The following is a 57,671-nucleotide window of genomic DNA, read 5'->3' as shown; positions in this document are numbered from 1 at the left end:
TAACACCAACAAGGGGTTACTGTTAAAGAAACCTCTACACCTTCTCTTTTAAATTTATCTGCACATGCAGCAGCATCTGCAACTCCACCAATGGTAGTATCAGCAATAACGCATTCTACTTTTTCTCCACTCGGGAAACGCAAATGATCTTCAATTAATTTTGCTGCGGCTTTTGCCATATCCATGCATTGGTCTTCCAATGATTCTCTCACTCCTGCTTCACGTCCATCAATTACTGGTCTTATACCTACCTTTGGTAGTCTTCCTATTAATCTATTCATAAGTTATGACTTTAATTTAGTTAGCGGTTAATTTTTATATAAACTGTTCTAATTCTGTTAACTGTGCATTAGAAAGTCCAGCTGGTTTAAATCCTGCTGCCCAACACATTATTAACATCTTAGCGCCTTTATTTGCCACATCTAAAAAATCCCATGCTTTCATTACATCGGGAGCTGTAGCTGTTGCACCATGCTTTTCCCATAAAGAAACATTTCTTGTTTTAAAAGCTTCTATTGTTACTTTTGCTAAAGATTCAGTGCTTGATAAGGCATAAGGAGTACAATGAATTCCTTTAGGTACAAAAACTTTTACCTCAGGGCACATCATCCATATTTGTCTGTTTAACTCTTCTTCGTTATCAAACAATTCATGATGACTCATACAAATCAATTCTAAAGGATGTGTATGCACAACTGCCAAGTTTTCTGGATGATGAATTGAATTAAATAAATGAATACTTGAGTGCGAAATCAACTCACAAGTTGGGCCAAAATTTTCACGCTTTCCTCCCCAGATAATGGAATATGCAGTTGCGTCTTCATTTATATATAGGATACAAGAAACTTCTTCAAGTTTATTTACTAAGTCTCTTAGGTAGCATCCTGTACCAGTAATATAAATTACAAATCCTGCTGCTCCTTTTGGAAAATCAAATGGTACTTCAGTTCCAATACCTTGTACTTCTTCTTTTGTAAAGTATGAAGTTAAATTCATAGAAATGTTTCCTGCATTTCGTTCTGCCCATTCACGTTGCCATAAATAACCAGCGACTTCAGATACTTGCTTTAATTCTTTTTGTACTTCAATAGGAAGCTTTATATCGCTCATAAAAATCTTTATTATAGTTTTTAAAACGACACAAAGTTAACTGGAACTAAGATGTAATTCGATATTCAAAATTTGTATATTTGTGTATAATTCAAACATTGCCCTTAAAATGAAGTTTGTTAAAGCGCCAAATTCTGGTGATCCATCTACTAATAATCAGCAATTTATAGACGTCAAATTAAAGATGCTATGCTGTAGATATTGGTATTTAGATTTGTGGGATTGTCATGATATGATATTTCCTTTTTGGCGTATATATTGGAATAAAAATGAAGGCGGAGAATTAAAGCTCCAAGAGGAAACCTATAAAATGGATCCCAATTACCTATATATAATTTCCCCATTTACATCTTTTTCTACACGTTTTTTAAAAAATCACAAGCATGTTTCTGGAATACATGTTTCTGGCAAAAATTTGACAAAATTTCATAATGAATCGGATTACGAAAAAAAGTCGTTGATCCATTTTTTCACACACTTCAATTTAGGAACGCCTTTTGACAATGTATTTCCTGGGATTTTTAAGATTGAACTATCTAATCATCTTAAAGAAAGATTACTTTATATTACTGAAAGATTAAGAATGGAAAATTATGATTTTAAACTAACCTTTAATTTAAAATTACAGTCTTTTATCCAAGAGGTGCTTTCAAATATAGGGCCTCAATTATGGAAAACCATAAATATAGACCAACGTGTATTAACTGTGCATAGGTATATAGAGGCTAGTGTTGGAGAAAAATTAAGTAACTCAGAATTGGCCTCTCTTGTAAATATGGCACCTAACTCGTTTGCAAGATTGTTTAAAGAAGAAATGCACATTACACTACATAGCTTTATTCAAAACAGAAAAATAGCCAAAGCTTGTGAATTGTTTGAACACTCAAATGAAACTATAGAAAATGTATCTTATAATCTTGGTTTTTCGGATCGTTACCATTTTTCTAGGGTATTTAAATCTATAACTGGTATTAGTCCTGCAGTTTATAAATCTGGCAGATATACTTAAATTTATTTCTTACATCTTATTGTTTTCAAATACAGCCTTAATTTTCAACATAAACTACATTAATGTTATAGTTTATAGTACCCATATATACTTTTTTTATAAAAACAAACTTATCCAATAATTCTATAATGTTTAAATTATACATAAAGTAGATTATAATGGATAAATTTTAATTAAACCTCTTGCTTTACTTTTGTATTATCCAATATTTTAATATAGTATTTGCTTTATTGTTGTAGATATTAATATTTAAAGAAATCTGGAGTTGAACATATTATAATCTGCTATTTTTTTAGCTGATGAAAATCTAAACCAAATTTAATTAAAACTAAATTATGAAAGAATTTAATCAATACATTAATGGAAGATTTGTAAACTCTACATCTTCTGAAATGACAGAAGTTTTAAATCCATGTACGGAAGAAGTTTTATCTCTTATTCCAAAAGGGTCAGTAATAGATGCAAATAACGCAATGGAAGCAGCACAAGCTTCTCAACATGCATGGAAATCATTAACAGCCATTGAAAGAGCAGGTTATTTGCATAAAATGGCTGATGTTATTAGAGCTAACAGAGTATTCTTAGCAGAAACTTTGGCCAAAGAACAAGCAAAAGTAATAGGTTTGGCCCAAGTTGAAATTGATGTAACTGCCGATTATTATGACTATAACGCAGGATGGGCAAGAAGAATAGAAGGAGAAATTATTCAAAGTGACCGTAAAAAGGAACACATCTTTTTACATAAAGCACCAATTGGAGTAGCAGTTGGTATTTGTCCTTGGAACTTTCCATTCTTTGTTGCAGCTCGTAAAATAGCACCGTCTTTAGTTACAGGAAATACATGTGTAGTTAAACCAAGTTGCATTGCTCCGAACACTATTATGGAGTTTGCAAAATTAATTGAGAATATAGAATTACCAGCTGGAGTTTTAAATTTTGTTTTAGGTAAAGGAACTATTGTTGGAAACGCTTTAACGAAAAGCCCAATTGCCGGTATCGTTAGTTTAACAGGTAGTGTGTTTGCTGGTCAAAAAATCATGGAAGCAGCAGCTGAAAATATTACTAAAGTATCCTTAGAATTAGGAGGTAAAGCACCCGCTATTGTTTGTGCAGATGCAGATTTGGAGCTCGCAGTAGACGCTGTTGTTTCGTCAAGAGTTATTTTTAGCGGACAAGTGTGTAATTGTGCAGAGCGTGTTTATGTTGAAGATTCAATATTTGACGAATTCATGGATAAAGTTGCTAAAAAAATGTCTGAAGTCAAAGTTGAAGATGCGTTTTCGGATAACAATCCAGATATGAGTAGTATGGTATCCAAAGACCAGATAGATAAAGTTTCAGAAATGGTTGAATATGCTAAAAAAGAAGGTGCCGAAGTTGTAATAGGCGGCGGTCGTTCAGCTGGTTTTGATAAAGGTTATTTTTACCAACCAACCTTATTAACAAACGTCAAGCAAGATATGCAAATTGTTCAAGAAGAAGTTTTTGGACCTGTTTTACCAGTAATGAAATTTGGAACTTTAGATGAGGCTATAGCAATGTCTAACGATACTGAATTTGGTTTAACCTCATCTATTTTTTCTGAAAATTTCAACAAGGTAATGCACGCTTGTGATCAACTAGAATTTGGTGAGACTTATGTAAATAGAGAGCATTTTGAAGCGATTCAAGGATTCCATGCTGGATGGAAAAAATCAGGATTGGGTGGTGCAGATGGTAAACATGGTATGGAAGAGTATTTACAAACCAAAGTTATTTATGCACAGTACCGATAGTTTCTTTTAATTTTTTAGTTGAATGAAAAAGCGTGTTCAGTAATTATTATATGTAGTATTAATGACACGCTTTTTATATTTATTACTTCAACAGTTTCATTTACTATAAACACAAATTCAAAAAAATCAAATGTATAAAACAAACGACATCCCCGTAGTATCAAAAGAAGTTTTACTACCATTTATTTTAGTAACATTACTATTTGCTTTATGGGGGTTTGCAAACGATATTACAAACCCTTTGGTTGCGGCTTTTGGGACAGTTATGGAAATATCTACAGCAAAGGCTGCGTTAGTTCAGTTTGCATTTTACGGAGGCTACGCAACTATGGCTATTCCTGCAGCACTTTTTGTTCGAAAATATAGTTATAAAAAAGGTATCCTTTTAGGCCTTGCTTTATATGCTTTTGGGGCGTTGTTATTTTATCCTGCTGCTCAATTTGAGGTATTTGGATTCTTTCTAGGGTCATTATATATCTTAACCTTTGGATTAGCTTTTTTAGAAACTACAGCAAATCCATACATACTATCCATGGGAGATGAGCGTACTGCAACTAGACGCTTAAATTTAGCCCAAGCATTCAATCCAATAGGTTCTTTGTTTGGGATGTTTGTAGCGTCAAAGTTTATACTGACAGCCTTAGATTCTGATAAAAGAAATGAAATGGGGGAGCTTATTTTTAACACTCTAGGAGAAGCAAAAAAAGCAATTATTAGAACTCACGATTTAGCAATTATTAGAAACCCCTATGTTATTCTTGGTGTTGTGGTTATAGCCATGTTTATTATCATTGCCATATCCAAAATGCCAAAACGGGATAAATCTGAAAACCAGGGTTCTCCTCTCGATTCATTTAAAAGACTCTTCAGTAATGTAAAATATAGAGAAGGCGTATTTGCGCAATTATTTTATGTTGCAGCACAAATAATGTGTTGGACGTTTATAATTCAATATGCAGATAATTTAGGTATTTCAAAATCTACAGCTCAAAATTATAACATTGTGGCTATGTCTATTTTCTTGTCAAGTAGATTTATTTCTACGTATTTAATGAAGTATATAAATTCTAAAAAATTGCTTACAATATTTGCTATTTGTGCTATGATAACAATTTCAGGAGTTATTTTAATTGAAGGTATTATGGGTCTTTATTTGTTAGTAGCTACTTCGGCTTTTATGTCTTTAATGTTTCCAACAATATATGGAATAGCTTTAAATGGGTTAAGCGAAGAAGATTCTACTCTAGGAGCAGCAGGTTTAGTAATGGCCATTGTAGGAGGTGCATTAATGCCTATACTTCAAGGGAGCATAATAGACCTTGAAACCATTGGTTCTTTTGCTGCTGTTAATATATCATTCATATTGCCTTTTATATGTTTTTGTTTTATTGCTGTTTACGGATATAGAACTTTAAAAGTTCATAAAAACTAATTATTTGTAATTTAAAATAATTTATTAAACATGGAAATAAATGAAAAACACATAGAGGAATTAGGCTTCAAGGCTGAAAAAAAAGGCGTTTTTCCTGCTTGGCAGGCTTTAACAACCAAATTGCAAAAAGAAAAGGGGTTATATCTAAATGAAGCCGCTGAAATAGCATATCGCAGGTTAACTTAGGTAATTATTTATTAGAGTCTTATGACAAAGGAGATAAAAGAAATAAAGTTTAACACGAATTACCCCTCAATAGATGATTTGCGAAATAAAGCAAAAAAACAAATTCCAAAATTTGCTTTTGAATACCTTGATGGTGGTTGTAATGAAGATGTTAATCTACATAAAAACACCAAAGAAATACGTGATGTAGAATTACTTCCTTATTACTTAAGTAACCATACAGGTTCTAGTTTGAAAACTGAACTATTTGGTCATACTTATGATGCGCCTTTTGGAATAGCTCCTGTAGGATTACAAGGTCTTATGTGGCCTAATTCTCCTGAGATTTTAGCTAAAGCCGCTTACGAACATAACATCCCTTTTATATTAAGTACGGTAACAACTACCAGTATAGAAAGAGCCGCCGAAATTACTGATGGAAATGCTTGGTTTCAATTATATCATCCCGCTGTAAATAAATTAAGAGATGATATAATAAAAAGAGCTGAAGCTGCTGAATGTCCTGTTTTGGTTATTCTTTCTGATGTGCCGACTTTTGGCTTTCGACCTAGAGATATAAGAAATGGATTGGCAATGCCACCAAAAATGTCAATCAAAAATATATTACAAGTATTAGGTAAGCCAGAGTGGGCTTTAAATACTTTAAGATATGGACAACCTAGTTTTGAAACTCTAAAGCCCTATATGCCCAAAGGCTTAGACTTAAAACAACTCGGACAATTTATGGATCAAACCTTTTCTGGACGACTTAACGAAGAAAAAATAAAGCCTATCCGAGATATGTGGAAAGGTAAACTTGTTCTAAAAGGTGTTGCTAATGAGGTCGATGCAGAAAAAGCAATAAAATTAGGTTTGGATGGTATTATAGTATCTAATCATGGTGGGCGTCAATTAGATGCTGGAGAATCTGCAATAAAACCACTAACTAGAATTGCAGAAAAATATGGAAAAGAGATAAAAGTTATGATGGATAGTGGTTTGCGTTCTGGACCAGATATAGCAAGGACTATAGCTAGTGGTGCTGAGTTTACTTTCTTAGGGCGATCATTTATGTATGGGGTTTCGGCTCTGGGTAAAAATGGAGGAGATCATACTATTTCACTCTTAAAGGCAGAATTGCAACAAGTTATGGAACAAATTTGTTGTAAAAAGGTAAGTGATTTTAAAAATCACTTGATAAAAGGGTGAATTTTATTAAAAAACTAAGCTACCGTGCTTATTTTAAAGCACCCATAGATATGTGAGTTTAGAACAAGGATATAAGAGCATAGCTGCTTACTTGTTGTTTTTTGCTAATTATTAAATAGTGACTTCGCCTCCCTATGAATCCTTTTGAAATTCCTTTTAAGGTCTTTCTTTGAATATTTTTTTGCTTTAGGAAGTTCTTTTATAATGTCCTGTAATTTGAATTGTATTTTTTGATCATTGCCATCTGCAAAACTTATAAATTCGCCGGGTTTAAGTTTAAAGAAAATGTCAGCTCGTACTTTTGAGACTTCCTTTTCACCCTTGGTCACTCGCGTATCAAAGTTTAGATTATGCCCTTTATTAATACTAGTGGTTTTCATTTTAATGAGTTCAAAAAAGCGCTCGTAGTATTTTGCGGTGTCTGGGTCGTTCACCTTTCCGAAAAATTGATACGATAGATTGCTCAATATAGCTTTACTTACCTTATCGCCATACATGATATCATTTTGTACCTTGTCCTGCATCACATAAATAGTAGCAATGTTATAGCTTCTTAGTGTAGCAGGAATACGTTGCATGTTCAAGAGTCGAATGGTCGATGCTTCTTCCATCAATAAAAAAGAAGGCTTTCGGTGTCGCACGCTCATTTGTTTGATAATAGTGTGTATGACTGTCGCAATTAGTGGTGCATAAGCAGTTTCCAGTTTAGGATTATTAACCACTGAGATTACACCTGCTTTTTCCTGTCCGTTTATATCTAAAGGCACTTCATCTACAGATAAAGTCATAAAAGCCTGTTTTGAGCTAATCTTTTTTAAGGCATTGGAAAGGGTGCTTTTTACCCCCGCTGTTTGACGGTCAGAACCTTTACCACTGATAAAGGCATTGGCCATTCCTTTTGATGTTAAATCTGATTCCAAAAGGGTGATGAGACTGTTAGTATCCAAATATTGATAGATGGCAATCAAATGTGGCAGGGTGCAATACTCTGGGTGGGTGGTTTTGAGAATCCATATAAGTCCGCCTATAATCCCTTCAGCAGCATCTGTAAAGAATTTACCAGATGAGTTGGAAGCAGATTCTTTTTGTTCCAATAAATTTTCCAACAGAACTCGTGACACTTCATTGACACTCTCCTCATTTTCCATATACCGTCCTGCAATGGGATTGACCCGATGGTAGATGGTATCAAAGGAAATGATATAAAACGGAATGTCCTGGGTCTTAAAAAGCGGATAGGTCATTTCGGTAATTTCAAAATCCTTATAATCGTGGATGACACCTGAAAACTCCTTTTTGCTAAAGTGCTGCATAAAATTATAAACTACACTTTCAGTTTTCCCGCTTCCAGCTGCTCCGATAATGGAAGCGCCCCGTTTGATATTTTGTATAACTAACTTACCTCTCTTTAGCTTGAAATGTACCCGATACATTTTTTCAGACGGCTGTGTGCCCTCTCTTTCATGAAGAAAAACATACATCATTAGATTGATAAGCAATAAGGGGCATCCGATGGCAAGGGCTGTCTTATTTAGAAATGAGGGAGCGACTAAAAAAAGCATTCCAAAACCTGTTAGGAACAATACTAAATTCAGGGCAAAAGCATATCTGGATAGTATATAAAGCGCATAAAAAAGAGCAGATGCTACAAGTAGGGTCAGTAAAATGATTGTGAGATTAAAAGATTGCATAATATCTGTTTTTTTATGAATAATTAGATCCCGATGGATCCTGATTTTATGGCGATATCGATACCGCGTTTTAAGGTTCTGATTGTTTTTAGTGCGAGCTGCACTTGATTGGTTGGAATATCAACAATTGGAACGCCTGCCTTTCCTAGAATTTTAAAAGCCAAAGCTTTTTCATGGGTGGGTAATCCCAATAGGGTTGAAAAATAAGCATTTGGATTTTTGATAAACGCTTTCTTGGCTTTGTAGGATTCTGCATAGTTACGTTTGTATGCAAAAGTCTTATCAAAGGTGTTTTCGGCTTTGGAAAAAAAGACATCCCTGTCAAAGCCCCGTTTTACCAATTTACCATCAATCATGACATTAGAGGCTTTGTATTTGCTTCCTGGGGATAGACTTACCTTATTGGAGGCATCCTTGCGGCTAACAACAATATGAATATGACTTTGGTTGCCTTCCTTGTCCATGCCTTGCACAATACGCTTACCGTTTTGTTGGTGTGGTGCACTCCGCTCCAGTTTGGCTATTTGATGCTCGTTTTTTTGGACACTGCCTTCCAATGTGCCTTTCTCTATCTTTCGGATATCTTGCTTTAGCTTTAAGATTTTAGAAGCAAAAGGTTGATTTTCTATAACCTGTTTATCTGTGCCTTTAAAATGCCTCGTGTGTTCAATTTTGGCATAATATTTAATATCATTAATTGTTATGGGTTTACCATTGATTTCACGATTAAAAGCAGTGACATAATCTTTCATCAATTCTCGTGTGTAGTGCTTTAAATCTTTACTGTTATTCTGTAATTGTTTTAATTCGCGTTGGCTCGGACTCACGGTGATGGAATAAAATTTAGGTTCGATTTTTTTTAGTTTTGCGGTGTTACCATCGATATCCTTTATGACTTCTTTAGCGGAAAAGTTATCCCCATATTGGTTAAAAAAATGCTCACGTTCTTCAAGAATAACACCTTGGTTTTCTTTCTCTAAATAATCCACAAAATCTGAAACACTTTGGGAAAAGTTGTTGCCCAATGTTTGGGCTGAAATACTGATATACATAGGTTTAGTTTTTTATTACTTTTTAAGAATTGATGGCTTCTTTTTTTTGGTCTCTTTTTCCATAAGCAAAGGTTTCTTTTTAGGTTCAGCTTCTTTAAACAAGGATTGCATCATGGCGACTGTGGGTTTGGTTTGGTTTTTCTCTATGTCCTTCATGATAGCAATTACCCCATTAATTCTTTTTTTGATGAGGCTCTCCAGCGTTTGCATTTGTGGACCGATGGATTCCTTTGGAGAAATGCCATTGCTTTCAAAAAATTCTATCATCAGCAACAAGGTCATCGAATTGGACGCTCCCATTTTTTTACTAAAAGCCCTAAATTTTTTAGCCGTTGCACATTTAAAACTTATGGTGGTAAATGCCTCTTTTTCATGTCCTCGATCCATTTTTACTCTAAAAACTTGTTGGTTTTATTGGGCTGAGCGCATTTTTACTCTAAAAACGAGTCCAAAACCCCTCTTGATAATTTCTATACTATTTTTAATAAACTGATTTTCAGTATATTATGTATTTTTGGATTACCGTAACCTTGCGGAGCGGGTTACCCTCTTGCTTATCCATATTTTGTCCCGTAGGGACCAAAATTTTCCAAACCCATCGTTTTCAACGATGCGCTTTTTTGGGCTTGCCAAAGACCTGATTTTTTATTTTGATGTTTGTTTATTCCATATTAAATAAAGAAACCTACATCTGTTTAAAATAAGCTGCAAACCCTTTTAAATATAGGTGTTTAAGAAGCAAATCAAAAATGAGTATTGGACTCAAATGACATCAATTCGTAGTAATAAATATGGTGTTTTGGAAAATGGAGATTTAAGACGTCAGTTTTTGAAGTTCTCTAGTTGTTTTTTTAAGTTTTTGACATTTTTAGACATAAAAAAACCTTTGAGGTTTCAAAGGCTTTTTATTTGGGTTTGTTATTTATAAATTTCAAATATTAAACACATATTGGTAGCTGTATAAATTTTTTATGGCTTCTTCTTCCAATAGTGTGTTATAATCCAAATGCTGTTTTTTGGCATAGGATTTTAGGTCGATTCCAAATCTTTGCTCCACATCACTTTTGGAATCTTGGAGCAATCGGTTTTGGGTTTCTGCATCGAGGTTGTTATAATTTAAATATATCATGATTATTGTTTTAAATTATAGTAACCCATTATCAGCAAAACTGTAATAATTACCATCTGGTGTAATAATCAAATGGTCGAGAACATTCACGTCAAACAATTTGGCTGCTTGTTGAATTTTGTCCGTCAATTGTTTGTCTGCTTCACTAGGCTTTAGTTTATTGCTCGGATGATTGTGAGCCAAAATTACGCCTACAGATAAAGTTTTAATTATGACCGCAAATAATATCCGCATATCTACCAATGTGCCTGTAATGCTTCCTGTTGATACTTGATAAATGCCTTTAATCTTATTGGCATTATTTAATAGTAATACCTTAAAGGATTCTTGTAAGCCTATGGTGTCTTGATCCCACCCTTGAAAAATCAATTTTGCGGCATCCTCTGAACTTTTAATAGATAGTGCTTTAGAAGTGCTTAACTTTTCTCGGTAACTTATTTTTATTTCGTTAACTTTGTTTTTCATTGTTCTTTTCTTTAGAGATTAATAATGAAAAGAGGGCACAGACTATTTGAAAACTGGTTTTAGTGCCCTCTTTAATTTTGTTTACTCTGCGCTTCCTAGTAGCAGTATTTCACTTACTACCACTTCAGTTACATAGCGTTTAACACCATCCTTGTCCTCATAACTTCTCGACGTCAATTTACCTTCAATGGCAATCTCTTTGCCTTTGGTTACATACTTTTCAATAATGTCTGCCGTCTTACCCCATGCCACTAAATTGTGCCAATTGGTATTGGTTTGCTTTTCACCTTTTGAATCTTTGTAACTCTCATTGGTAGCTACTGACAAACGGACTACTTTTTTACCGTTGTCTAATTCTGTAATGGTTGGGGCTTGTCCAACGTGTCCGATTAACTGTACTTTGTTTCTTAATGTACTCATGATTTAAAAAATTTAGATTAATACTTCCCCTATTGGATGTAAAACGGATTACATTTTAAGGGGTGTTTTGTTCGATTTCTCTCGTGCAGAGCACCATGGATGATGTGGGTTTTGTCAAGACTTTTGTAACACAAATCAGGAGTGTCTGCGACGTAGAAAAATCCTTGGATTTTCAAGGCTGTAGAAACCTTATTTTTTTTCAAAACTTGTGCAGTCTTGACAAGTTCCATAAGGGCATTAGGAATTCTTTGGAACGCGTTTGCGTTGGAGCGTACCGACAGTTAAGCGAGATAAGTGAAGGGGATCCAATTAGAAGTGCTTATGACCTACCTGTTTTTCGATGCCCCGAAAAACAAATAAAGGCGTCATCCATTATAAACCCCTTAAAATACCTAAGACAAAGACTTAATTTTTGAGAATGATCCATCAAAGCCCAGAGAAGGCTTTGCAGATGATTCGGTTAAGAAAATAAAGGGTTTGGATTTCCGCTTATTATTTTGGTTTTTGATTGACACTTTTTAATTATTACTACTAAAAAACTCCAGTTTATTAGGTACTGGAGCTACCTTTTTTAAATGGCTCTTTAGACCATTTGATATACGGCATCGAAGACTACCTTATCCAATTTTTCTTGTTGTGAAAATGTTTTTTTCAAGGTGTTATGCAGTATAGAATTAAAGGCATTATAACCCAACCACAGATTAGGGTTTTCGCCAAGTAATACAGCTTCATGATTTAAGATGTCAATGACTTCTCTGGATTTCTTGGAAGGATCCTCATTGGTATCACTACACTCATATCTGAACAGTTTTGTTTTTTCAAGGATATTCTTGACGAATACCTTGGTATCAATGATATCAATGGTTTTCATAGTATCAAATTTCTGCACAATGCTATAAAATTCATTGTCCAAGAATTTATCGAACAAATGGTTTAATCTTGGCATAATCAGATTGGTGTTGTGTTTTGTATGTCGGATTGAAAATTCTATGGTTTCCTGGGACACATGTAAACCGTTGGAGCAGACCTTGCGATAAAACCCAAAGTGCCCTGAGGTTTTTTCACTGCCATCATAGGAGTTTTTAAAACGTAACATCGGTAAGATCAGGTCTTCCGTATTCTTTACCAAAAATTGATTGTTGTCTTCAATGATAAAATCAATGATAAAAGAACGGTCCATTCTGTTGATGCTCCTTTTTTGGTAATTAAGTTGAGCATCTATCAGCATCTGTTCTGCTCTCTTGAAGAAGAGGGCGTTAGGTATATGTCCGTAGCTTTTAGATACAATGTTTACGATTTTGCCATTGGAGATAATGGCTTGTTCCAGTCCTCTTCTGGACTCCATTAGTGTGAGGCTTTTTAATGCGACCATTTCTGATGGTACAAACACATCATCTTGTTGTAATTTACTTAAATACATAATTAGAAAAATTTAGGTTAAAAAAAGAAAGCCCACTCTTTCGAGCAGGCTTTTGTTTTGAAAGGATGTTTTAGCCCTATTACAGCTCAAATTGAACGATTTGCTGTTCAATTTCTGATTTACGCTGTTCCAATGTGGATTGTAAATGGGTCGTTACCAACTTGATTAGGTTTGTGTTGGTGGTTCTAAATTCCAGATTACGGGAATCTCGGAGGTAAAAGGAAGCAGAATCATCTTGGTTGTAATTAAACTTGGTCAACTCATTTAAAGTTTCGTTTAGCCGCTCTCTCTGAGTTGCCAGACCTCTTAACTTCTCAAATTTTTGAATACGCTCGTCCAAGTTGATCTTTGGTTTTTCAGCGACGTTTTGGCCATTAGCTTTTTCGGTGGCTGAAGTTTTGCCCATGGCTTCTTCTGTTAATTTCTTTTGAACATCCTTTTTAACGGTTGCATTTTGTTTTTGTGCAGTTCCGTTTTGCTTTGTTTTTGTTTCCATAATTAAATGATTTTAGATTAAACAATATTCGAGCAATCATCAAACGGAAGACAAAATCTCAGCTCAAAAGGAATCGGAATAAAAAGTGCGAGGCACGAGCCTGGTTATGCCGAAGTCTTTTGATGGGAGTGTTTTGCGAGTTTATATTTCGGGAATATAGTATGAATATATTATTCCATAGTATATTCTTAATTTAAATGGCATTTTATAGTTGTTTACTATAGTTTTTCTACTGGAATCCGAATTAAGCGAACTTGATACTAAAATTTGGGATTGGAATGTCGTGTCCGTTCCAATGGTAACGAAATGGACTAATAAAATGGAAAATTAAATTTTAGTATCACAATCAAGACCTTTTTTAATATAATGCTTCTAATTATATATATTTGTTGTATCGAAAGTTAATTTGACATATTTAAAATTACAGCAAGGTTCACAATTCGTCAACATCGACTGTGAAAATTAGCAGATGACTTATAAATACTGGTGTTAGGGCTAAAGGTTCTGACCCCAGCCCGGTCACCAAAAAAGTTAAGCATTATTGCTTGACTTTTTTTATTTTTACTCACTTTATTAAGCGCACGTGGCGGAATTGGTAGACGCGCTGGCTTGAGGGGCCAGTATCCGTTTTAGGATGTGGAAGTTCGAATCTTCTCGTGCGCACTTTTCTTATTTTTATAATTCATTTTTTTTATTAGATTAATTTTATGTAAGTTTGTTTAACTATTTTAATTTAAAAATGAACAATATTCAAGTAAGCTTTAGTATTAAGGATCTCGAAAACTTAACTGGAATCAAGGCTCACACCATTCGTATATGGGAGAAACGCTATAATTTATTAAGTCCTAATAGAACAGACACCAACATTAGAAACTATAGTTTAACAAGTTTTCAAAAACTTCTAAATATATCTTTTTTAAATAATAATGGACTTAAAATATCTAAAATTGCTAGTTTAAAGGAAGAAGAAATACCAATTAAAGTAAGAGAAATAGCATCTAGAGCAAAGGCAGAAGATCATGCTATTAATGCCTTTAAAATGGCCATGATTAATTTTGATCAGGTACTCTTTTATAACACTTACAACAATCTAATAGAAAATAAAACCTTTAGCGAGGTATTCTATAGTGTTTTTCTCCCACTATTGGACGAAATTGGGTTATTATGGCAAACAAACACCATTACGCCAGCTCACGAACATTTTTTAACGGTTCATATCAAACAAAAGATACTTATTAACATAGAGCGCTTACAAAGTCTGGAGCCAAAACCAGTCTCCAAAACGTTCATTTTATATTTACCTGAAAATGAAATTCATGACATAGGTCTACTCTTTGTTAATTATCAATTACGGAAAAAGGGATATCATACAATATTTTTAGGAGAAAGCGTCCCTATGGAGAGTTTAATAGATCTGCATGATTTTTTTGATGAAATAACATTCATATCATACTTCACAGTAAATCCAGAGGAAAAATTAATACCTAATTATCTGAAAAAATTCAGTGATACTTTGTTAGCTCAAGACAATTCCAGATTACTACTTTTAGGAAGAAAACTAATGGATTACGATATATCGAACCTTCCAGAAAAGATGACAGTTTACAAATCAATAGAGAACTTTGTTAAAGATTTGTAAAGTATGCGCATATATTGTTTAACTTTGTTATATATTTATTAAACAATATGAAAAATAAGGTATCAATTATAGGTTCAGGATTCTCTTCTTTAGCTGCTTCTTGTTATCTCGCGAATGCCGGGTATGAAGTCACTATTTTCGAGAAAAACAAAACAATAGGTGGACGTGCTCGTCAATTAATAAAAGAAGGTTTTACCTTCGATATTGGACCTACTTGGTATTGGATGCCAGATGTTTTCGAGCGATTTTTTTCTGACTTCAATAAAAAGCCTTCAGATTATTACAAATTAGAAAAACTAAACCCGGCTTACAGTGTTTACTTCGGTAAAGATGATTATATAACCATAGAAGACTCTTTAGAAAAAATATTACAAGCTTTTGAAAATGAAGAAAGAGGTAGTTCTAAAAAATTAAATACTTTTATTGAACAAGCGAAAAGCAATTATAACATTGCAATAAAGGACCTTGTATACAACCCTGGTGTTTCTCCTCTAGAGCTTGTTACACCGGCGACAATAAAAAAATTAAATCAGTTTTTTAGTACAATAAAAAAGGATGTAAGGAAAGAATTTAAAAATGATAGATTAATTAAAATTCTTGAGTTTCCTGTTTTATTCTTAGGTGCCAAACCTTCAGATACACCTTCTTTTTACAGTTTTATGAATTATGCCGATTTTGGACTAGGTACATTTCATCCAAAAAAAGGCATGTATCAAGTGATTCTAGCAATTGAAAATCTTGCAAAAGAACTTGGTGTTACAATTAAAACAGAAGCACCAATTAATAATATTATGGTAGAAGATGGGGAAGCTAAAGGTTTAGTCTCAAATGGTATAAACTTTTATTCCGATATTATCGTTAGTGGTGCCGATTATCATCATACGGAAACATTAATTAACAAAAAGTATAGACAATACTCTGAAAAATACTGGGAAAGAAAGACGTTTGCTCCTTCTTCTCTTCTTTTCTATGTGGGATTTGATAAAAAATTAAAAAACGTAAATCATCATACTCTATTTTTTGATGTAGATTTCGATGTTCATGCCGAGGCTATTTATGACGACCCAAAATGGCCAGAAAACCCATTGTTTTATGCTAGTTTTCCGAGTATCACAGATGACAATGCTGCTCCTTCAGGAAAGGAAGCAGGTATTTTTTTAATACCCTTAGCCCCAGGAATTAATGATACGGCTGAATTACGAGAAATATATTTTAACAAAATTATTGAGCGTTTCGAAAAATTAACATCGCAAAATGTGCAAAAAAACATTATTTTCAAAGAATCATTTTGCATTAATGATTTTATAAAAGATTACAACTCTTACAAAGGCAATGCCTATGGTATGGCAAATACTTTAATGCAGACTGCCTTTTTAAGACCAAAATTAAAAAGTAAACATGTGAAAAATTTATTTTTTACAGGACAATTAACTGTTCCCGGACCTGGTGTACCACCATCATTAATTTCGGGAAAATTAGTAGCAGATTTAGTTTCAAAACACCATAGTATATAATATGAAATCATTATTTGACAAAGTCTCTTACAATTGTAGTAAGCTTGTAACAAAGACGTATAGTACATCATTTTCATTAGCGACTAAAATGCTATACAAGTCAATACGTGCCGACATTTATAACATTTATGGATTTGTAAGATTTGCTGATGAGATTGTTGACTCCTTTCATGACTATGATAAAGAATCCTTATTCAATGAATTTTCAAATGATTTAGAGCTTGCCCTAAAAAATAAAATTAGTTTGAATCCTATTTTAAACTCATTTCAATATACTTATCATAAATATAATATTGATAAAAGCTTGGTTGACGCTTTCATGAAAAGTATGCGTTTGGATTTGTACAAAAAAGATTATTTAACTGAAGATGAATTTCAAACATATATTTATGGATCTGCAGATGTAGTTGGATTGATGTGCCTAAAAGTATTTGTTAAAGGTGACGAAATTAAATACAATAGTTTAAAAGAAACGGCAATGGCTTTAGGTTCTGCATTCCAAAAAGTAAACTTTCTAAGAGATTTGAAAGCGGACTACGATGTTTTAGAAAGAAGTTATTTCCCTAATATTGACCTTAAAAATTTAAATGAATCTTCTAAGCAAAATATTATAAATGATATTGAAAAAGATTTTGAATTAGGCTTGAGTGGTATAAAAAAACTACCCATTGAAGCTAAATTTGGAGTCTTTATGGCCTATAGATATTATCGCCAATTGTTAAAAAAACTAAAAAAGACCCCCGCATTAAAAATTAAAGAAACACGAATACGGGTTTCGAATCCAAAAAAAATAGAGCTGTTAATGCGTAGCTATGTAAAATATCAACTAAAATTAATGTAATTTTATACTATGCAAGCACTACTATGGATATTCGTGTTTTTAACAACTTATTGCATTATGGAGTTTATGGCTTGGTTTACCCATAAATATATAATGCACGGACCTCTATGGAGCTTACATAAAGATCACCATAAAAAAAACCATGATAGCTGGTTTGAGCGGAATGATGCTTTTTTTATATTTTATGCTATTGTTAGCATTGGGTTTTTCTTACTTTGGAAATATTCGAGTTTTTGGGTTGGTTTACCTATTGGATTAGGTATTTTTGCTTATGGTCTATCATATTTTTTAGTACATGACATCTTCATTCATCAACGTTTTAAGCTTTTTAGGAATGCTAATAACTGGTATGCTAAAGGTGTTAGACGTGCTCACAAAATACACCATAAACACCTAGGGAAAGCAGATGGTGAATGTTTCGGTATGCTATTTGTTCCTTTTAAATATTTCAAAAAGAAGTAATGGATTATTTGTATCTATTACTAAACCTGGGTTCTTTAATTATTCCTTTTTTATTTAGTTTTCATCCAAAACTTAAGTTTTACACTCGTTGGAAATCACTTTTCATTTCTATTCTTGTTACAATGGTTGTGTTTATTCCTTGGGATATAATATTCACCGACAATGGTATTTGGGGATTTAATGATACTTATTTTTTAGGAGTTATGCTATTTGGTTTACCTATAGAAGAATGGCTGTTCTTTATATGTATTCCTTATGCTTGTGTATTTACACATTATGCCTTACTACACTATTTTCCTAATATAGAATTAGCAACTACTATAACAAAAAAACTTAGCTACATTTTAATCATTGGATTTGCTTTAATAGCCATTATAAATTACGATAGATGGTACACTCTTATCAACTTTCTCCTCGCAACTAACTTGAGTATTATAGTATTAAATAAAAACTTGGAACTACTTAGTAAATTCTATATAACTTTCTTAGTTATGCTAATTCCTTTTTTTATTGTTAATGGTATTCTTACTGGTAGCTTTATTGAAAGTGAGGTCGTTTGGTATAATAACGCTGAAAACCTGAATCTTCGCATTTTTACAATTCCAATTGAAGATAGTATATATGCCTTTTCACTTATTTTGATGAATCTTTTTATTGTTGAACAATTAGAATCTTAATATTATTTTTTTTTAGACGACTAAATACCAAGTATCAAGCGGATTTTTTATAAATCCTTATTTCTTTCCTATTAAACTCAATTATATTTTCTTCTTTTAATTCATTTAGAAGAATATTTAAAGTTGGTCTTGAAGTACCAATTAATGATGCAATATCTTTTTGAGTATAGGGATGATGAATGACTTTGTCTCCCGTTTTTTCACAATCGTAACCATAATCGCTACATAACTCTTCTAAAAATTCGAGTAATCTTGTTTTAGTATCCTTGAATAGCAATAACTGAAGGCGTCTTTCTAATTTTTTAAATTTAAATCCAATAAACTTATAAACCTTGAAGCTAAAGGTTTGGTTATTACGCATTAAATCATGCATGGTATCTACACCTATTGGGCAAATAGAAGTGGTATTATCAATAGATTGTGCAAATTCATCTCGTTTCGATTCTCCTAAAATGGCCTTTTCGCCAAATAATTCCCCTCTGCATAAAATAGCCTTTACAATCTCCTCACCACTTTCGCTATAGTATCCTATTTTAACTTTACCCTTTTCTATTAAGTACACTTTATTTGCCGAATCTTCTTCAAAATAGATGTAATCCTTCTTTTTATAAGCATCAAAATCATGATTTGATTTGTAAGCCTTAAACTTGTGAGGGCATAAAACTTTAAAAAGATTTACATCATCGAAAAACCAAATAGATTCCATAGAGAACAACATTTTATTAACTTGAAGAAAGTCGAAATTAACTATAGAACCTTACAAAAGGTCACAAAAAAACATCTAATTAAATTAGATGTTTAAATTGTTTAAAACATTAAGCAATTTTATAATAAATGCTATTCCTCTTCTTCTGAAACTATAGACTCTATTTCTTCCTTTAATATGTCAAGTAAATCTTTTTTTTGCAGCAAGTTATACCATTGTATTACCTTCTTAATATCGCTCGCATAAACACGATCTTCATCATAGCCTGGTAATACATCAAAGAAATATTCTTCTAACTTATCTTTGCTCTCTTTAGAAGCCACACTAGTTTGCTTGCCATTTTCCTTTTTACTAATATTTAAAAACACTTGTCTTAAAGGAATTTCTTCGGTAAGCGTGTAAATAGCTATTTCACTTAAAATACTCACATTTTGACGAATACTAACCGATAGTCGTTTATTATCTATCAATGATTCGGCAACAAACCCACCTCTTGTTTGCGTTATTAATTTATATAATCCCGGTTTACCTGAGATTGCTAATATTTTATCTAAACCCATATGTTAATTTTAGAAAGAGGCAAATATATTTGTTTAAAGAAATATAGCAAATGTTATCGCTTCTTTTTTTGATTTGGAAAACGCATTTTATAATCTACACTTATTTTTCCTTTAGAAATATTAGATAGTCGACCTTTTATAAGTCGTTTTTTTAAACTGGATAATTTATCTGTGAATAAAACCCCTTCTATATGATCGTACTCATGTTGTATTACTCGTGCAACTAATCCGTCAAATACTTCTGTGTGTTTTTTAAAATTTTCATCGAAGTATTCGATAGTTATTTTAGGCTGTCTAAAAACATCTTCCCTAACATCGGGGATACTTAAACAACCTTCATTAAAAGCCCATTCTTCACCCTCTTCTTTAATTATTTTTGCATTAATAAATGTACGCTTGAAATCTTTTAAGCCGTTTCGTTCTTCTTCAGATAATTCTTCATCTTCAGCAAAAGGCGATGTATCGACTAAAAATAAGCGTATTGGTAAGCCTATTTGTGGTGCCGCTAAGCCAACCCCGTATGCATTATACATGGTCTCATACATATTAGTCAAAAGAACATCTAAGTTTGAATATTCTTCTGAAATATCTTGTGCTTTTTTCTTTAATACAGGATCGCCATAGGCTACTATTGGTAAAATCATTCTATTCTGCCATTAATTATTGCAAAAATACAATACTATAATTTATTGTTAGAATTATTTAGAATATAAATAACTCTGAAGAATTAATGTGGCACTTATTTCGTCCACCAGAGCTTTATTCTTTCTTTGATTTTTTTTCAAACCACTGTCTATCATCGTTTGAAATGCCATTTTAGAAGTAAACCGTTCGTCTACTCGCTTTATAGGTATGTTTGGAAATTGTTTTTCTAACTTTACTAAAAAACTCGATATTAGTTGTTCACTTTCAGAAGGTGTATTATCCATTTGTTTGGGCTCACCAACTAAAATAAGTTCTATAGATTCTTTAATTAAATAATCTTTTAAAAAAGGTAACAACTCTTTAGTTAACACTGTAGTTAATCCAGAAGCAATAATCTGTAACTCATCTGTTACAGCTATTCCTGTTCTTTTACTCCCAAAATCTAACGCTAAAATACGAGCCATAATTTTTCTTCAACGATCAAAAGTAATGTAATAAAACAAAAAAGACCATCTTTTTAAGATAGTCTTTTTCAATATTTAACCTCAAATATTTATTGAATATGATTCTTTATAATTATGCTTTTCTTGCTTTATTTATTTTAGGGAATACTAACTTAATATTTTCAACTTTTCTTTCTCGGTTTAGAAAAGATCTAATATCACTAGTACGTGCAATAACTTCTTTTAATTCTGATACTTCAATTATCTCTTCATCATCATTACTTACAATTTCTGTTTCAGAAACTGTAATCTTAACTTGTGCTTTGTTACCTAGAGCAGTACTCTGTGCATTTGCAACAGAGAAAGAAAGTAATAAGATTAATAATAAGTAAAAATTTGTTTTCATCAGATTTGGATTTCTTTGATGATTCAAATATAGGTTCGTTCTCAGGGTTGGAGTAAAATATTAGTTGTAAGTCACTGGATATTCGATTATTAGAGATTGTGCTTATTTCCTTCGATTAATAGATAAAAGTCAATTATTTACCGACAAAAAACACAGAAATTGTATTTCATCCATAAAAATTATTCCTTAAAAGTGAAAATTGAGATTAGGTATTGAAAAATACGCAGGAAATCGGCCATATTTTTAAGGATATTGACGACTATGTATTTCCATTTTTTAAATGATAGCTAGTATATTTGCCCAAAATATTAAGACAATGACCGAATTACAACAAATAATAGAAAATGCTTGGGAAGACAGAGCACTTTTAAATGATGAAAAGACCACATCTGCTATAAGAAATGTTATAAATTTATTAGATAAAGGTGAATTACGTGTTGCAGAACCTGTTACAGATGGATGGCAAGTTAATGAATGGGTTAAAAAAGCTGTTGTTTTATATTTTCCAATTCAAAAAATGGAAACTATAGAATGTGGCCCATTAGAGTTTCATGATAAAATCCCATTAAAAACTGGTTATGCAGAAAAAGGTATCCGGGTAGTTCCTAATGCGGTAGCTAGACATGGTGCTTATATTTCGGCGGGAACCATTTTAATGCCTAGTTATGTAAACATTGGAGCATATGTAGATGAAGGTACAATGGTAGATACTTGGGCTACTGTTGGTAGTTGTGCTCAAATTGGCAAAAATGTCCATTTATCTGGTGGCGTTGGTATTGGTGGTGTATTAGAACCTTTACAAGCTGCACCAGTTATAATTGAAGATAATGCCTTTATTGGTTCGCGTTGTATTGTAGTTGAAGGGGTTCGTGTTGAAACTGAAGCAGTATTAGGTGCTGGGGTAATTTTAACAATGAGCACTAAAATTATAGATGTAACTGGAAATGAACCAGTTGAATACAAAGGTTTAGTTCCTGCACGCTCTGTTGTGATTCCTGGCAGTTATCCTAAAAAATTCGCTGCTGGCACCTTTAATGTACCTTGCGCAATAATTATTGGTAAACGTAAAGAAAGCACTAATAAGAAAACATCACTTAATGATGCGCTTCGTGAGCATGATGTAGCTGTTTAATTGTGTGAATTCAAAAACATAAAATCCAAATTCCAATGTTTTTAAATTGGAATTTGGATTTTTTTATTTGTACTTTGAACTTTATATGAAGGTATTAATTATACAGCAAAAAATGATTGGTGATGTGCTTACTAGCACGATTCTATGTGAGAATATTAAAGCTAATATAAAAGAATCCAAAGTTCATTATGTAATTAATAGCCAAACAAATGCAGTGGTTGAAAACAACCCATATATTGATAAAATAGTTCTTTTTACACCTAAATATCGTAAAAGCAAATTAGCTTTTTACAGTTTCTTAAAAGAAATAAAAAAAGAAAAATATGATGTTGTTATAGATGTTTATGGAAAATTAGAAAGTAATTTAATCTGTTTATTTTCCAAAGCACCAATAAAGATTTCTTATAAAAAATGGCATACAAGTTTATTATTTACCCACGTTTTTGAATACACAGTAGAAGGAACGATTGAAGTTGATCGCGCCATAGAAAGTCGATTAAAATTACTTTTTCCTATTCTACCAGAGGTTAAAAATTTTATTAGAAAACCCAAAATATTTTTGACTGACGAAGAAATAGCTGTTGCAAAAACGTTTTTAGAAACTCATGAAATTGATTTTTCCAAACCAATTATAATGATAAATGCGTTAGGTAGTAACGACAAAAAATCATATCCGTTAGCATACATGGCAGAATCAATTAATACAGTTGCCGAAAAAAGTACTGCCAACTTATTGTTTAATTATTCTCCAAATCAAGTTAACGAAGCCAAAGCATTATATAGTTTATGTAACGAAAAAACAAAAAAACTCATTTATTTTGATGCCTACCCTTCAAATTTACGTTCGTTCTTAGCTGTATTATACCATTGTAATGCTTCAATAGGTAACGAAGGTGGCGCAATTAATATGGCAAAAGCACTTGACATACCTACTTTTAGTATTTTTTCTCCTTGGATAACCAAAGCATCATGGGATTTTTTTAAAAGTGAATCCAATGTCTCAGTTCATGTAGAAGATTATTTTCACGAAAAAATTGATGGTAAATCAAGAAAAGAACTTCGCGAAGATTCTTCAAATTTATACCAATATTTGAAACCTTCGTTATTCGATAAAAAACTAAAAGTTTTTCTAAGCCATAAATTTATTACGAACAAGTAATATTTGGTAGGCATTAATTAAAACTTTCCAGTCCTGTTTTATCATATACTCAACAACTAATTTCCCTTTACCTCCATTTGGAAGGTCGCAATCATCAATAAGCACAATTGAATTATCGTGTAATTGATCCTCAATAGCCTTAAACTCCTTAAGGTGATGTATTTGACTCTTGGTTTGTACTTCAATATCATCACTATAATCGTAGCTATCTAAATATAAAAAATCTACCCTTTCTTTAAAATTCTCCAAAAAAGCAATTGAATCTGAAAGATGAATTTTGACACTTGAATTTAATTCTTGCCTATCAACTTCATTTTGTGAGGCAGCAACAGATTTTTCACTAATATCCACAGAATGCAAAAATGCTTTGTTTTGTTTTGCCCATTTACCAAAAACAATTGTAGCAGCTCCATTACTTTTTGCTCCATGCAAACCTTCTCGTGAGGTACCTGTTTCTATAATTAATTTTGCCTTTGTCTTTTCTATTAGTTCTAAAACTTTTAAAAAAGTACCTCTTCGTTTTCTAAAGTCATATCTAAATGGCATAAAAGGATATAACGATTTGTGTTTAATAAACTTTCCAATAAAAAAACCTAAAACACCTAATCCTAAAACCCACCAGAAGTATTGCATACGTAAAATTTATTTAGCGGTAAATATAATCGTAAAATAGAGACTGCCAAAATTGATCAACTCACTTTATTTAAAAATCATAAATCAATCTTCCTTTTCATATTAACTAATTAAATTTAACTTTGTTTACAGACAGCTTTGAAAGAATTTATTACCCTATAATTATAACTAAGGTCGAAATATTCATGAATTATACATTTCTAATTTACATTTCATATAGTTATGCGCTTCCTATAGGTTCTCCTTTGGAACAAGAGATTATCAAAAAAGGATATACCATTAAATGGTTTAGTGATTTGGAGGAAGGCATTCGCGCATTAAAAAACAAATCTAATGTGTTAGGAACAATTCATGAAGTTATTAATTACAATCCTGATATTATTCTCGCCGTAACAGATAGTGTTCCTGATTTTTTAAGAGGCTTGAAAGTTCAAATATTTCATGGTTTCAATGCTGAAAAACGCAGCTTTAAAAAAGATCATTTTAGAATAAGAGGGCTTTTTGATCTCTATTGCACACAAGGCCCTAGTACAACTACTGTCTTTAAAGAAATTGCAAAAAATCGAAAACATTTTGAAGTTATTGAAACTGGATGGAGTAAAGTAGACCCTTTATTTCCAGTTTCATTGACATCTAAAAAAAATAAACCCACCGTATTTGTAGCTTCTACTTTTACTGAACGTTTAAGTTTGGCTTACAATAATAATGTTTACGAAATGATAAAGTTATTGAGTAATACTGGTGATTATTATTTTGAAATGGTTTTGCATCCAAAAATCCCAAAACACATCGTATCTAAATGGGAATCTTTGAACAATGACTATTTTAAATTTTATAATACGACTGATTTAATTCCTTTATTTAGAAGAGCCGATGTTATGTTTGCCGATACAACTTCTGCTATTCAAGAATTCGGATTACAACAAAAGCCTGTCGTTACATTTAATCATTACAAGCCAAAACCATACTTAATCAACATAACTAAAGCATCTGAAATCAAAGAAGCCATTCAAGAAGCTTTGAAATATCCTGAAACAATTTTAAATGAATTAGCTAAATTTAATAAAGACTTACATCCATATTGTGATGGAAAATCGAGTGAGCGTGTTATAAGTGCCTGCATTAATTTTCTGCATAAGGATAAAAATTACTTAAAAAGCAAACCAATTAATTTAGTTAGAAAGTATAAAATTAGGAAACGATTACAATACTACACTTTAAAGACTTACAATCGTGCGTTTACAAAACACCGTTAAAATAAAAGTTATGAACTTGCTAAACCAAATTTAGTATATTTTAACTTTAAACGGCGAGTTTCTTTCCTTATGGAGTTGTTTAATAACAGTGCCGCTTCATTTTTATAAGGACGTTCATGATATAAGTGTAAACAAATAACACTATACCTTACTTGCAAAAATTTATATCCCGCATTCATGAGACGTTCACCTATTTCACGATCTTCTCCGCCATATTGCATGCGTTCATCAAAACCATTAACTTCTAAAACAGCATCTTTCCAACCGGAAACATTCATTCCATCAAAAGTGGCTCTAGTTGGTGTGAAAGTGTTTAACAACCATGCTTTGAATCCACTAACTGTTAACTTATTAGCTTTAAAATTCTTTTTTAAACCATTTCTAATTAACCAATTAATATCAAAACAATCTACATTACTAATGTGTTTTTTAGATATTTCATTTGAAATTGATTCGGGTAACTTAAAATAACCTCCAGACAGAAAACTATTCAATTTACGCAATCTCAAGTGAGTTTCAACAAAGTCTTTTCTAGGAATACAATCTCCATCTGTGAATATTAAATAGTTTGAAGTTGTCTTTAAAATAGCTTTGTTTAAAATTTTAGTTTTTCGAAATCCGTTATCTTCCTGCCAAATATGACGAATCGTTATCTTCGAGTCACGTTTAAATTCATCAATAACATTTTTGGTCTCTTCAGAAGAACCATCATCAGCTATAATAATTTCAAAATTAGATTCTGATTGAAATTCATAACCCCAAAGCACCTTTTGTAGCCATTGTGGCTGATTATATGTACTTATAATTACTGATGCTTTAAATTTACTCATTGAGGCAAAAATAACTATTTTTACCTTAAAGGAAATGACTTGTATTATTATTCTATTGAAAGAACATAAACCAAAAATATCAGCCCTATTAATTACTTATAATGAAGTAAATCATATCAATTCGGTCATAACAAACATTTCATTTGCAAATGAAATTATAGTTATTGATTCGTTCAGTAAAGATGGTACACTTGAAAAACTTCAAGAACTAAAACATGTTAAAGTCTTCCAAAGACAATTTAAAGATTTTGCGAACCAAAGAAACTTTGCAATACAACAAGCAACTCATGAATGGATATTGTTTATTGATGCAGACGAGCGTATTCCAGATAAACTAAAATATGAAATTATTACGGTAGTTAATAACCCCTTTGATATAGTTGCATTTAAGGTAAAGCGCTTATTTTACTTTAAGAAAAAAAGAATCCGTTTTAGTGGACTTCAAACTGATTGTACTTTCCGCTTATTTAAAAAAGATAGTGTAAAATATATTGAAGATAAAATTGTTCACGAAATGCCTAAGATTTCTGGAAAAAGCAGTGTTTTCAAAAACAGCATGCTCCATTATTGTTTTGAAAGCTCAGCCGATTATAAATCAAAGATGGAACACTACGGAAGCCTTAAAGCTCTAGAACTAAATAAAAAAGGAGCGAAAACGAATGCACTAAATCTTATTTTTAGACCAATTTATAAATTTACGCTTAACTATTTTTTCAGACTAGGGTTTTTAGATGGAAAAGAAGGTTTTCAAATATGTTATTTAAGTGCTTATGGAGTCTATTACAGATATAAAGAGCTTAAAAAATTAAGGAGTTGATTCCCAGAACTTCAATTTCTTTTTTAATCGTTTTTTACGATGATATTTTTCTTGGAAAACTTCAATTTCTTTCCACATCAAACTAAATATTTTATCATAATCTCCACCAGAACATTTAGCATATTCATCGCTCATAACTTCAACCATACTTCTGTGCGTTGTAAGTCTTGAAAAGTTTTTAATTCTAGCATCAAAATCCATCTGGCCAAAATTCATCCTATTCAAATCAACTAAATAGAAATCATATCCATTTCCTTTCTTCTTTATTAAGGTATTTCCTGGAGAATGATCTAAAAACTGAATTCCTTTTTCATGCAGACTAAAAGTAAACCTTGTGAAGGCTCTTAGGATATTATCATAATCTGGGTAATTAAAGTCGCTCGTTAACTCTCTATAAGTAATATCACAATCTAATTGCTCACTTATATAAAAACTTTTTTTGAAAAGTAGCAAGGTTTTATATTCAAAATAAGCCAAAGGCTTTGGCGTTCCAACACCTAATTCTAATAATTTATTGGCATATTCAAAAGAACGTTGCGCTTTACTTTTTCTAAAAAACTTATATGCAATTTGATTAATTATATTAGGCATTTTAAATGCCTTTACATTTATATTTACACCATTAAAAGGGATGATTTTGATAACATTTCTTTCTCCAACTCCTCCTTCAAATGAGTCAAAATCGCTAACAATTTGAGTTAGAGATTTTTTATTTAATTCGTCTTGATAATTACTAAATACCTTAACTTCCATTCTTTTAACAAAATATTGATTTTTTGAAATTTTTGATATCATTCCTTTCAAAACCTGTATAAAAATAAAACAATCAATTTTTAAAAGTTTTCTATTATATATTTGCATCGATGCAAATATAAGCTTCATAAATTAATATAAATATGTTCAAACATTTTTTAATAACTAGATTTAATTTAAGGCAACCAGATTGGAAAACAACTAAGAATAACATTCCGGTTCTAACTGAAGAATGGCACAGGAACAGATTCGAACTTTTTATAAAATATTGTTTTCATAGTGTTTCAAATCAAACAAATAAGGATTTTGAATGGCTTGTATATTTCGATACTACTACTCCAAAAAAATATAAGCTTGTTATTGATGAATTGGATAAAAAACTGACCAATTTCAAACCCATTTTTGTAGATGGAATGGAACAGTTTTTACCTGGAATTAAATCGTATGTCTCAAATTTCAATCAAGAATATATTATAACTAGTCGTATTGACAATGATGATTGTTTGAGTAAAGACTATATAGACGCTGTTCAAAAGCAATTCAATCAGCAAAATTTTACTGCTATAGATTTTATTGATGGTTACACAATTCAAACGAGTCCGAATATTAAAATTGGGAAACGTTTTGATCAGTACAATCCTTTTATTTCGCTTATAGAAAAAAATGATGATCCAAAGACCGTCTGGGCTATTCGTCATTCGCATTGGAAACGAGAAAAAAATATAGTCCAAATTAAAAACCACAGGACATGGACTGCTGTAATCCATCAAGAAAATAAAATCAATGCATTTGTTGGATATGATGATGTTAATTTATCAGAATTTTTTAAAAATTTTATAATTGACCCTACGGAAGTAGCCAAACTTAAAAATGAGGCTATTCCGCACGCAAAATGGAAAAAGGAAAGCAGAAGGAATTATGTTTCTTCTTATTGGAACTATACATTTAAAAATATAAAAAAGAAATTAGGCGTCTATAAATTTAAATAGGCATTTATATAATTGATTATTATGCATCAAGAAATTAAAAGTGCACTTGAGGTTTTAAAACAAGGCGGCCTCATTCTCTACCCTACAGATACTGTTTGGGGTATTGGTTGTGATGCAGCAAATGAAGAAGCTGTTAAAAAAATATATCAATTAAAACAACGTGAAGATAGTAAAGCCCTTATTTGTTTAGTAGCAGATGATAGAATGCTAAAAAGATATATAAAAACTATACCAGAAGTTGCTCTAAATATTATTGAAGTTACTGATAAACCTACAACTATTATTTATGATGATGCTAAAAATTTAGCTAGTAATTTAATTGCTGAAGACCACACCGTAGCTATACGGATTCCAGATAACGAATTTTGTTATCAATTATCAAGAAAACTTAATGGTGCATTAGTTTCTACATCGGCAAATATAAGCGGTGAACCTACGCCAAAATCGTTTCAAGAAATAAGTCCTGCTATTTTAAAAGGTGTTGACTATGTTGTAAATTTGCATCGCGAAAAGATTTGTTCTAAACCTTCATCCATTATCAAATTAAGTAATAATGATATGGTGAAAATTATACGCGAGTAAACCACAAAAATCATTAATGGATTATAAGGAAGCATTACAACATTCTATCTTTAAAGTTATTTCTAAGTCTGCAAAAGAGATTCAATTAGATGCTTTTGTAATTGGTGGTTTTGTTCGTGATTTTATTTTAAAACGCGGCACTGCAAAGGATATCGATATTGTAGCTATTGGTGACGGTATTGAATTAGCTAAACAAGTTGCAAAAAACCTCCCTAACAGACCTAAAGTTCAAGTTTTTAAAACTTATGGTACGGCAATGCTAAGACATGAAGACGTCGAAATTGAATTTGTTGGTGCTCGCAAAGAGTCTTATTACGAGAATAGTAGAAATCCTGCGGTAGAAAATGGCTCACTAGAAGACGACCAAAATCGTCGTGATTTCACTATAAATGCCTTAGCTTTAAATTTAAGTGAAAACAATTTTGGCGAATTACTTGATCCATTTAATGGAATTGAAGATTTAGCCAATAAAATTATTAGAACACCGCTTGATCCTAATATCACGTATAGTGATGACCCTTTAAGAATGATGCGTGCCATTAGGTTTTCCTCACAATTAAATTTTACAATTGAAAATGAATCGCTAAAAGCTATTGCTAAGAATAGCCATCGGATTAAGATAATTACTAAAGAACGCATTGTAACAGAATTGAATAAAATTCTCGAAAGTAAAAAACCATCAGTAGGCTTTTTATTACTAGAGCAAACAGGACTGTTAAATTATATTCTACCAGAACTCACTGCTTTAAAAGGCATTGATGAAGTAGAAGGCCAAAGACATAAAGATAATTTCTATCATACATTGGAAGTAGTTGATAACATCTCAAAAAACACCAATAATTTATGGCTACGTTGGGCTGCTCTTTTACACGATATTGGAAAAGCTCCAACTAAAAAATTCAGCAAAAAGGTCGGGTGGACTTTTCATGCCCACGAATTTGAAGGTTCTAAAATGGTTTATCAATTATTTAAAAGGCTAAAAATGCCATTAAATGACAAAATGAAGTTTGTTCAAAAAATGGTATTTATGAGTTCGCGCCCCATAGTGTTAGCCCAAGATATCGTTACAGATTCAGCTGTTCGTCGTTTAGTTTTTGATGCTGGAGATTTTGTCGATGATTTAATGACGCTTTGCGAAGCAGATATTACAACCAAGAACCCAAAGAAATTTAATAAATACAAGAACAACTTTAAAATTGTTAGGCAGAAAATTGTTGAAGTTGAAGAACGAGATCATGTTCGTAATTTTCAACCACCAATTTCTGGTGAGGAAATTATGAAAGCTTTTAATTTGCAACCTTCCCGCGAAATTGGTTTGATAAAAGAAACTATAAAAGAAGCCATTCTTGAAGGTGATATTCCTAACGATTATGACGCTGCCTTCAAGCTTATGCTTAAAGAGGGAGAGCGATTAGGACTAAAAACGAGCGATTAAAATGATTAAACTAGTTAGAACAAATTCCAATAATATTGGCTTCGTTAACTTAGTAAAAAAACTTGATTTGTACCTGAAAATTATTGATGGTGAAGATCACTCATTTTATAATCAATTCAATAATATTGATGTTTTAAAGCATATTGTAGTTGCATATAATGAAGATATACCCGTTGGTTGTGGAGCATTCAAAATATTTAATTATAACAGTGTGGAAATTAAGCGTATGTTCACATTACCCAGTTCCAGAGGCCAAAAAATTGCTAGTAAAATTTTGAACGAATTAGAACTTTGGGCTAAAGAATTAAGGTATACTTCCTGTATTCTGGAAACAGGAAAAAGACAAGCTGCTGCAGTAAATTTTTATACAAACCAAAACTATAATATAATTCCAAACTTCGGACCTTATAAAAATATTGAAAATAGTGTCTGCTTTGAAAAACAATTATCTCAATGAAAAAAGATAATAAAAAAGTGATTTATTGGCTATTAACTGGATGTCTTCTCATATTTATTATGGTTGTGGTTGGAGGTATTACTAGGTTAACACATTCTGGTTTATCAATCTCGAATTACAAACTCATTTCTGGCACTATTCCACCGTTAAACGAAGCTGAATGGCAAACCGCTTTTGAGCTTTATAAACAGTATCCTGAATATCAAAAACTCAATAATCATTTTTCGCTTCAAGATTTCAAAGACATCTACTTCTGGGAATGGTTACATCGTGTAATTGGACGCTTTATTGGGTTAGTATTCTTTATTCCTTTTTTATATTTTTTAATTAAAAAACAACTATCAAAACCAACCATAAAGAAATGTATTATTTTACTTTTTCTCGGAGGGTTTCAAGGATTTTTAGGCTGGTATATGGTTAAAAGTGGTCTAGTTGATAATCCTGATGTAAGTCACTATAGGTTGGCAGCACACTTAACTACGGCGTTTATTACATTCGCTTATACTTTTTGGGTTGCTTTAGATTTAATGTTTCCGAGTAAAAAACAAATCAATAAAAGTTTTAGAAATTTAATTCGCTTCGGTTTAGGTTTCTTAATTCTTCAAATTATATATGGCGCTTTTGTAGCTGGTTTAGATGCCGGTTTTATTCACAACCATTGGCCGATGATGAGTGAAGGTGAATTTATGCATAAAACGGTATTTATAGAACAAAATCCATTTTACAGAAATTTTATTGAAGGTAAGAGTGGTGTTCAATTTGTTCATAGAATCCTTGCTTATTTTGTGGTTTTTCTAATTTTTATTATTTGGCGAAAATCAAAAAAACTGGATTTAACAATTTTGCAATCAAAAGCTATTAATGCTATGTTAATAATGGTTGGGATTCAGTTTTTATTGGGTGTTTTAACTATATTATTACAAGTTCCTGTTTGGCTTGGTGTAGCGCATCAAATAGGTGCTTTTTTCCTATTAAGTAGTATGACATTTACACTACATCGTTTCAGTAAATAATTAAATAAAAGCATACCTTTGCAGTATTTATTTGACAAATGATTTATAGATTTAGAGTTATACTTGATAATGATACCGAAGAAGATGTTTTTCGCGATTTAGAGATTCGTGAAACAGATTCACTTGAAGATTTACATAATATCATTACCCAGTCTTTTGGGTTTGATGGCACTGAAATGGCATCTTTTTATTTAAGTAATGACCAATGGGATCAAGGTGAAGAAATTTCATTATTTGATTTAAGTGAAAATGCTTCAGCTAGATTAATGAATGAAACATCTATAGATAGTGTTGTGCACGAGATGCAACCAAAACTTATTTATATTTACGATTTTTTAAGTTTGTGGACTTTTTATGTTGAGTTAGCTGAAATTGTAGACGAAACAGAAGGACATGATTATCCAAATTTAATGTTTGTTCAAGGTCAAGTGCCAGAAACAGCACCAGAAAAAATATTTGAGACAGAAAACGACGACAATTTTAATGAATTTGAAGATGGTATCGATGTGGATGATTATGAGGATTTGGATTTTAACGAAAATTGGAATTAACACTCCGTTTTTGTCTTAAATTTTCCAGATTTACATTTTCATAGTTCCTTGTTAAGTATTCCAGGGAATACTTAAGGATATGTCCCATATTTTTGCTACGTTTAAAATTTACATCTTGGGTGTATTCAAATATTTTCATCTTTAAAGAATCAATATTTTCATCTTTTGAAATAGAATCTTCTATCATACATTTTAATAATTTATTTATTCTCTTTTGAAAGCTTTTTAAACGCTTTACCAAAGTAGAACGTTCTTCAATTTTATATTGATCTAGTGATTGTTTTTGAATAATTTTTGAAACCAATTCCACCATTTTTAAATTTTCTTTAAAAAACTGTGGTCTATAAATATTAAACTTACCTTCATACGACTGCTGGTCAAAATCTATCGCTCTTATTTTATAAACTACGTGATCAAAATCATGGGTTGGGACAATAACATAATTGTAAGAACGCATATCTCCTAAAAGCCTAATCATACAGCGTTCGTTAAACTTAACAAATTCTTTGGCTATTTGCGATTTTTCGGATTTATCACAATTAGGCAACATGTCTTTTATAAAAACATCACCTGGTATTCCAGCAATATGCTCTTCAATTAAAGTGTTTTTGTAAACCAGAAAATTTAAGTTATAAGGTGATAACATGTGCTCTAACTCTAGACCATACACACGCGAAGCATCAGCTATTTTTATATAGAAATAAGTGTAATTATCATTTAAAATATTTCTAATTTTAATTCTAAAAGGCTTTGAATTTCCAAACGTGCAAAAATCAATGGCATCGACATTTAAAAACGGCAACATACTATCATTACCATCAGAATGAAATATAGCATATACTTTTTTGAGAGCAGAATCAATTTCCTCTCTTTCAAATTCATTATAATAGACACGTATCCATAAGGTATCATTGTCTTCTTTATCATAAACAACTATGGATCCTTGAAAACGCAATAAATCATCATAAAAAATGGGAATTTTTAGGTTTCTATTGTATTGAGAAAGATAATCCTGTAACTTTTGTGTAATAGGAAACGAAGGTTTTTTTTTAGATATTTTTAAATCTTGCATAGTATAAAGTTAATGCTTTTATTGAAACGAATGTAACAAACTTAGCCTACTTTCGTCTTACTTTCATAACTAACCCATGCTAAATTAATTTGGCACAAAACATTATTATACTTGGAACCAATTCTCACAATTAATAATCTTACGAAAAAATTTGGCTACCTCACTGCTGTAAAAGATTTATCATTTACTATTAATAAAGGAAATGTTTACGGCATATTAGGGCCTAACGGAAGCGGTAAATCTACAACGCTTGGAATTGTTTTAAACGTTGTCAATAAAACTGAAGGTAATTTTCTTTGGTTTGATGGAAACACTTCTACCCACGATGCTCTTAAAAAAGTAGGTGCTATTATTGAGCGACCTAATTTTTATCCATATATGACAGCTAGTCAAAACCTAAAATTAGTTTGTAAAATTAAAGATGTTAACTACGAAAAAATAGATGAGAAGCTTGAAATTGTTGGGTTGTTAGATAGAAAGAATAGTAAATTTAAAACCTATTCACTCGGTATGAAACAGCGTTTAGCAATAGCTTCTGCCCTGTTAAACGATCCTGAAATTTTAATTCTTGATGAACCAACTAACGGATTAGATCCACAAGGTATTCATCAAATAAGAGAAATAATTAAAGAAATCGCTACAAAAGGGACTACCATTCTCTTAGCGTCTCATCTATTAGATGAAGTGGAAAAAGTATGCTCTCATGTTGTTGTGTTGCGCAAAGGCGAAAAACTTTATTCTGGTCGTGTAGACGAAATGATTTCTAGTCATGGTTTTTTTGAACTAAAGACGAATAAAAAAGAGGAACTAATATCCTTTTTAGAAAATGATGCTGCTTTTGGAAAAGTAAAAGTTGAAGAAGGCCTAATAACTGCTTTCTTAAATGAACCTATGAGTTCTGAAAGTTTCAATAAGCAACTTTTTGATAAAGATATTATTTTAACACATTTAGTACAGCGAAAAGAAAGTTTAGAAGAACAATTCTTACAATTAACAGACAACAACTAATACAACCAAAATACCACCCGATGTTCAGACTTTTAAATTTAGAATTACAAAAATTACTTCTTAATAGAACAAGTAAAATATTGATTTTTGTATCATTTATTTTACCTTTTTTCGTGATATTATTATCATCATTACGAATAAATGTATTTGGTTTTTTTACCTTAGAATTAGGAGAATTAGGCGTTTTTAATTTTCCCATCATTTGGCATCTAACTACTTTTTTCGCTTCTCAATTTAAATTCTTTTTTGCGATTGTCGTGGTAAGTATGATTGGTAATGAGTACAGTAACAAAACCATAAAGCAAAATTTAATTGATGGCCTAAGTAAAAAGGAATTTATATTATCGAAATTTTACACCATAGTTTTCTTCTCCTTGGTATCAACAATACTCATTGGCTTAATCTCTTTGTGTATAGGTCTGTATTATTCAAGTTATAATGAATTTGGCATCATAATACAAGAAAGTGTATTTCTGCTAGGATATTTTATTAAACTAATAGGCTTCTTTAGTTTATGCTTGTTTTTTGGCATGTTAGTTAAACGCTCCGCATTTGCATTAGCATTTCTTTTTATACTATTCATAATAGAGTGGATACTCTTTGGTTTAATGGCTTGGAAAATCGATACTGACTTGTCTGAAAAAATTCAAAATTTCTTTCCTTTAAAGTCCATGTATAAATTAATAGACCAACCCTTTCAACGAGTAGCTATGACTAAGTTTCCAGATAAAGGGGAATTAGTGTATGATTACGCAGTACATTGGCATGAAATTGTAATTGTATTAGCATGGACAGCCCTATTTGTCTTTTTATCGTATAGATTATTAAAAAAGCGGGATTTGTAATATATTTGTTAGCTTTTGCTAGTGAAAAATGAAAAAAATTGCAATAATCGTAATGAGCTGTTTGATCAGCCTAAATTTATTTGCCCAAAATGAAGCTGCGAATTGGTATTTTGGCTTTGGTGGTGGAATAAAATTCGATCCAACGAATAATAGTATTACTTCGCAAAATAGTGGCCAATTATTCACTAATGAGGGGTGTGCGTCTATTTCAAACGAATTTGGAGACTTACTCTTTTATACAGACGGCTCGACGGTTTGGAACAGAAACCATACAACCATGGTGAACGGTAGTGGATTATATGGTGATTCATCAAGTACTCAGTCCGCTATAATAGTTCCAAAACCAGATTCACTTACTATCTATTATATTTTTACAGTTGACAACAATCTAGATGGTTCAGACTTTGGTCTTAATTTTTCTGAAGTAGATATGTCGCTGGACAACGGGTTAGGAGCCATAATTAGCAAAAACAAAAATCTTTTAAATCTTTGCTCTGAAAAAATTACTGCCGTAATTAAGGACTGCATTACAAAATCTATATGGGTACTTACGTTTGCATCAGAAAATGGGAATAATCGTTTTTATAATACTTTTCATGCATTTGAAGTTAACAATATAGGAGTCAATTTAAGCCCCGTAAAATCTACTTTCAATTTTAACATTGATATTACTGATTCTCGAGGTTATTTAAAACTTTCGCCAGATGGTACAAAAGTTGCAAATGCAAATATGAGTAACGGTTTATATTTATACGATTTCGATGTATCAACCGGAAGAGTCAGCAATCAAGTTCCTGTAATTATAGAAAATGAGAACAACAACCCTTATGGTGTTGAGTTTTCTCCCAACAGCGAACTTCTTTACGTTCATTCAACCAATAATTATTTTGATTTTCAGAACCCCGCAAGTAATAATATTCCTTCAAACCATACCTCATCATTAATACAATTTGATCTTTCCAGAATTAACATGCCTAATTCTGAAGTACTATTAGATAACAGAAGCCTTTATAGAGGTGCTCTACAATTAGCACCTAATGGAAGGATATATAGATCCTTAAGTGCAACTTATAGCCAAGGGCTTCCCTTTTTAAGTGTTATAACTGCCCCTAATAACCTTGGTATTACATGCAGATATATGCATAATGCAGTTGATATTTCTCCTAATTTATCTACTCAAGGATTACCTCCCTTTATAACCTCCTTTTTTGCAGAGAAAATTGATATTATTGGCAATGGTTTATCTTCGTCAAATGTAAGTTTATGCGATGGTATACCATACCTTTTAAGGGCTGAAGAAATTCAAGGAGCCACATATACATGGACACTTGATGGATTCCTTTTGAACGAGGATGATTACGACTTAGAAGCAACTCAAGCTGGTCTTTATAGATTGATAATTGAATTAAATACCGGAGAATGTGAAGTATTGGAGGGTGAAGCTTATGTATCATTAAGTCCTAACCCTATAGCATATGATGCAGAAATTACTCAATGTGACGAAGATGGTATTTTAGGTGGTATTACTAGATTTGACTTAACTCATGCTAATGAAGACTTAACAGGGGGAGATCCAATACTATCAACTAGATTTTATACTGATAGTGATAGAAATTTTGAAATAGTTAATAGTGGTGATTATGATTATAATGCAGATGTTGTAAGCCCAATCTATGTCGAGGTGTATAATATTGACACAGGATGTTATAGCACAGCCATTTTAAATTTAAAATTAAGCCTTCAACAAATCTCTCCATTTACCTATTCAGTTTGTGATGAGTTAGGCTCAGAAGATGGCATTCACACCTTTGATCTAGAAAACATTACTGCGGAAATTCAAACGGCAAATAGTCTTAATCACCCCGTAGTTTTTTATCAAACTCACAAGGACGCGCTTTTAGAAGAAAATTATTTAGGAACATCTTATACGAATACTGGTAGTCCTTTTATGGAAACTATTTTTGCTAGGGTTGAAAACGATAATACATGCTTAGCTATAGGAGAAGTATTATTGAAAGTAAATGAGTTACCCAATATTGATAAGAATGATTTAGTTTATTATTGTCTCAATAATTTCCCAGAAACTATCCCCCTTAATGCTGCTCTCTTGGATAGTTCACCTCATTCTGAGTATAATTACGAATGGTCTACAGGTGAAACCTCTTATGAGATTGACATTAATGCACCAGGTAATTATAATGTAATTGTAACTAATAAAACAACAAATTGTTTAAAAACAAGAACAATAATTGTTGAACCCTCTAATATTGCAACTTTTAACCAGCCAAAGCCTTATACTGTAAAAGACGTTTCTAAAAATAACACAGTAACAGTTTTCGTTTCTGGGGAAGGAACTTATGAGTATGCATTATATAAAGAAAATAACATCAGTATTTACCGAGATTTTCAAGAGAGCAATATATTCGAAAACGTATTTCCTGGTATTTATGTTATAAATGTAAAAGATGTGAAAAATGATTGTGGCTCGGTCACTATAGATGTATCCGTCATTGGTTTCCCTAAATTTTTTACACCTAATAACGATAACGCACATGACACTTGGCAAGTCTACGGAGTCTCAAATATGTTTCAAGCAAATTCTACAATTTCAATATTTAACCGCTACGGAAAATTAATAAAGCAATTAGATCCTTTAGGAGAAGGTTGGGATGGTTCGTTCAATGGTGAAATAATGCCTAGTGATGATTATTGGTTCACCGTTACATTGCAAGATGGAAGAATATTTAAAAATCACTTTACCTTAAAAAGATAACATTTGAATGTATCTCGTTTACTTTTTTTATTAGTTCTTACAAACATCATATGGATTAATGTCTACACACAAGAACCTACAAATTGTAACGGCGCAGTAATTGCTTGTGGTAATTCGTCTATTAATTTAGATGTAAGTGGTGTAGGAATCCAAGAATTAACTGGATCTAATACCTGTGCTAGCCAAGAAAACAACAGTGTTTGGTTACAAGTTACTTTAGTTACTAGTGGCACCCTTGGATTCACTTTAACTCCTGAAAGCCCAGCGATCACGGAAGATTATGATTTTTTTGTTTTTGGGCCAAATGCGAGTTGTTCTAGCATAGGTCAAGCCATAAGATGTTCGACTACAAACCCTCTAGCTGCTGGACAAGGCAATAACAGAACAGGTATGAACAGCAATTCTTTTGACACATCTGAAGGTCCTGGTCCTAATGGAGATAGTTTCGTAAGATGGTTAAATGTTTCTGCAGGAGAAACATATTATATTGTTATTGATAGACCCATAGGAAATAGTGCTTTCAATCTTGTTTGGACTGGTTCAGCTCAATTTGCATCTCCACCTGGAGATCAATCTGGACTAAATCAAGAGGTAAAAAATTTAGAAAGCTGCGATGAAGTATTTCCTTTTGATGACGGCTTTTCAACTTTTGATTTAACAGTTAATACAAACCTTATAATAGGGAACCAAAATAATACCTCTGTCACTTATCATAGATCAGAGAGTGATGCTAATATTCAAAGAAATAGAATCTTTGGCCCTTATACAAACATTAGAAACCCACAAACAATATATGCTCGTATCACAAATAATTTAACTGGGTGTTTTGACATTTCAGAATTTAGACTTGACGTAAACACTGGGCCTCGATTTGTAGAACCACAAGATTACCAATTATGCGACAACTTAGATGATGGTAACGATACAAACGGTCAAGTCATTTTTGATTTAACTTCTAGAAATACTGAAATACTTGATGGTCAAGATCCATCAGAATTTAATATAACATATCACGAAACAGAAATTGGTGCAGAATCAAAATCGTTATTACTTCCCAATTCTTTCTATAATACACAACCTTTTAATCAAGTAGTATTTGTTAGAATTGAAGATATTACTAACCCTGATTGCAACAGTATTACAAGTATTGATTTAGTAGTTAATTCTAACCCTATTGCTTTCAATGCCAATTTATTACAATGTGATGAAGATGGAATGACCGATGGAATCACCTTATTTAATTTAAGTGAAGCCAATAATTCATTAACAGGGAGGCTTACTGGTTTATCCACAAAATTTTATTTAGATTCTGCAAGAACAATTGAAATCAACGATACTTCATATTCGAATATTTCAAACCCACAAACCATATATACTGAGGTTATAAATGATATAACTGAATGTTCTGATTATTCAGAACTCATTATTGAAGTTAGTTTAACAAATTCTGTAGATAGCGAGCTTATTGAGTGTGACAATGATGGTATTGAAGATGGCTTTTTTCTATTTAATCTTAGAAATGCCGATACAGATGTTGTTAATGGCCTTCCTATAGGTTTAGATATAGCCTATTTTGAAACTTATAATGACGCTTTGTTGGAACAAAACAAGCTAGATGATTTTTTTACAAACACAATTCCCTATTCTCAAACAATATTTTCAAGAGTCGAAAATAATAATAACTGCTATGGTATTAATGAAGTTTTATTAACGGCAAATGTTTTGCCAAATATTGTAACAGAAGACTTAATTTATTATTGCTTAAATAAATTTCCAGAAACAATTACGATTGATGCAGCAATAGTTAATGATTTACCTAGTAATTATTCCTATAATTGGTCTACAGGAGAAACTAATTATAATATTGAAATTAATGCTATCGGTACTTACACCGTAGATGTAATTAACGCTTATGGTTGCTCCAAAAAGCGTACTATAACTGTGGAACCCTCTAATACAGCAACTTTTGGTGTGCCCGCTTATAATGTTGAAGATGTTTCTCAAAATAACACAGTAACAGTTTTCGTTTCTGGAGAAGGTATTTATGAGTATGCTTTATATAATGATAATAATACTAGTGTTTATAAAGATTTTCAAGAGAGCAATGTATTCGAAAATATTTTTCCTGGAATTTATACGATAAACGTAATAGAGGTAAAAAATAACTGCGGGATTGTTGATATTCCCGTTTCAGTTATTGGTTTCCCGAAATTCTTCACACCTAATAACGATAATGCTCATGATACTTGGCAAGTCTATGGAATCTCAAATATGTTTCAACCAAATTCAATAATTGCAATATACAATCGTTACGGAAAATTAGTAAAACAATTAGACCCTTTAGGAGAAGGTTGGGATGGTACTTTTAATGGTGAAATGTTGCCTAGTGATGATTATTGGTTTGCAGTAACATTACAAGACGGTCGTGTTTTTAAGAATCATTTTACACTTAAAAGATAAAATACAGACCCTAAAACTGTCAAATAATGCATTTTGTCTGATTTTCTTTGCGTTTTATCCGAAAAAAACCTATTTTTCGCACTGAAATAATCCAAATCATTTTAGTTGTTTTTACCCAAATAAAACAAAGTGAAGAAAAACCTACATGCTAGTTGCGCTTTAGTTCTGCTATTTTTTGGCTTTAACTTTATGTTTTCCCAACAAATTACAGTCGATAATAGTATTCCCTTACAACAACTTATAGAAAATAATTTGGCAGATGGCTGCGTAGAAATCTCCAATATAAATTCAACTGTTAATGGAAGTGTTGATGGCTTTACTAGTTATGGTGCATTCCAAAGTGGAAGTTCTAATTTTCCTTTAAATAATGGTATCGTTCTTTCTACAGGAAATGCGACCTCTGGCGGAAACACAGCTAACAATACACCTTTAAGTGAAGGTACTCTTGGCTGGGGAACAGATCCAGATATTGAAACTTATTTAGGGGTTGGAAATACCGTCAACGCAACATCTATTGAATTCGATTTTATTTCGATTTCAGATATGATACAGTTTAATTACATTTTAGCTTCCGAAGAATACTTTGGAAATTACCCATGTAATTCATCAGACGGCTTTGTTTTTCTTATAAGAGAAGCGGCTAGTACTGGTCCATATCAAAACATAGCTGTTGTTCCTGGAAGTGGTGACAATGCAACCGTAAATAATATACATGATGAAATATTAAGCCCAACTGGAGCGGTTCTTTGTTCTGCAATGAATGATTCATATTATGATGGCTCATTTAATGACACAAATTATGATGGTAGAACTGCTATTTTAACTGCAGGCACTAGCGTTTTGCCTAATGTGCAATATCATGTAAAATTAATTGTAGCAGACCAGAATGCCAATGCACAAGACCCTTCAATTGACACTGCTGTTTTTATTGAAGCCAATACATTTAACGAATTGGAGTTAGGTGAAGATATAAGTACCTGCTCTGGAAGTGTTACTTTAGACGGAGAAATACAAAATCCATTAGCGACTTATGCCTGGTTTAGGGATAACAACCCTGTTAGTGGTGAAACAAACCCTACACTTACAACCACTATTAGTGGGCTTTACAGAGTCGAAATTAGTATTAATGGAATTTCCTGTGCTGTTCAAGATGAAGTTAATGTAACTATAGATACCGAGTTATCTACAGATCCCATTCCACCTTATCAATTATGTGATCCTGATGGAAATAATCAAGAATTTTTCGATCTTACAACAAAAGATACCGACGTTGAAAATGCAATACAAAACCTCCCTCCTGTTTACACCATTCGTTATTATTTAACAGATGCCGATGCTAGAAATAACCCAAATAATAACATAACTTCTATTACAACGGGATCAAGGACTGTTTTTGTACGCGTTGAAGATACAGCGCTTGGTTGCTTAATTTTTGGAACCATAGACTTAGAAGTTAATCCACTTCCAACTATTGTACAACCTTCCAACATCAATGAATGTGACAATGATAGCCTCCCAAATTCAAGTACTCAGATTGACTTAAGGCAAAGAGATAATGAAATTACTGGTGGAAACTCTAACCTTTCAGTTACTTATCATTTTACACCGTTGGAAGCTCAATCTGGTGCAAATCCAGTACCAATACCATACACCAATACAAATCCTTCGGAAACACTTTATATAAGAGTTGTTAATACACTAACTGGTTGTGCAAATGCAAGTGGTGAAACATTAACTATAAACATTACTAATGGTAATACGGGTATTGTAAGAGACACACAATTTATAGATGCTTGTGATATGGATCATGACGGCTCAGCCGTATTCGATTTAACACAAGTTTTAAATGACATTTTAAACGGGCAAACTGGGTTTCTACCGCCTACCTATCATACAAGTCAAACTGATGCAGAAACTGGAAATAATCCAATTCCAGATCCACAAAATTTTGTAAATAGCGAACCAGATGAGCAAGTTATTTATTTGCGACTTGTTGATAGTAGCACAGGATGTTATGCTATTGTACCTATTGAAGTTCATACTAATTTACTTTTAACAGCAACTAATATTCCCCAAACTGGTTTTGCGTTTTGTGACCAAGACAATGATGGCAGTGTTGATGTATACCTAAATACCATTGAAAATGTTATCGCCAATGGCTTACCAAATGTAACAGTAACTTTCTATAATAATGAAAACGACAGAGATACTAATACATCTCCAATTGATACTTCAAATCCATATGTAATAACGATGGCGGAAACGGTATATTTAAGACTTGAGAATGGCTTATGTACAGAGTTATCTGAAGTTATTTTGCGTATAAACCCCGTTGTTACATTTAATCCAGTAGCTCCATTTGATTACTGTGATACGGATGATGATGGATTTACAACGGTAGATTTTGATACTTTCGATTCTACAATAACTGGTGGAAATACGGATTTTGGTGTTCGTTATTATACAAACCCTATTGATGCTGATACGGGTGTAGGTTCATTACCACAATTTTATGATACTAGTTCTGGTACATTTTATGCAAGAATAGAAAATTCAATAACTGGCTGTTATACCGTAAATCAATTTGAAGTTAATGTCATTCCAGCGCCTACTGTTTTTCAGCCTAATGATATTCTAATATGCAATAATAGTGCGAGTACTGCAGCTAACATAAGGTTGCAAGATAAGATTGACTCTAATGAAATTGTAGTTGACCCAACAAACCTTATTATCGAATTCTTTACGGACTTAACTCAAGCTGAAACCTTTGATGACGCAAACCCAGCTAACAACTTAGATAAACAAAATTTCACGGCTTCTACACAATCTATATTTGTGCGTATACAATCAATGGCTTCTTCTGGATGTTACAATATTGTTTCGTTCAATGTTATTGTCAATACTATTCCAGTAATTCCTAATATTGATCCATATCAAATTTGTGTTGACCCAGGTACTTCTGCTGCAGATTTTTACTTTCAAGATAAAGATGCCGAAATATTAAATGGACAAACGGGCAAGGAAGTAAGATACTTTAGAGATGCTCTTTTTACAGATGAAATTGATAAAACCGTAGCGTATAATAGTACTGGGTCTGAGACTATTTATGTGCTTGTTGAAAATATAAGTGATGTAACTTGTAATAGTAATTCATCCTTTCTTTTAGAAATTGGAACCAATCCAAATTACAATACAAACTTTACTGCTTTCCCTTCTGCCTGTCAAAATGATACTGGAAATCGCGTTTTTGATTTAGAGGCTAAGCGTCAAGAAATAGCTCAAGGAAGTACAGATGTCTTAAACATTAATTTTTATTTGTCAACAGATGATGCCGAGGCAAATGCTAGTAATTTTTTACCTCCTACATATACATCACAAGACCTACAAGGACAGTTTTATGTAAGAATAGAAAATGATGCTAACCAATGTTTTGTTATTGAAGAAGTAACGTTTATAACGTTTCCAACGCCAGTTATTACTTCAGCAACAATTAATCCAATCTGTGACGTTGACTACGATGGTATTGCAACAATCGACCTAAACAATGCCGTTTATACCATTGAAAATGTAAGACCAGGATTTGGAGATGTTACATTTACATTTTTTGAAGATGCAGGGTTAACAATCCAAATTCCTTCAAATGATATTAGTAACTATACCGTGAATAATAGTACTACCATATATGTTAACGTTGAAAATGACACAAATTGCTCAGATTCGACCCCGTTAGATTTACAAATAAATCTTCCTCCAGCATTTAACTTAGTTGGAAATGTTCCAGATTGTGAAAACACAACCAATTCTTACGATTTAGGGCAAGTAGATCTTTTATTAGTAAATGATCCGAATACTGTTGGTATAAACTATTATACATCGCAAACAGATGCAGCCAATGGAGTTAATCCTATTCCGAATAAAATTTATAATTATTTAAACTCAGGAGCTTACACCATTCATGCTAGAATTGAAGACTTGGCAAATAGTTGTCCTGCGTTTACTTCATTTACACTACAAATTAATCCAAATCCAATCGCAAACATACCTTCAAGCTTATTTGGTTGTGATGATGATTTTGACAGTACTAATTTATTAGTGTTTGATTTAACTAATCAAGACAATACTATTTTAGGGACTCAAAATGCTACAGACTATTCAATTTACTACTATAACAGTAGCATAAACAATGCAGAAACTGATTCTGGCAGATTAAATAGTTTATACAGTGCATTAAACGGTGAAACTATTTATGTACGCATAGAGCATAATATAACAGGATGTTATAGCACAACACAATTTCAAACTATAATAAACCCTTTACCTATAGTTCCTATAAACGATATTGAAGCAATTTGTAGTAATGATCTTCCTAGAGTTTTAAGTGCCGAAACCAGTAATATTCAAGATACATATTTATGGTGGACAGGAGAAACCACACCAGAAATAGAAGTCAATCTTACAGATATTGGAACAACACGTTGGGTAGAAGTTACAAGTGCTAATCCTCAAAATTGTCTTTACAGAAGAGAATTTGAAATTATAGAATCTATTGAAGCTACTATTGAAGCTACTGCAACCGCAGACTTTACAGACCCTAATACCATAACAGTTACCGTAAGTGGTATTGGAGATTATCAATATGTGTTGGACCCAGATCTTGGTGGCCAACCTCAAGATTCGAATGTCTTCAATAATGTTAGTCTTGGCCCACACATTGTTAGAATTATTGATTTAAATGGTTGTGTACCAACTGACACAGATGTTTTTGTAATAGATATTCCAAAATTTGTAACACCTAACAATGATAGTCATTTTGATACATGGCATGTTGTTGGTATCTACAGATTACCAGGTACCTTAGTTTATATTTATAACAGACATGGTAAATTAATCAAAATGTTACCACACACATCAATTGGTTGGGATGGCACTTTTAATGGTCAAAATATGCCTTCAGATGATTATTGGTTTTCAGCAGATATTATTCATAATGGAGAATCATTTAATATTCGAGGCCATTTTGCTTTAAAACGATAGTCTTTAATTCATATTTTGTCATAACTCTCTTATCTTTACATCTCTTTAAGAGATTTGATGAAAAACAGTTTTTCTATAATTTTTACTTTAATTTTTGGCTCATATTTATATAGCCAAAATATTGTTGTTGATAGTCAAATCTATACACCACAACAACTTATTGAAGATATATTAATTGATAGCAATTGTATAACAGACGTTATTGTTACCAATGCTGTTAGCGGCGATTTTGGAGGTTCAGAATTGAGTTATGGATATTTTGACTTTAACGGGACATCTTTTCCTTTTCAAAGTGGCGTCGTATTGAGTACTGGACGCCTATCAAATGTACCCGGTCCGAATACAACTTTAAGTGATGACGATGCACCTAACTGGAATGGCGATTCAGATTTAGAAACTTTACTTAACGAAAACAATACATTTAATGCCACAATAATTGAGTTTCAGTTTAGAGCAATAGCAAATCGTGTTAGTTTTAAATATTTATTTGCTTCCGAAGAATATCAAGAAAACAACCCCAATACGTGTAGGTTCTCAGATCTTTTCGGATTTCTTATCCGTAATATTAACGATACGCAATACGATAACATAGCTTTAGTTCCAGATACACAAACAGAAGTTAAAGTTACCACCGTACACCCGGGTATTTCTGGATCTGGTGGTTGCGAAGCCATTAATGAAGCCTATTTTGGCAGTTTTAATGATAGTAATGCACCTATTAATTTTAATGGACAAACAACTGTTCTCTCTGCAACCAGTGATTTGACACCAGGGGAAACCTATGAAGTAAAACTCGTTATTGCCGATGAAGAAAATTATAGGTTCGATTCGGCTGTGTTTTTAGAAGCGGGTAGTTTCCAATTAAACACCGATTTAGGACCAAACCGATTAATATTAACAGATAATCCGTTATGTGAAAATGAAGTTTTAGAACTTGACGCAGAGGAACTAGGGAATAATGCTTATTCATGGTATAAAGATGGGATTTTGGTTTATTTTCAACCTAGTAATTGTATCAATTGTGGAAAATACAACGTTAGGGAACCCGGTGTTTATAATGTTGAGGTCGAACTTGAAAGCGGGTGTATTTCATATGGAGAAATAATAATAGAATACGTGCCAAAACCAATTGTTTTTAATTCAACTTTAATAGAATGCGATGATAATCAAGACGGGCTCACAATTTTTAATCTTTATGATGCTGAAGTGCAAGTTACAAATGGTGATAGCACTTTATTTATTGAGAATTTCTTTCGGTCTAGTTTGGATGCTGAACAAGACATGGACGAAATAGATTCCCCACTAATGTTTGAAAACACTAGCGAAATTGTTTATGCCAAAGTAGTAGATCAATCACGATGTTTTTCAATTGCAGAAATCATTTTGAATACTTCTAATAATAATGTAATAATTCCCCCATTTAATACTTGTGATGACGATATAATTGATGGTTTTTTTGATTTGGATTTAGCCTCCCTAAAAAATCATGTAATACCATTTGTACCATTAAATACTGTTCTTAGCTTTTACAGATCTGAAACCGAAGCGCTAAATAAATTAGATGCATTAGAAAATTTATTTAAAAACATAATATCAAATTCTGATACTGTATATGTTAGAATTGATAATGATATGGGATGCTACGGCATTAGCCCATTAATTCTAAACGTACTATTTACACCCGCATTACTTCCTGACGAGACCACCTATTATTGTGAAGAAAAATATCCACAATTCATTTCACTAGATGCTGGAATTATTAACGACAATCCAAATAATTATAATTATGAATGGTTTTATAATAATGCAAGCATTCCAGATAGCAATTCAAACACTATCAATATTAATGAAGCCGGAGTTTATGAAGTAATAGTGACATATAGCAACGGCTGTTCCTCAATTAGAGGAATAGCGGTCGAAGCCTCTGGTAAAGCCATTATAGATTATCAATTATCAAATAATAATACGGTAACGGTTAACACATCAGGCTTAGGAAATTATGAATACGCCATAGACAATCAAGACTTCTCGAGCAACAATGTCTTTGCAAACGTGAATCCAGGCTTTCATACACTTTTTGTTTCAGATATCAATGGTTGTGAAGTTTCAGAAAAAAAGATTTCCATATTAGGTTTTCCACGTTTTTTTACACCAAATAATGACAGGTTTAATGACACATGGAAACCTTTTGGTGTTGATGCTGAATTTTATAGTGATATTAAAATTACCATTTTTGATCGCTATGGGAAATTGCTAAAGGAATTAAATGCAACCGGAAATGGCTGGAACGGACTATTAAATGGAACACAATTACCATCCGACGATTATTGGTTTAGAGCTACTCTTGAAGACAATAGAACATTTATTGGTCATTTCACTCTAAAACGTTAACTTTTTGTTCTCAAAATACCCATCTATTTTTCCGTAATTTTGTGCTATGAAATTCAAAATTGAATCAGAATTTAGTCCTACTGGTGATCAGCCGCAAGCCATAAAACAGCTAACAGATGGTCTTGTTTCAAAAGAACAATACCAAACCTTACTTGGTGTAACTGGCTCTGGAAAAACATTTACGGTAGCTAATGTAATTCAAGAAGTTCAGCGTCCAACCCTAGTTTTGGCGCACAACAAAACGCTTGCAGCCCAATTGTATTCAGAATTCAAGCAGTTTTTTCCGGATAATGCAGTAGAATATTTTGTTTCCTATTATGACTATTACCAACCAGAAGCCTATATACCTGTTTCTGGAGTTTACATTGAAAAGGATTTATCTATCAATGAAGAAATAGAAAAAATGCGATTAAGCACCACTTCTTCCCTCCTTTCTGGACGAAGAGATGTTTTGGTAGTCGCCTCTGTTTCCTGTTTATATGGTATTGGAAATCCTGTCGAATTTCAGAAAAATGTAATTTCTCTAGAGCGAGATCAAGTTATTTCTAGGACACAACTTTTACATCAATTGGTTCAAAGTTTATATTCTAGAACAGAAGCTGAATTTAATCATGGAAATTTTAGAATAAAAGGTGATACCGTAGATATATTCCCTAGTTATGCTGATGATGCCTTTAGAATCCACTTTTTTGGAGACGAAATTGAAGACATTGAATCTTTTAATCTTCAAACTAATGAAATTATTGAAAAGTATGACCGATTGAATATATACCCTGCCAACATGTTTGTGACATCTCCTGAAATACTTCAGGGGGCTATTAAAGACATTCAAGATGATTTGGTGAAACAGCATGATTATTTTAAAGAAATAGGGAAACATTTAGAAGCAAAGCGATTAAAGGAGCGTACCGAATTCGATCTAGAAATGATTCGTGAATTAGGCTATTGCTCTGGTATTGAAAATTATTCCCGTTATTTAGATGGCCGATTACCTGGAACACGTCCGTTCTGTTTACTCGATTATTTTCCAGATGATTATTTAATGATTGTTGATGAGAGTCATGTAACAATTTCTCAAGTACATGCCATGTATGGAGGTGATAGAAGCAGAAAAGAAAATCTGGTTGATTACGGTTTTCGCTTGCCAGCAGCGATGGACAATAGACCATTAAAGTTTGAGGAATTTGAAGCCCTTCAAAACCAAGTTATTTATGTAAGTGCAACTCCAGCAGATTACGAATTACAAAAAACTCATGGGATTTTTGTTGAGCAAGTCATTCGCCCAACTGGCTTGTTAGATCCTACCATTGAAGTTCGCCCAAGCTTAAACCAAATAGATGATTTAATTGAAGAAATTCAGTTAAGGGTTGAAAAAGATGAACGAACGCTCGTAACAACACTTACCAAACGAATGGCTGAAGAATTGACAAAATATTTAGACAGAATTCAAATTCGTTGTCGCTATATCCATAGTGATGTGGATACTTTGGAGCGTGTGGAAATTATGCAAGACCTACGCAAAGGTCTTTTTGATGTTTTGGTAGGAGTAAATTTACTAAGAGAAGGTTTAGATTTACCAGAAGTATCGCTTGTAGCCATTTTAGACGCCGATAAAGAAGGTTTTTTACGTTCGGCACGCTCGCTTACACAAACAGTTGGAAGAGCTGCTAGAAACTTAAATGGAAAAGCTATAATGTATGCAGATAAAATTACAAAAAGCATGCAAAAAACAATTGATGAAACTAATTATAGACGTGAAAAACAAATAGCTTATAACACAGATAATAATATCACCCCAACAGCTTTAAACAAAAGCTTGAATAATGCCCTGGCAAAAAACTCAGTAAGTACCTATAGTTATGAATTAGAGGCTTTAAAAGCTGCAGAACCTGAAAGCGACTATTTAAGCAAACCAGAATTGGAAAAGAAAATTCGTGAAAAGAGAAAAATAATGGAGGAAGCTGCAAAAGCTTTAGATTTTATTGTTGCTGCTAAACTTAGGGATGAAATAAAACAATATCAGTATAAAATAGAAAAGCTAAAAGTATAAAACCCTTAGCCTTTCATAAATTAGGATTCAAACCAATTCCTAAATATCAATTATATTGTGTTTTAAAGATGTCTATTAATACATCTGGTGGTACAATTTTATTTGGAAAACTTTCCATTAAATATAAAACCTTACTTATGGACTCATGACTTAATCCCATACGAAGTCCGAAATTAAACAACTTAATTGCTCCAGACTTTGAGCTTTCTCTATCAATATTCATTAATAAAACGAGTCTATGAAATTGAACAATGCGTTCACTGTGCGTTTTTAAATGTGTATAAGTTACAGGATGCTCTATTAAGTAGTCAAAATCTTCTCTTGTTATACCTAATTGTTTAGCAACACCCAATAGAAAATTATATTCTATGTTTTTAATGTCTTTGTCGTACTTTGCAAATGCAATCATTTCCGAAAGTAGACTTAGTTTTTCTACCCTATTAATCATGTGAGGAAGGATTAAATAATTATACTATAAAGATACTTAAAACAGTCTTTTTATAATCGTTGATATAATGTATCTCATCGAAAATAGCTTAGTATTTTATCGCTCTTTTTATTTAGTTCATCATGGAAAATGATAAAATCAGGACAATAAATCTATTATGTTATTACAAAATAAAAATAATGATACATAAATATTAATTTTTAACTACTTGATTATTAGTGCTTTATATTTAAATTATTTTTTTTAATATTCACTGAACAGTATTTTTATAAAGTATCTTTACAAAAAATTAATAAAAACGCTAGAATAATTATCTTTAAGGTTAAAACTTATGACAAATAATGACATATTAAAAAAACTTAGAGTTGCGTTAAAACTTCGAGATAGCGATATTGTAGATATCTTAAAACTTGTTGATTTTAGAATCTCAAAAAGTGAACTGGGAGCATTTTTTAGAAAAGAAGATCACCCTAAATATATGGAATGTGGTGACCAAATTTTAAGAAATTTTTTGAATGGTTTGGTTATTCATATGCGAGGTCCGATGCCAAAAAAAGGAGAAACTAATACGCAAAAAAAGAGCAACAACTAATTTAATTATTGCTCATTCTCATTTTATAAATTATTAGGCCTATCCTAATACTTGTTGCACTTTATCAGCAGCTTCTTGAAATTCAGTAGCACTCATAACATCTAATCCAGAATTATCAATTAATTCTTTCGCTATATCTGCATTTGTTCCTTGTAGTCTTACAATAATGGGAACATTTATATTACCCATATTTTTATAAGCATCTATAACACCTTGCGCAACACGATCGCAACGTACTATTCCACCAAATATATTTATTAAGATTGCTTTTACAGCTGGGTCTTTTAATATAATCTGAAATGCTGCTTCTACTCTAGCCGCATCAGCAGTTCCGCCAACATCTAAAAAGTTTGCTGGCTCACCTCCTGCTTGTTTAATTAAATCCATTGTTGCCATAGCTAAACCTGCACCGTTCACCATGCATCCTACATTTCCATCTAAGTCAACATAATTTAATCCTAATTCTCCAGCTTCAACTTCTATGGCACTTTCTTCTCGTACATCACGTAAGTCAACATAGTTTTTGTGTCTAAATAATGCATTATCATCAATAGTGACTTTTGCATCAACTGCCATGATTTTATTATCGCTCGTTTTTAAAACGGGATTAATTTCAAACAATGAAGAATCAGACTTAACATAAGCCATATATAAATTAGTAACGAACTTGGTCATTTCCTTAAATGCTAAACCAGACAATCCTAAATTAAAAGCGACACGTCTAGCTTGAAAAGGCATTAATCCAACTGAAGGATCAATTTCTTCAGTAAATATTAAATGCGGCGTTTCTTCAGCAACCGTTTCAATATCCATGCCTCCTTCGGTAGAATACATTACCATATTACGACCAGTAGCTCTATTTAAAAGCACAGACATATAAAACTCATTTGTTTCACTTTCACCTGGATAATAAACATCTTCGGCCACTAAAACTTGATGAACTTTTTTTCCTTCAGCCGAAGTTTGAGGCGTAATCAGGTTCATTCCAATAATCTGTCCAGCTATTTGTTCAACCTCTTTTAAGTTTTTGGCTAATTTCACGCCTCCACCTTTTCCACGACCACCAGCATGAACTTGCGCTTTAATAACGTGCCAACTAGTTCCCGTTTCAGAAGTTAATTGTTTTGCTGCAGCAACAGCTTCATTGGCATTTTGAGCAACTATCCCTCTTTGAATACGTACCCCAAAACTATTTAGTATTTCTTTACCTTGATATTCGTGTAAATTCATAATTTGCTTAATAATTTAAGATGAGCAAATGTAAATAATAGCTGCTAATTACACTAATATTTTAATTAAGAAAACAAGGAATTTAATCTTTATCACTTATTGTTATATAATTAACATTTTGTTTAATTTGTTTAAATATTGATTTTTAATTTTATTTTAAGGCTAAAGAAATATCTTTGTTAAAAAATATGAAGTGTTATGACTAACAGTCAATTATTACAGGTTGCAGAAGAGTTTGGAAGTCCTGTTTATGTTTATGATTCAGAAAAAATAACTAGTCAATATAATCGATTAACCAATGCTTTTAAGAATGTTAAACATTTAAAGATAAATTATGCTGTAAAAGCACTGTCAAATATATCTATTTTAAAATTGTTTAATACGCTTGGATCTGGTATTGATACAGTTTCGATACAAGAGGTTAATTTAGGTTTAGGGGCTGGATTTAAACCGGAACAAATTATTTTTACACCAAATGGCGTTTCTTTATCTGAAATTGAAAAAGCAGCCGAATTAGGTGTTCAAATTAATATAGATAATCTTTCTATTTTAGAGCAGTTTGGTACAAAACACCCTAATATTCCAGTTTGTATACGTATAAATCCACATGTCATGGCTGGTGGGAATGCGAATATTTCAGTTGGTCATATAGATTCTAAATTTGGAATATCTATCCATCAAATACCGCACTTACTTCGCATAGTTGAAAATACTAAAATGACTATTAATGGTATACACATGCATACTGGCAGTGATATTTTAGATATTGATGTATTTCTTTATGCTAGTGAAATATTGTTTGAAACAGCGAATCAGTTTAAGAATTTAGACTTTATTGACTTTGGTTCAGGTTTCAAAGTTCCTTATAAAATTGGAGATATTGAAACCAATATTGAAGAGTTAGGAAAAAAATTATCAACTAAGTTTAATGAATTTTGTAAAAATTACGGCAAAGAATTAACATTAGCTTTTGAACCTGGAAAATTTCTAGTAAGCGAAGCTGGTACTTTTTTAACTAAAGTTAATGCCGTAAAACAAACAACCTCAACTGTTTTCGCACAAGTAGATTCTGGCTTCAACCATTTAATTAGACCCATGTTATATGGCTCGCATCATGATATTATAAACATTTCCAATCCAAAAGGTCGTGAACGTTTTTATACTGTTGTTGGTTATATCTGTGAAACAGATACGTTTGGAAACAATCGACGTATTAATGAAATTAACGAAAGTGATGTTTTAGCATTTAAAAATGCGGGAGCTTATTGCTTCTCTATGGCCAGTAATTACAATTCACGTTATCGACCAGCAGAAGTATTATGGCATAATAAAAAAGCACATTTAATACGCAAAAGAGAAACTTTTGATGATATTCTTAAAAACCAAGTCGAGGTTAATTTCAGTAGCAAAAAAGCAAAAGAATTGGTAAAATAAACAACAAACTAAACTAATTCAAGAAAGTGCCCGACTCTAAAAAAGTTGGGCATTTTTTATTTTAAATAAGCCCTTCAAATATTACTTGCTTGTTTAGCATATTTAAATTTCCTAACTTACTCCATTATTCCCTGAGTCTTTTTTAATAGCAGTTAAATATAAAAGACAATATATGTTTGAATCATTCAAATTGCCTAATACGGTATTCACTTCTTGCTATTTTATTCATTTTATTAATTCCATTAACATTTGTTATTCCTAATTGACTTCCTATTCTCTTATTTTAAATAAATATTTAAATCTAACCAATAAAACTTTTTTCCTTATGAAAAATCTATTTAAAATTTTACTGTTCTCAATCGTGATTAGTTTTATATCATGCGATTCTAAAATCAACAAGGATATTGAAATGTACTCCCAAACATGGGATGAGATTATTAATAAAGGTAACCTAGACCTAATTAATGAAACCAACTTTACCGACAATATTACTTTAATTTCCAGTCCAGAAAATGTAGTGGGAATCGAAAATTTCAAGGCTTATTATCAAAATTTTGTGACTGGGTTTTCAGATGTAGAATTTACTCAAAAAGATGTTTTTGGACAAAACGATAAACTTGTAAAACATTGGCATTTTAAAGGAACACATTCAGGCAATTTCTTCGGAATTCCGGCGACAGGAAGAAGCATAGACATAGAAGGGACTACTTTGGTGAAAATGAAAGATGGTAAAATTTCTCAAGAACAAGATTTCATGGATAATATGCTGTTTTTAAAACAGTTAGGCATAGTTTCTTCACCAGATAATGTAAGAGTTATTGATGACCTTTATAACGCTTTTGGTACTGGAGATATTCCAGCAGTACTTGCGGCTCTCGACCCTAAAGTGGTTTGGAATGAAGCCGAAGGAAATGCTTATGCTGATGGTAATCCTTACATAGGTCCTGATGCTGTTTTAAATGGGATTTTCGCTCGAGTTGGGGAAGACTATGAGTATTTTAAAGTTGCAGACTTAAAACTTCTTGATATGTCAAACAACCAAGTTCTTGCTACGCTGCGTTACAATGGAAAATTAAAAAAGAATGGTGCTGTTATCGATGCTCAAGTAGCCCATCTTTGGTCATTAAATGAGGGGAAAGTCATTGCATTTCAACAATATGTTGATACCAAACATCTTAATGATGCTTTTAACAAATAAATATGCAAAACTTAACCAACCTTCCCAACTATAAACCCACCAATAAAAAATCGCGAATAAATTCACTAGATGTTATTCGCGGTATAGCACTTCTAGGTATTCTTTTAATGAACATTAACGGCATGGGTTTGCCCTTTGCTTATTCCGTCCCAAGTATTGCCGGTGACTCAGATGGGCTTAATTTAAAAGTTTGGATTATAAATGAAATGCTATTTGAGGGTACAATGCATGATTTATTCATCTTGTTATTTGGAGCTGGCGTTATATTACTTACCAAAAGAAGCAAACATTTAAAACTGATTAAAATAATTGAGTTATAATTGATGAAATGCATTTAAAAAAATCACTTGTTATAGCTATAATCTTTGCCTTTATAGGTTTAACCTTTTGGGAATTGCATTGGCGTACAAAACCAGAGTTTTACAAAGCTGTTGTAGAAGACGACAGATATTTATGGGCTGAACATAGAGCCAAAGTAGAAACAGCAACGCAGGAAGATATAATATTAATTGGTTCGTCCAGAACAGGTTTTAATTTTAATACGCATAAATGGGAAGAAGTTCAAGGCGTAAAGCCTATTAACTTATCCACTGATGGTAAACCTCCTGGTCCTTTTTTAAATGATATTGTCGAAAACACCACGTTCAATGGTACAATAATTATTGGAATAACACCACTTTTTTGGTTTGACGTTGCTGATAATCCTTGGTGGCAACCAGCGAACCAATGGATAAAACATTATAATAATCAATCTTATGCACAAAAATTAGGGCAGGCACTTTCTAAACCACTACATAGAAATTTAGTAATGCTAACCTCATCTGAACTCGAGTTCTACAATGACTTAGATTTAAAATCACTTATTGGAAGAATTTCAATTCCAGGGAGGCTTCCTGAAGAAAGAATGCTATATAACTTTAGTTATCATGATGAAGATAGAAATCTTATTATGCTTCCTATTATGCAAAATAATTCCGAATTTATAAAGAAAATAACATATGTATGGGACGGATTTTTGCCTAACATACCAACTTTTGATGTTATAAAAGATGAAATACCAGGGATTATCAATTATTACAAAAAAGTTATAGATGTATTTAAAGCCCGTGGTGGTAAAATTATTTTTGTTCGACATAAAGCTGAAGAACCTTGGAATAAGGCTACAAAAAGATTTTTGCCACGAGAAAAAGTTTGGGACGCGTTTATAAAAGAAGTCAAATGCCCTTCCTACCATTTTGAAGACCATGAATTCATGTCTAAGCATACGTTGCCCGATTGGTCACATATGTATTATACAGACGCCTTAACTTATACGGAAGACATGGTAAACAAATTAATTGAAGATGGTTATTTAAAAAGACATAAATAGTATATATATTAAACCAAAAACCAACCAAAATGAAATTAAAACTAACACTAATCGTTGCAATTACAATTACTGTTATAGCAACCATATCTTGGGAAAGCTATTGGCGTTCTCAAGGTTTACAACCGAACATAGATGACAACAAGAACCTTTGGGCTAACCAAAGGGCAAAGCTTGAAAATATTAAAGATAATACGGTTGTTTTTATAGGGTCTTCTAGAATTTTATACGATATACAATTGGATATCTGGAAAGAAGAAACCAAAACAGACCCTGTGATGTTAGCCGCACAAGGCTCTTCTCCCATTCCTATATTAAAAGATATTGTTGAAAATACAGATTTTAATGGTACCATCATAGCCGGTATAACTGAATTTTTACTTTTTTCTACTGCATATCCAGAAGCTGAGTTTATGAAACGCCCTCAATCGCTAGTAGATTATTATTATAAAAGGACTTATGCACAAAGAATTAATCATTCGCTTTCAGTACCATTACAAAAAAATCTTGCATTTTATAGAGATGGAGACGAAGACTGGGATTCTGATGTTGATTTAAAAACATTACTTCATCAATTTAGAGATGATAGAGCTGGTCCGGTTTATCCTGCTTGGAACAACTTCGAAGAAATAACCCTTGATAGACATATGAAAATGCCAGAGCGCATGGAAACCGACACGGCCTACGCAAATACTGTCAAAAGCGTATGGGAATTTTTACTTTCAGGAGATAACCCTCCTCCAGACAAAGAGGGTACTACTGCGGCATTTGTTGAATTAGCGAAAAAATTCAAAGCTAAAGGTGGTAATTTAATATTAGTAAGATGTCCTTCATCTGGAATGTTTAAAGAAATAGAAGGTATGGCCTTCGCACGAGAAGAAAACTGGGACCCTTTAG

General features: G+C 32.2%; 54 protein-coding genes and 1 tRNA gene (2 of these 55 only partly in view). 34 read left to right on the top strand and 21 right to left on the bottom strand.

Annotation, left to right across the window (positions count from 1 at the left end; translation table 11 throughout):
• Positions 1-281 carry the beginning of an L-fucose isomerase gene (locus AC2D6V_RS11840; RefSeq protein WP_484648408.1) on the bottom strand. The gene continues 1,504 nt to the left of window position 1, outside the view, so 281 of the gene's 1,785 nt are visible here — the first part of the coding sequence; its start codon is at positions 279-281; its stop codon lies off the left edge, out of view.
• Between the two features lie 34 nt (positions 282-315).
• Entirely contained in the window at positions 316-1,110 is a 795-nt protein-coding gene (rhaD, locus tag AC2D6V_RS11835) for a rhamnulose-1-phosphate aldolase (RefSeq protein ID WP_484648407.1), read from the bottom strand.
• 109 nt (positions 1,111-1,219) lie between these two features.
• Between rhaD and AC2D6V_RS11830 the strand changes: the two genes are divergently transcribed.
• The 5 genes from AC2D6V_RS11830 (at position 1,220) to AC2D6V_RS11810 (ending at position 6,700) form a co-directional block, all read left to right on the top strand.
• The gene (locus AC2D6V_RS11830; RefSeq protein ID WP_484648406.1) at positions 1,220-2,119 is read left to right on the top strand and encodes a helix-turn-helix domain-containing protein; all 900 of its coding nucleotides are present in this window, start codon (positions 1,220-1,222) and stop codon (positions 2,117-2,119) included.
• A 335-nt stretch (positions 2,120-2,454) separates the two neighbouring features.
• The gene (gene aldA / locus AC2D6V_RS11825; protein WP_484648405.1) at positions 2,455-3,894 is read left to right on the top strand and encodes an aldehyde dehydrogenase; all 1,440 of its coding nucleotides are present in this window, start codon (positions 2,455-2,457) and stop codon (positions 3,892-3,894) included.
• 130 nt (positions 3,895-4,024) lie between these two features.
• Complete coding sequence (gene fucP, locus AC2D6V_RS11820; RefSeq protein WP_484648404.1) at positions 4,025-5,326, top strand: L-fucose:H+ symporter permease; 1,302 nt, start codon at positions 4,025-4,027, stop codon at positions 5,324-5,326.
• A gap of 30 nt (positions 5,327-5,356) precedes the next feature.
• On the top strand, positions 5,357-5,512 hold the full coding sequence (locus AC2D6V_RS11815; protein WP_484648403.1) for a hypothetical protein: 156 nt from the start codon (positions 5,357-5,359) through the stop codon (positions 5,510-5,512).
• 21 nt (positions 5,513-5,533) lie between these two features.
• Complete coding sequence (locus AC2D6V_RS11810; protein WP_484648402.1) at positions 5,534-6,700, top strand: alpha-hydroxy acid oxidase; 1,167 nt, start codon at positions 5,534-5,536, stop codon at positions 6,698-6,700.
• 104 nt (positions 6,701-6,804) lie between these two features.
• On the opposite strand, the gene AC2D6V_RS11805 is transcribed toward AC2D6V_RS11810, so the two are convergent.
• From AC2D6V_RS11805 to AC2D6V_RS11770, 8 genes are all read right to left on the bottom strand, one after another.
• Positions 6,805-8,391: a type IV secretory system conjugative DNA transfer family protein gene (locus AC2D6V_RS11805; protein WP_484648401.1), complete on the bottom strand. Its 1,587-nt coding sequence runs from the start codon at positions 8,389-8,391 to the stop codon at positions 6,805-6,807.
• Positions 8,392-8,414: 23 nt separating this feature from the next.
• Positions 8,415-9,443, bottom strand: coding sequence for a MobB family relaxase (mobB, locus tag AC2D6V_RS11800; RefSeq protein WP_484648400.1), 1,029 nt, complete (start codon positions 9,441-9,443; stop codon positions 8,415-8,417).
• 15 nt (positions 9,444-9,458) lie between these two features.
• Entirely contained in the window at positions 9,459-9,830 is a 372-nt protein-coding gene (locus tag AC2D6V_RS11795) for a BfmA/BtgA family mobilization protein (protein WP_484648399.1), read from the bottom strand.
• A 544-nt stretch (positions 9,831-10,374) separates the two neighbouring features.
• On the bottom strand, positions 10,375-10,572 hold the full coding sequence (locus AC2D6V_RS11790) for a hypothetical protein (RefSeq protein ID WP_484648398.1): 198 nt from the start codon (positions 10,570-10,572) through the stop codon (positions 10,375-10,377).
• A gap of 15 nt (positions 10,573-10,587) precedes the next feature.
• Positions 10,588-11,037, bottom strand: a complete 450-nt coding sequence (locus tag AC2D6V_RS11785) for a JAB domain-containing protein (RefSeq protein WP_484648397.1) — start codon at positions 11,035-11,037, stop codon at positions 10,588-10,590.
• A gap of 81 nt (positions 11,038-11,118) precedes the next feature.
• Positions 11,119-11,457, bottom strand: a complete 339-nt coding sequence (locus AC2D6V_RS11780) for a single-stranded DNA-binding protein (protein WP_484648396.1) — start codon at positions 11,455-11,457, stop codon at positions 11,119-11,121.
• Between the two features lie 583 nt (positions 11,458-12,040).
• Positions 12,041-12,877: a DUF932 domain-containing protein gene (locus tag AC2D6V_RS11775; protein ID WP_484648395.1), complete on the bottom strand. Its 837-nt coding sequence runs from the start codon at positions 12,875-12,877 to the stop codon at positions 12,041-12,043.
• 79 nt (positions 12,878-12,956) lie between these two features.
• Positions 12,957-13,373 carry a hypothetical protein gene (locus tag AC2D6V_RS11770; RefSeq protein WP_484648394.1) on the bottom strand — a complete coding sequence of 139 codons (417 nt, stop codon included), beginning with the start codon at positions 13,371-13,373 and terminating at the stop codon, positions 12,957-12,959.
• Between the two features lie 577 nt (positions 13,374-13,950).
• Between AC2D6V_RS11770 and AC2D6V_RS11765 the strand changes: the two genes are divergently transcribed.
• The 6 genes from AC2D6V_RS11765 (at position 13,951) to AC2D6V_RS11740 (ending at position 18,506) form a co-directional block, all read left to right on the top strand.
• Positions 13,951-14,036, top strand: a tRNA-Leu gene (locus tag AC2D6V_RS11765).
• Between the two features lie 76 nt (positions 14,037-14,112).
• Entirely contained in the window at positions 14,113-15,012 is a 900-nt protein-coding gene (locus AC2D6V_RS11760; RefSeq protein ID WP_484648393.1) for a MerR family transcriptional regulator, read from the top strand.
• Between the two features lie 47 nt (positions 15,013-15,059).
• Entirely contained in the window at positions 15,060-16,526 is a 1,467-nt protein-coding gene (locus AC2D6V_RS11755; protein WP_484648392.1) for a phytoene desaturase family protein, read from the top strand.
• Between the two features lies 1 nt (position 16,527).
• Positions 16,528-17,367, top strand: coding sequence for a phytoene/squalene synthase family protein (locus AC2D6V_RS11750; RefSeq protein ID WP_484648391.1), 840 nt, complete (start codon positions 16,528-16,530; stop codon positions 17,365-17,367).
• Positions 17,368-17,376: 9 nt separating this feature from the next.
• Positions 17,377-17,829, top strand: a complete 453-nt coding sequence (locus tag AC2D6V_RS11745; protein WP_484648390.1) for a sterol desaturase family protein — start codon at positions 17,377-17,379, stop codon at positions 17,827-17,829.
• Positions 17,829-18,506 (top strand): lycopene cyclase domain-containing protein, encoded by a 678-nt coding sequence (locus AC2D6V_RS11740; protein ID WP_484648389.1) that lies wholly within the window; start codon positions 17,829-17,831, stop codon positions 18,504-18,506. Before AC2D6V_RS11745 ends, AC2D6V_RS11740 begins: the two co-directional genes overlap by 1 nt.
• 34 nt (positions 18,507-18,540) lie before the next feature.
• Here the strand turns inward: AC2D6V_RS11740 and AC2D6V_RS11735 are convergent, their stop codons facing one another.
• The 5 genes from AC2D6V_RS11735 to AC2D6V_RS11715 all read right to left on the bottom strand — a co-directional run bounded on the left by AC2D6V_RS11735 (position 18,541) and on the right by AC2D6V_RS11715 (position 21,266).
• Positions 18,541-19,212 (bottom strand): Crp/Fnr family transcriptional regulator, encoded by a 672-nt coding sequence (locus AC2D6V_RS11735; RefSeq protein ID WP_484648388.1) that lies wholly within the window; start codon positions 19,210-19,212, stop codon positions 18,541-18,543.
• Positions 19,213-19,343: 131 nt separating this feature from the next.
• Positions 19,344-19,772 carry a DUF5606 family protein gene (locus tag AC2D6V_RS11730; RefSeq protein ID WP_484648387.1) on the bottom strand — a complete coding sequence of 143 codons (429 nt, stop codon included), beginning with the start codon at positions 19,770-19,772 and terminating at the stop codon, positions 19,344-19,346.
• Between the two features lie 53 nt (positions 19,773-19,825).
• Positions 19,826-20,416: a peptide deformylase gene (gene def / locus AC2D6V_RS11725; RefSeq protein WP_484648386.1), complete on the bottom strand. Its 591-nt coding sequence runs from the start codon at positions 20,414-20,416 to the stop codon at positions 19,826-19,828.
• A gap of 54 nt (positions 20,417-20,470) precedes the next feature.
• A complete protein-coding gene (gene ruvX, locus AC2D6V_RS11720) occupies positions 20,471-20,881 on the bottom strand; it encodes a Holliday junction resolvase RuvX (protein ID WP_484648385.1) in 411 nt (136 codons plus the stop codon).
• A gap of 112 nt (positions 20,882-20,993) precedes the next feature.
• Complete coding sequence (locus AC2D6V_RS11715; RefSeq protein WP_484648384.1) at positions 20,994-21,266, bottom strand: hypothetical protein; 273 nt, start codon at positions 21,264-21,266, stop codon at positions 20,994-20,996.
• Between the two features lie 316 nt (positions 21,267-21,582).
• Between AC2D6V_RS11715 and AC2D6V_RS11710 the strand changes: the two genes are divergently transcribed.
• Together AC2D6V_RS11710 and AC2D6V_RS11705 are read left to right on the top strand one after the other, a co-directional pair.
• A complete protein-coding gene (locus AC2D6V_RS11710) occupies positions 21,583-22,398 on the top strand; it encodes a 2,3,4,5-tetrahydropyridine-2,6-dicarboxylate N-succinyltransferase (RefSeq protein ID WP_484648383.1) in 816 nt (271 codons plus the stop codon).
• An 85-nt stretch (positions 22,399-22,483) separates the two neighbouring features.
• Positions 22,484-23,557 carry a glycosyltransferase family 9 protein gene (locus tag AC2D6V_RS11705; protein WP_484648382.1) on the top strand — a complete coding sequence of 358 codons (1,074 nt, stop codon included), beginning with the start codon at positions 22,484-22,486 and terminating at the stop codon, positions 23,555-23,557.
• Here the strand turns inward: AC2D6V_RS11705 and AC2D6V_RS11700 are convergent.
• Positions 23,528-24,190 (bottom strand): class I SAM-dependent methyltransferase, encoded by a 663-nt coding sequence (locus AC2D6V_RS11700; protein WP_484648381.1) that lies wholly within the window; start codon positions 24,188-24,190, stop codon positions 23,528-23,530. The genes AC2D6V_RS11705 and AC2D6V_RS11700 overlap by 30 nt on opposite strands.
• Positions 24,191-24,375: 185 nt before the next feature.
• Between AC2D6V_RS11700 and AC2D6V_RS11695 the strand changes: the two genes are divergently transcribed.
• The gene (locus AC2D6V_RS11695) at positions 24,376-25,446 is read left to right on the top strand and encodes a CDP-glycerol glycerophosphotransferase (RefSeq protein ID WP_484648380.1); all 1,071 of its coding nucleotides are present in this window, start codon (positions 24,376-24,378) and stop codon (positions 25,444-25,446) included.
• A gap of 8 nt (positions 25,447-25,454) precedes the next feature.
• Here AC2D6V_RS11695 and AC2D6V_RS11690 read toward each other — a convergent pair whose 3' ends face one another.
• Positions 25,455-26,276, bottom strand: coding sequence for a glycosyltransferase family 2 protein (locus tag AC2D6V_RS11690; RefSeq protein ID WP_484648379.1), 822 nt, complete (start codon positions 26,274-26,276; stop codon positions 25,455-25,457).
• A 34-nt stretch (positions 26,277-26,310) separates the two neighbouring features.
• Here AC2D6V_RS11690 and AC2D6V_RS11685 point away from each other — a divergent pair, with 34 nt between their 5' ends.
• A complete protein-coding gene (locus AC2D6V_RS11685; protein ID WP_484648378.1) occupies positions 26,311-27,093 on the top strand; it encodes a glycosyltransferase family 2 protein in 783 nt (260 codons plus the stop codon).
• On the opposite strand, the gene AC2D6V_RS11680 is transcribed toward AC2D6V_RS11685, so the two are convergent.
• Positions 27,082-27,846: a lipopolysaccharide kinase InaA family protein gene (locus AC2D6V_RS11680; protein WP_484648829.1), complete on the bottom strand. Its 765-nt coding sequence runs from the start codon at positions 27,844-27,846 to the stop codon at positions 27,082-27,084. The genes AC2D6V_RS11685 and AC2D6V_RS11680 overlap by 12 nt on opposite strands.
• Positions 27,847-27,989: 143 nt before the next feature.
• Between AC2D6V_RS11680 and AC2D6V_RS11675 the strand changes: the two genes are divergently transcribed.
• From AC2D6V_RS11675 to AC2D6V_RS11650, 6 genes are read left to right on the top strand one after another with little or no spacing between them, the layout of a single operon-like run.
• Positions 27,990-28,835, top strand: a complete 846-nt coding sequence (locus tag AC2D6V_RS11675; RefSeq protein WP_484648377.1) for a glycosyltransferase — start codon at positions 27,990-27,992, stop codon at positions 28,833-28,835.
• 21 nt (positions 28,836-28,856) lie between these two features.
• Positions 28,857-29,417, top strand: coding sequence for an L-threonylcarbamoyladenylate synthase (locus tag AC2D6V_RS11670; protein WP_484648376.1), 561 nt, complete (start codon positions 28,857-28,859; stop codon positions 29,415-29,417).
• Between the two features lie 16 nt (positions 29,418-29,433).
• Positions 29,434-30,852: a CCA tRNA nucleotidyltransferase gene (locus tag AC2D6V_RS11665; RefSeq protein ID WP_484648375.1), complete on the top strand. Its 1,419-nt coding sequence runs from the start codon at positions 29,434-29,436 to the stop codon at positions 30,850-30,852.
• Between the two features lies 1 nt (position 30,853).
• On the top strand, positions 30,854-31,309 hold the full coding sequence (locus AC2D6V_RS11660) for a GNAT family N-acetyltransferase (RefSeq protein WP_484648374.1): 456 nt from the start codon (positions 30,854-30,856) through the stop codon (positions 31,307-31,309).
• Positions 31,306-32,322, top strand: coding sequence for a COX15/CtaA family protein (locus AC2D6V_RS11655; protein WP_484648373.1), 1,017 nt, complete (start codon positions 31,306-31,308; stop codon positions 32,320-32,322). Before AC2D6V_RS11660 ends, AC2D6V_RS11655 begins: the two co-directional genes overlap by 4 nt.
• A gap of 38 nt (positions 32,323-32,360) precedes the next feature.
• Complete coding sequence (locus AC2D6V_RS11650; RefSeq protein ID WP_484648372.1) at positions 32,361-32,873, top strand: IS1096 element passenger TnpR family protein; 513 nt, start codon at positions 32,361-32,363, stop codon at positions 32,871-32,873.
• Here AC2D6V_RS11650 and AC2D6V_RS11645 read toward each other — a convergent pair.
• Positions 32,854-33,945 carry a hypothetical protein gene (locus tag AC2D6V_RS11645; protein WP_484648371.1) on the bottom strand — a complete coding sequence of 364 codons (1,092 nt, stop codon included), beginning with the start codon at positions 33,943-33,945 and terminating at the stop codon, positions 32,854-32,856. The two genes, AC2D6V_RS11650 and AC2D6V_RS11645, sit on opposite strands and share 20 nt — an antisense overlap.
• Positions 33,946-34,056: 111 nt before the next feature.
• Between AC2D6V_RS11645 and AC2D6V_RS11640 the strand changes: the two genes are divergently transcribed.
• The 7 genes from AC2D6V_RS11640 to uvrB all read left to right on the top strand — a co-directional run bounded on the left by AC2D6V_RS11640 (position 34,057) and on the right by uvrB (position 50,506).
• Complete coding sequence (locus tag AC2D6V_RS11640) at positions 34,057-34,953, top strand: ABC transporter ATP-binding protein (RefSeq protein WP_484648370.1); 897 nt, start codon at positions 34,057-34,059, stop codon at positions 34,951-34,953.
• Positions 34,954-34,973: 20 nt separating this feature from the next.
• Positions 34,974-35,798 carry an ABC transporter permease gene (locus AC2D6V_RS11635; RefSeq protein ID WP_484648369.1) on the top strand — a complete coding sequence of 275 codons (825 nt, stop codon included), beginning with the start codon at positions 34,974-34,976 and terminating at the stop codon, positions 35,796-35,798.
• Positions 35,799-35,850: 52 nt separating this feature from the next.
• The gene (locus AC2D6V_RS11630) at positions 35,851-38,571 is read left to right on the top strand and encodes a T9SS type B sorting domain-containing protein (RefSeq protein WP_484648368.1); all 2,721 of its coding nucleotides are present in this window, start codon (positions 35,851-35,853) and stop codon (positions 38,569-38,571) included.
• Positions 38,572-38,574: 3 nt separating this feature from the next.
• On the top strand, positions 38,575-41,031 hold the full coding sequence (locus AC2D6V_RS11625) for a T9SS type B sorting domain-containing protein (protein ID WP_484648367.1): 2,457 nt from the start codon (positions 38,575-38,577) through the stop codon (positions 41,029-41,031).
• Positions 41,032-41,160: 129 nt separating this feature from the next.
• Positions 41,161-46,065, top strand: coding sequence for a T9SS type B sorting domain-containing protein (locus AC2D6V_RS11620; RefSeq protein WP_484648366.1), 4,905 nt, complete (start codon positions 41,161-41,163; stop codon positions 46,063-46,065).
• A gap of 57 nt (positions 46,066-46,122) precedes the next feature.
• Positions 46,123-48,456: a T9SS type B sorting domain-containing protein gene (locus tag AC2D6V_RS11615; protein ID WP_484648365.1), complete on the top strand. Its 2,334-nt coding sequence runs from the start codon at positions 46,123-46,125 to the stop codon at positions 48,454-48,456.
• A gap of 46 nt (positions 48,457-48,502) precedes the next feature.
• Positions 48,503-50,506 carry an excinuclease ABC subunit UvrB gene (uvrB, locus tag AC2D6V_RS11610; RefSeq protein WP_484648364.1) on the top strand — a complete coding sequence of 668 codons (2,004 nt, stop codon included), beginning with the start codon at positions 48,503-48,505 and terminating at the stop codon, positions 50,504-50,506.
• Positions 50,507-50,552: 46 nt separating this feature from the next.
• On the opposite strand, the gene AC2D6V_RS11605 is transcribed toward uvrB, so the two are convergent.
• The gene (locus AC2D6V_RS11605; RefSeq protein ID WP_484648363.1) at positions 50,553-50,954 is read right to left on the bottom strand and encodes a TerB family tellurite resistance protein; all 402 of its coding nucleotides are present in this window, start codon (positions 50,952-50,954) and stop codon (positions 50,553-50,555) included.
• A 331-nt stretch (positions 50,955-51,285) separates the two neighbouring features.
• On the opposite strand from AC2D6V_RS11605, the gene AC2D6V_RS11600 reads away from it, so the two are divergent.
• Complete coding sequence (locus tag AC2D6V_RS11600; protein WP_298236797.1) at positions 51,286-51,546, top strand: DUF1456 family protein; 261 nt, start codon at positions 51,286-51,288, stop codon at positions 51,544-51,546.
• A 39-nt stretch (positions 51,547-51,585) separates the two neighbouring features.
• On the opposite strand, the gene sucC is transcribed toward AC2D6V_RS11600, so the two are convergent.
• On the bottom strand, positions 51,586-52,776 hold the full coding sequence (gene sucC / locus AC2D6V_RS11595; protein WP_484648362.1) for an ADP-forming succinate--CoA ligase subunit beta: 1,191 nt from the start codon (positions 52,774-52,776) through the stop codon (positions 51,586-51,588).
• A gap of 198 nt (positions 52,777-52,974) precedes the next feature.
• Between sucC and lysA the strand changes: the two genes are divergently transcribed.
• The 5 genes from lysA to AC2D6V_RS11570 all read left to right on the top strand — a co-directional run.
• A complete protein-coding gene (lysA, locus tag AC2D6V_RS11590; protein WP_484648361.1) occupies positions 52,975-54,210 on the top strand; it encodes a diaminopimelate decarboxylase in 1,236 nt (411 codons plus the stop codon).
• A 325-nt stretch (positions 54,211-54,535) separates the two neighbouring features.
• Positions 54,536-55,408 carry an ester cyclase gene (locus AC2D6V_RS11585; protein WP_484648360.1) on the top strand — a complete coding sequence of 291 codons (873 nt, stop codon included), beginning with the start codon at positions 54,536-54,538 and terminating at the stop codon, positions 55,406-55,408.
• A gap of 2 nt (positions 55,409-55,410) precedes the next feature.
• Positions 55,411-55,728 (top strand): hypothetical protein, encoded by a 318-nt coding sequence (locus tag AC2D6V_RS11580; RefSeq protein WP_484648359.1) that lies wholly within the window; start codon positions 55,411-55,413, stop codon positions 55,726-55,728.
• Positions 55,729-55,736: 8 nt separating this feature from the next.
• Positions 55,737-56,777, top strand: coding sequence for a hypothetical protein (locus tag AC2D6V_RS11575; RefSeq protein WP_484648358.1), 1,041 nt, complete (start codon positions 55,737-55,739; stop codon positions 56,775-56,777).
• A gap of 29 nt (positions 56,778-56,806) precedes the next feature.
• Positions 56,807-57,671, top strand: the 5' portion of a protein-coding gene (locus AC2D6V_RS11570; protein ID WP_484648357.1) for a hypothetical protein. Its footprint extends 170 nt past the window's final position; only the first 865 of its 1,035 coding nucleotides appear in the window; the start codon lies at positions 56,807-56,809; the stop codon falls past the right edge of the window.

It is taken from the genome of Algibacter sp. YIN40, assembly GCF_057219435.1.
The sequence above is the reverse complement of the archived record's forward strand: the minus strand, read 5'-3'. Positions and strand labels throughout refer to the sequence as shown.

What these genes read in the sequence shown, in the direction of transcription:
- uvrB (WP_484648364.1), top strand. Translation starts at nt 48,503, where the DNA reads ATGAAATTCAAAATTGAATCAGAATTTAGTCCTACTGGTGATCAGCCG.
- lysA (WP_484648361.1), top strand. Translation starts at nt 52,975, where the DNA reads ATGACTAACAGTCAATTATTACAGGTTGCAGAAGAGTTTGGAAGTCCT.
- AC2D6V_RS11615 (WP_484648365.1), top strand. Translation starts at nt 46,123, where the DNA reads ATGAAAAACAGTTTTTCTATAATTTTTACTTTAATTTTTGGCTCATAT.
- AC2D6V_RS11745 (WP_484648390.1), top strand. Translation starts at nt 17,377, where the DNA reads ATGCAAGCACTACTATGGATATTCGTGTTTTTAACAACTTATTGCATT.
- AC2D6V_RS11830 (WP_484648406.1), top strand. Translation starts at nt 1,220, where the DNA reads ATGAAGTTTGTTAAAGCGCCAAATTCTGGTGATCCATCTACTAATAAT.
- AC2D6V_RS11785 (WP_484648397.1), bottom strand. Translation starts at nt 11,037, where the DNA reads ATGAAAAACAAAGTTAACGAAATAAAAATAAGTTACCGAGAAAAGTTA.
- mobB (WP_484648400.1), bottom strand. Translation starts at nt 9,443, where the DNA reads ATGTATATCAGTATTTCAGCCCAAACATTGGGCAACAACTTTTCCCAA.
- AC2D6V_RS11630 (WP_484648368.1), top strand. Translation starts at nt 35,851, where the DNA reads ATGAGCTGTTTGATCAGCCTAAATTTATTTGCCCAAAATGAAGCTGCG.
- AC2D6V_RS11665 (WP_484648375.1), top strand. Translation starts at nt 29,434, where the DNA reads ATGGATTATAAGGAAGCATTACAACATTCTATCTTTAAAGTTATTTCT.
- AC2D6V_RS11605 (WP_484648363.1), bottom strand. Translation starts at nt 50,954, where the DNA reads ATGATTAATAGGGTAGAAAAACTAAGTCTACTTTCGGAAATGATTGCA.
- AC2D6V_RS11775 (WP_484648395.1), bottom strand. Translation starts at nt 12,877, where the DNA reads ATGTATTTAAGTAAATTACAACAAGATGATGTGTTTGTACCATCAGAA.
- AC2D6V_RS11735 (WP_484648388.1), bottom strand. Translation starts at nt 19,212, where the DNA reads ATGGAATCTATTTGGTTTTTCGATGATGTAAATCTTTTTAAAGTTTTA.
- AC2D6V_RS11680 (WP_484648829.1), bottom strand. Translation starts at nt 27,846, where the DNA reads ATGGAAGTTAAGGTATTTAGTAATTATCAAGACGAATTAAATAAAAAA.
- AC2D6V_RS11710 (WP_484648383.1), top strand. Translation starts at nt 21,583, where the DNA reads ATGACCGAATTACAACAAATAATAGAAAATGCTTGGGAAGACAGAGCA.
- AC2D6V_RS11740 (WP_484648389.1), top strand. Translation starts at nt 17,829, where the DNA reads ATGGATTATTTGTATCTATTACTAAACCTGGGTTCTTTAATTATTCCT.
- AC2D6V_RS11655 (WP_484648373.1), top strand. Translation starts at nt 31,306, where the DNA reads ATGAAAAAAGATAATAAAAAAGTGATTTATTGGCTATTAACTGGATGT.
- aldA (WP_484648405.1), top strand. Translation starts at nt 2,455, where the DNA reads ATGAAAGAATTTAATCAATACATTAATGGAAGATTTGTAAACTCTACA.
- AC2D6V_RS11635 (WP_484648369.1), top strand. Translation starts at nt 34,974, where the DNA reads ATGTTCAGACTTTTAAATTTAGAATTACAAAAATTACTTCTTAATAGA.
- AC2D6V_RS11705 (WP_484648382.1), top strand. Translation starts at nt 22,484, where the DNA reads ATGAAGGTATTAATTATACAGCAAAAAATGATTGGTGATGTGCTTACT.
- AC2D6V_RS11770 (WP_484648394.1), bottom strand. Translation starts at nt 13,373, where the DNA reads ATGGAAACAAAAACAAAGCAAAACGGAACTGCACAAAAACAAAATGCA.
- AC2D6V_RS11685 (WP_484648378.1), top strand. Translation starts at nt 26,311, where the DNA reads ATGACTTGTATTATTATTCTATTGAAAGAACATAAACCAAAAATATCA.
- AC2D6V_RS11715 (WP_484648384.1), bottom strand. Translation starts at nt 21,266, where the DNA reads ATGAAAACAAATTTTTACTTATTATTAATCTTATTACTTTCTTTCTCT.
- AC2D6V_RS11690 (WP_484648379.1), bottom strand. Translation starts at nt 26,276, where the DNA reads ATGAGTAAATTTAAAGCATCAGTAATTATAAGTACATATAATCAGCCA.
- AC2D6V_RS11780 (WP_484648396.1), bottom strand. Translation starts at nt 11,457, where the DNA reads ATGAGTACATTAAGAAACAAAGTACAGTTAATCGGACACGTTGGACAA.
- AC2D6V_RS11660 (WP_484648374.1), top strand. Translation starts at nt 30,854, where the DNA reads ATGATTAAACTAGTTAGAACAAATTCCAATAATATTGGCTTCGTTAAC.
- def (WP_484648386.1), bottom strand. Translation starts at nt 20,416, where the DNA reads ATGATTTTACCAATAGTAGCCTATGGCGATCCTGTATTAAAGAAAAAA.
- sucC (WP_484648362.1), bottom strand. Translation starts at nt 52,776, where the DNA reads ATGAATTTACACGAATATCAAGGTAAAGAAATACTAAATAGTTTTGGG.
- AC2D6V_RS11575 (WP_484648358.1), top strand. Translation starts at nt 55,737, where the DNA reads ATGCATTTAAAAAAATCACTTGTTATAGCTATAATCTTTGCCTTTATA.
- AC2D6V_RS11600 (WP_298236797.1), top strand. Translation starts at nt 51,286, where the DNA reads ATGACAAATAATGACATATTAAAAAAACTTAGAGTTGCGTTAAAACTT.
- ruvX (WP_484648385.1), bottom strand. Translation starts at nt 20,881, where the DNA reads ATGGCTCGTATTTTAGCGTTAGATTTTGGGAGTAAAAGAACAGGAATA.
- AC2D6V_RS11790 (WP_484648398.1), bottom strand. Translation starts at nt 10,572, where the DNA reads ATGATATATTTAAATTATAACAACCTCGATGCAGAAACCCAAAACCGA.
- AC2D6V_RS11815 (WP_484648403.1), top strand. Translation starts at nt 5,357, where the DNA reads ATGGAAATAAATGAAAAACACATAGAGGAATTAGGCTTCAAGGCTGAA.
- AC2D6V_RS11810 (WP_484648402.1), top strand. Translation starts at nt 5,534, where the DNA reads ATGACAAAGGAGATAAAAGAAATAAAGTTTAACACGAATTACCCCTCA.
- AC2D6V_RS11750 (WP_484648391.1), top strand. Translation starts at nt 16,528, where the DNA reads ATGAAATCATTATTTGACAAAGTCTCTTACAATTGTAGTAAGCTTGTA.
- AC2D6V_RS11650 (WP_484648372.1), top strand. Translation starts at nt 32,361, where the DNA reads ATGATTTATAGATTTAGAGTTATACTTGATAATGATACCGAAGAAGAT.
- AC2D6V_RS11670 (WP_484648376.1), top strand. Translation starts at nt 28,857, where the DNA reads ATGCATCAAGAAATTAAAAGTGCACTTGAGGTTTTAAAACAAGGCGGC.
- fucP (WP_484648404.1), top strand. Translation starts at nt 4,025, where the DNA reads ATGTATAAAACAAACGACATCCCCGTAGTATCAAAAGAAGTTTTACTA.
- AC2D6V_RS11795 (WP_484648399.1), bottom strand. Translation starts at nt 9,830, where the DNA reads ATGGATCGAGGACATGAAAAAGAGGCATTTACCACCATAAGTTTTAAA.
- AC2D6V_RS11755 (WP_484648392.1), top strand. Translation starts at nt 15,060, where the DNA reads ATGAAAAATAAGGTATCAATTATAGGTTCAGGATTCTCTTCTTTAGCT.
- AC2D6V_RS11700 (WP_484648381.1), bottom strand. Translation starts at nt 24,190, where the DNA reads ATGCAATACTTCTGGTGGGTTTTAGGATTAGGTGTTTTAGGTTTTTTT.
- AC2D6V_RS11645 (WP_484648371.1), bottom strand. Translation starts at nt 33,945, where the DNA reads ATGCAAGATTTAAAAATATCTAAAAAAAAACCTTCGTTTCCTATTACA.
- AC2D6V_RS11675 (WP_484648377.1), top strand. Translation starts at nt 27,990, where the DNA reads ATGTTCAAACATTTTTTAATAACTAGATTTAATTTAAGGCAACCAGAT.
- rhaD (WP_484648407.1), bottom strand. Translation starts at nt 1,110, where the DNA reads ATGAGCGATATAAAGCTTCCTATTGAAGTACAAAAAGAATTAAAGCAA.
- AC2D6V_RS11695 (WP_484648380.1), top strand. Translation starts at nt 24,376, where the DNA reads ATGAATTATACATTTCTAATTTACATTTCATATAGTTATGCGCTTCCT.
- AC2D6V_RS11580 (WP_484648359.1), top strand. Translation starts at nt 55,411, where the DNA reads ATGCAAAACTTAACCAACCTTCCCAACTATAAACCCACCAATAAAAAA.
- AC2D6V_RS11760 (WP_484648393.1), top strand. Translation starts at nt 14,113, where the DNA reads ATGAACAATATTCAAGTAAGCTTTAGTATTAAGGATCTCGAAAACTTA.
- AC2D6V_RS11585 (WP_484648360.1), top strand. Translation starts at nt 54,536, where the DNA reads ATGAAAAATCTATTTAAAATTTTACTGTTCTCAATCGTGATTAGTTTT.
- AC2D6V_RS11730 (WP_484648387.1), bottom strand. Translation starts at nt 19,772, where the DNA reads ATGGGTTTAGATAAAATATTAGCAATCTCAGGTAAACCGGGATTATAT.
- AC2D6V_RS11805 (WP_484648401.1), bottom strand. Translation starts at nt 8,391, where the DNA reads ATGCAATCTTTTAATCTCACAATCATTTTACTGACCCTACTTGTAGCA.